Origin of the sequence: Microcoleus sp. MON1_C1 (assembly GCF_036701945.1) — a bacterium.
GTDB lineage: Bacteria > Cyanobacteriota > Cyanobacteriia > Cyanobacteriales > Microcoleaceae > Microcoleus.
In genome coordinates, this window is record NZ_JAUBRO010000022.1 from 57,672 (window position 1) to 99,791 (window position 42,120).

At 45.8% G+C, this 42,120-nt stretch carries 28 protein-coding genes (1 of these 28 cut by a window edge); 8 read left to right on the top strand and 20 right to left on the bottom strand.

The window, feature by feature from the left end:
* On the bottom strand, positions 1 to 814 hold the 5' portion of the coding sequence (locus tag QUA62_RS14470; protein ID WP_333404889.1) for a PilT/PilU family type 4a pilus ATPase. 470 nt of this gene lie to the left of the window's left edge; only the first 814 of its 1,284 coding nucleotides appear in the window; it begins with the start codon at positions 812 to 814; its stop codon lies beyond the left edge, outside the window.
* Positions 815 to 1,095: 281 nt separating this feature from the next.
* On the opposite strand from QUA62_RS14470, the gene QUA62_RS14475 reads away from it, so the two are divergent.
* Both QUA62_RS14475 and QUA62_RS14480 read left to right on the top strand, forming a co-directional pair.
* Entirely contained in the window at positions 1,096 to 2,265 is a 1,170-nt protein-coding gene (locus QUA62_RS14475) for a DUF58 domain-containing protein (RefSeq protein ID WP_333404891.1), read from the top strand.
* A 218-nt stretch (positions 2,266 to 2,483) separates the two neighbouring features.
* Positions 2,484 to 2,939, top strand: a complete 456-nt coding sequence (locus QUA62_RS14480; protein ID WP_333404893.1) for a TerB family tellurite resistance protein — start codon at positions 2,484 to 2,486, stop codon at positions 2,937 to 2,939.
* A gap of 27 nt (positions 2,940 to 2,966) precedes the next feature.
* On the opposite strand, the gene QUA62_RS14485 is transcribed toward QUA62_RS14480, so the two are convergent.
* The 6 genes from QUA62_RS14485 to minC all read right to left on the bottom strand — a co-directional run bounded on the left by QUA62_RS14485 (position 2,967) and on the right by minC (position 8,134).
* Positions 2,967 to 3,668, bottom strand: a complete 702-nt coding sequence (locus QUA62_RS14485; protein WP_333404895.1) for a zinc-dependent metalloprotease family protein — start codon at positions 3,666 to 3,668, stop codon at positions 2,967 to 2,969.
* Positions 3,669 to 3,722: 54 nt separating this feature from the next.
* Positions 3,723 to 4,325 carry a TerD family protein gene (locus tag QUA62_RS14490; protein WP_333041586.1) on the bottom strand — a complete coding sequence of 201 codons (603 nt, stop codon included), beginning with the start codon at positions 4,323 to 4,325 and terminating at the stop codon, positions 3,723 to 3,725.
* A 12-nt stretch (positions 4,326 to 4,337) separates the two neighbouring features.
* Complete coding sequence (locus tag QUA62_RS14495) at positions 4,338 to 4,913, bottom strand: TerD family protein (RefSeq protein ID WP_333404897.1); 576 nt, start codon at positions 4,911 to 4,913, stop codon at positions 4,338 to 4,340.
* A gap of 616 nt (positions 4,914 to 5,529) precedes the next feature.
* Positions 5,530 to 5,901, bottom strand: a complete 372-nt coding sequence (gene minE, locus QUA62_RS14500; protein ID WP_445243823.1) for a cell division topological specificity factor MinE — start codon at positions 5,899 to 5,901, stop codon at positions 5,530 to 5,532.
* 216 nt (positions 5,902 to 6,117) lie between these two features.
* Positions 6,118 to 6,924: a septum site-determining protein MinD gene (gene minD / locus QUA62_RS14505; protein ID WP_006635273.1), complete on the bottom strand. Its 807-nt coding sequence runs from the start codon at positions 6,922 to 6,924 to the stop codon at positions 6,118 to 6,120.
* Between the two features lie 409 nt (positions 6,925 to 7,333).
* Entirely contained in the window at positions 7,334 to 8,134 is an 801-nt protein-coding gene (gene minC / locus QUA62_RS14510) for a septum site-determining protein MinC (protein ID WP_333288918.1), read from the bottom strand.
* 425 nt (positions 8,135 to 8,559) lie between these two features.
* On the opposite strand from minC, the gene QUA62_RS14515 reads away from it, so the two are divergent.
* The 3 genes from QUA62_RS14515 to QUA62_RS14525 all read left to right on the top strand — a co-directional run bounded on the left by QUA62_RS14515 (position 8,560) and on the right by QUA62_RS14525 (position 12,372).
* Entirely contained in the window at positions 8,560 to 9,489 is a 930-nt protein-coding gene (locus tag QUA62_RS14515; protein WP_333404899.1) for an ADP-ribosylglycohydrolase family protein, read from the top strand.
* Between the two features lie 102 nt (positions 9,490 to 9,591).
* Positions 9,592 to 10,350 carry a Uma2 family endonuclease gene (locus QUA62_RS14520; protein ID WP_333404900.1) on the top strand — a complete coding sequence of 253 codons (759 nt, stop codon included), beginning with the start codon at positions 9,592 to 9,594 and terminating at the stop codon, positions 10,348 to 10,350.
* Positions 10,351 to 10,641: 291 nt separating this feature from the next.
* Positions 10,642 to 12,372, top strand: coding sequence for an NAD(P)H-quinone oxidoreductase subunit 4 (locus QUA62_RS14525; protein WP_333217294.1), 1,731 nt, complete (start codon positions 10,642 to 10,644; stop codon positions 12,370 to 12,372).
* A 67-nt stretch (positions 12,373 to 12,439) separates the two neighbouring features.
* Here QUA62_RS14525 and QUA62_RS14530 read toward each other — a convergent pair whose 3' ends face one another.
* From QUA62_RS14530 to QUA62_RS14545, 4 genes are all read right to left on the bottom strand, one after another.
* On the bottom strand, positions 12,440 to 14,083 hold the full coding sequence (locus tag QUA62_RS14530; protein WP_333404902.1) for an NB-ARC domain-containing protein: 1,644 nt from the start codon (positions 14,081 to 14,083) through the stop codon (positions 12,440 to 12,442).
* Between the two features lie 436 nt (positions 14,084 to 14,519).
* Positions 14,520 to 16,484, bottom strand: a complete 1,965-nt coding sequence (locus QUA62_RS14535) for an ABC transporter ATP-binding protein/permease (protein WP_333404904.1) — start codon at positions 16,482 to 16,484, stop codon at positions 14,520 to 14,522.
* 209 nt (positions 16,485 to 16,693) lie between these two features.
* Positions 16,694 to 17,551, bottom strand: coding sequence for a DUF1361 domain-containing protein (locus QUA62_RS14540; RefSeq protein WP_333404906.1), 858 nt, complete (start codon positions 17,549 to 17,551; stop codon positions 16,694 to 16,696).
* A gap of 224 nt (positions 17,552 to 17,775) precedes the next feature.
* On the bottom strand, positions 17,776 to 22,422 hold the full coding sequence (locus QUA62_RS14545) for a PAS domain S-box protein (protein WP_333404908.1): 4,647 nt from the start codon (positions 22,420 to 22,422) through the stop codon (positions 17,776 to 17,778).
* Positions 22,423 to 22,973: 551 nt separating this feature from the next.
* Here QUA62_RS14545 and QUA62_RS14550 point away from each other — a divergent pair.
* Positions 22,974 to 24,341 carry a TldD/PmbA family protein gene (locus QUA62_RS14550; protein ID WP_333106075.1) on the top strand — a complete coding sequence of 456 codons (1,368 nt, stop codon included), beginning with the start codon at positions 22,974 to 22,976 and terminating at the stop codon, positions 24,339 to 24,341.
* A 257-nt stretch (positions 24,342 to 24,598) separates the two neighbouring features.
* On the opposite strand, the gene QUA62_RS14555 is transcribed toward QUA62_RS14550, so the two are convergent.
* The 6 genes from QUA62_RS14555 to bioF all read right to left on the bottom strand — a co-directional run bounded on the left by QUA62_RS14555 (position 24,599) and on the right by bioF (position 33,555).
* The gene (locus QUA62_RS14555) at positions 24,599 to 25,990 is read right to left on the bottom strand and encodes an ATP-binding protein (RefSeq protein ID WP_333404910.1); all 1,392 of its coding nucleotides are present in this window, start codon (positions 25,988 to 25,990) and stop codon (positions 24,599 to 24,601) included.
* A gap of 157 nt (positions 25,991 to 26,147) precedes the next feature.
* The gene (locus QUA62_RS14560; RefSeq protein WP_333404912.1) at positions 26,148 to 27,482 is read right to left on the bottom strand and encodes an ATP-binding protein; all 1,335 of its coding nucleotides are present in this window, start codon (positions 27,480 to 27,482) and stop codon (positions 26,148 to 26,150) included.
* A 155-nt stretch (positions 27,483 to 27,637) separates the two neighbouring features.
* On the bottom strand, positions 27,638 to 28,009 hold the full coding sequence (locus QUA62_RS14565) for a response regulator (protein WP_333217287.1): 372 nt from the start codon (positions 28,007 to 28,009) through the stop codon (positions 27,638 to 27,640).
* On the bottom strand, positions 28,006 to 30,945 hold the full coding sequence (locus QUA62_RS14570) for an ATP-binding protein (RefSeq protein WP_333404914.1): 2,940 nt from the start codon (positions 30,943 to 30,945) through the stop codon (positions 28,006 to 28,008). The genes QUA62_RS14565 and QUA62_RS14570 overlap by 4 nt, the downstream gene beginning before the upstream one ends.
* A gap of 976 nt (positions 30,946 to 31,921) precedes the next feature.
* Positions 31,922 to 32,071: an arginine synthesis PII-interacting regulator PirA gene (gene pirA / locus QUA62_RS14575; protein WP_006635290.1), complete on the bottom strand. Its 150-nt coding sequence runs from the start codon at positions 32,069 to 32,071 to the stop codon at positions 31,922 to 31,924.
* A gap of 311 nt (positions 32,072 to 32,382) precedes the next feature.
* Positions 32,383 to 33,555, bottom strand: a complete 1,173-nt coding sequence (gene bioF, locus QUA62_RS14580) for an 8-amino-7-oxononanoate synthase (protein WP_333404916.1) — start codon at positions 33,553 to 33,555, stop codon at positions 32,383 to 32,385.
* 66 nt (positions 33,556 to 33,621) lie between these two features.
* Here bioF and QUA62_RS14585 point away from each other — a divergent pair, with 66 nt between their 5' ends.
* On the top strand, positions 33,622 to 34,557 hold the full coding sequence (locus tag QUA62_RS14585) for an exopolyphosphatase (protein ID WP_333404917.1): 936 nt from the start codon (positions 33,622 to 33,624) through the stop codon (positions 34,555 to 34,557).
* A gap of 119 nt (positions 34,558 to 34,676) precedes the next feature.
* On the opposite strand, the gene QUA62_RS14590 is transcribed toward QUA62_RS14585, so the two are convergent.
* The 3 genes from QUA62_RS14590 to QUA62_RS14600 form a co-directional block, all read right to left on the bottom strand.
* Positions 34,677 to 34,910, bottom strand: coding sequence for a hypothetical protein (locus QUA62_RS14590; protein ID WP_190662553.1), 234 nt, complete (start codon positions 34,908 to 34,910; stop codon positions 34,677 to 34,679).
* 11 nt (positions 34,911 to 34,921) lie between these two features.
* Positions 34,922 to 36,043 (bottom strand): glycosyltransferase family 4 protein, encoded by a 1,122-nt coding sequence (locus QUA62_RS14595; RefSeq protein ID WP_333404919.1) that lies wholly within the window; start codon positions 36,041 to 36,043, stop codon positions 34,922 to 34,924.
* Between the two features lie 138 nt (positions 36,044 to 36,181).
* On the bottom strand, positions 36,182 to 38,992 hold the full coding sequence (locus tag QUA62_RS14600; protein ID WP_333404921.1) for a chloride channel protein: 2,811 nt from the start codon (positions 38,990 to 38,992) through the stop codon (positions 36,182 to 36,184).
* Between the two features lie 635 nt (positions 38,993 to 39,627).
* Between QUA62_RS14600 and QUA62_RS14605 the strand changes: the two genes are divergently transcribed.
* Positions 39,628 to 42,120: S8 family serine peptidase (locus QUA62_RS14605; protein WP_333404923.1), on the top strand; the 2,493-nt coding region annotated here is incomplete at its 3' end.

Below are 42,120 nucleotides of genomic sequence, written 5' to 3' on the forward strand. Positions count from 1 at the left end.
CTTGCAACGCTGTATTGATGGTAACGCGATCGCGCATTTCCCCGATTAGAATTACATCGGGATCTTCACGCAAAACTGCGCGCAAAGCCTGCTGAAACTCGTGGGTATGCAAGCCGACTTCCCGCTGGCTGACCAAGCATTTTTTAGAGGGATGAATGAATTCGATCGGGTCTTCAATTGTAACTACGTGCTTTTGCTCCATCTGATTGAGGTGGTCGATCATCGCAGCTACGGTTGTCGATTTCCCCGAACCTGTAGGCCCAGTAACCAATATTAATCCCTGCGATCGCAAAATGATACTTTTGAAAACTTCTGGCAACCTCAAGGAATCGATAGTAGGTATTTCCAAACTAATCAACCGCAATACCATCGCACCGCCGCTGAGGGAATCAAAACAGTTTAGCCGACACCGCACGAAGCCAGGGTAAAAAATTGCTGAATCTAATTCCTTGGTAGTTGCAAACTGTTTTCGCTGTTCGGGGGTGAGAATTTCAGCTAGGTAATGTTCAAAAATTTCTGGCGTTACTTTAGGGTGGGTGGTTGCTACTTGCATCACGCCGCGAATCCGAAATCGAGGTACTTGGCCGACTCGAATGTGAATGTCGGAAGCTCCTGCGCTATGGGCATCTCTGACCATTTGTTCGATCGTACTGACGGGTGTCTCAACAGAAGACCGCTGCTGGGCCGGAGGGGGCGCACTCGGCGCGGGTGCAGGAGGCGGCGCGGGAGTTGCAGCCAAGGGCGGGGGCGGGGGCGGTGTGCGGCGGGCTTGAGCCTCTGGTCGAAGGGGTGTACGATTGTTTAATGGGTTCATTTTTTTGTCTCCAGTCAGTCTATTTTAGATTTTAGATTTTAGATTTTAGATTTTCTCCACAGATTAATCTGGGAGCAGGAACTAGAGTCTAAAATTTGGGGATCGACCCTGACCGAGTGTCGGGGGCTTGTATCCTTTTTTGGGCGGGGTCTATGTGATTTATTGCGAAAAAATGCCCGATTTCTAATCTTATCGCTCGCAGCTAATTCGGTGTTAAATGCTGAGAATATTTTACAATTAGGCTTGATAGGACGATCGAGTAATTAACAATTTAAACTCCTATGAACATCGGTCACAAAATCGCCGACTGGCTCGAAAATCGTGCTGTTACCCCTGCCTACGCAGGTTGGCTGCTGTCGGGGATGACGGTTTTCTTTTTTGGGTCGGCGACTAATACAATGTCTGGGTGGCTGTACGTGCTCAGCGGTGGGGGTTTGGCGCTGTTGGGAGTAGCGGCGGTTTTGCCTGGAAAATCGCTCCGTTCCTTGGAAGTCCGTCGCCGCCCGATCGAACCGGTGAGTGCGGGCGATCAAATCACCGTCGAACTAGAAATCGAAAATCGCGCCCGCCAACCTAAGACTCTGTTGCAAGTGCTAGACATCTTGCCGTTTGTATTGGGAGAACCTGTCGTCCGCCCGATCGAAGTCATAGAGCCTAACAGTATATACAGGGATACATACTATCTAGAAGTCCGGCAGCGCGGGGTCTATCGGTGGCAAGAGGTAAACTTGAGGACGGCGGCACCTTTAGGGTTGTTTTGGTGCCGGCGCAGCCGCCCAGTCAAAGCGGTGGCGGTTGTGTATCCACAAGTTTTGCCGTTGAGCACTTGTCCTTTGATCGATCGCATCGGTCAAGAAGACAGCCCACAATTTTACAATCGCAGTCGATCGCAAACTGCTACCGAAGGCCTCACCCGCAACCTGAGACCTTACCGCCACGGAGACCCCACCCGCCTGATTCACTGGCGCACCAGCGCCCGCTACGGAGAACTGCGGGTGAGAGAGTTAGAAGTTGCAGCCGGCGGTCAAGAAATTATTATTGCTCTCGACAGCGCTGCGGCGTGGCAGCCAGAAGAATTTGAACGAGCCGTGACTGTAGCTGCGTCTCTTTACTTCTATGCTAGCAAGCGCCTGTTAAACGTCAAACTTTGGACGGCCGGGACTGGACTCGTTTCGGGGAACCGGGTAGTTTTGGAAACTTTAGCGGCGGTTAATGCTGGGGAAGATGCGGTTGAGAATCGGCCGAAACTGCCGATAATTTGGCTGACTCAAAACTCTGCAACTTTAAGCACTCTTTCCCTAGGCAGCCGCTGGGTACTCTGGCCGTTGGCAACTGCTGAAACAGGCGAAAAAATGTTAGTCAAACAGGAGTTACCTGGTTTAGAAATTCGCTCCGACCGACCCTTAGAACTTCAGTTACAAGATCCTCTGGAAAGAGCGATTAGTTATTAAGTAAGATAGGCCACGAAAAAACCTGTGAAAGAGCGATTAGTTATGAATATTGACTTGATTAATCTAAAACCTCAAGAACCATGATACACTACAGGAGTGTAATTGATAAAGTTAAGGATCTTACGGGGTCTGGCAATTGCTTGGCAAGTTAAGAGCAGCTTAGATTACTGTGGCTCCGGTCATAAACATCATATCTCATTCACCAAACAGGATAAAAAATGACTTTCTGGGAGAAATTAAAGCAGAACGTATCACAAATCAATGATTCTCTGCAAACCAATATTTCCAAGTTTAAAAATAATGATTTTGCTGATGCCTCAATGGCAATATGTGCATTGATTGCGGCTGCTGATGGCACTATCAATACCGAGGAAAGACAAAAAACGGCGACTCTAATAATTTCCAATAAAACACTCCAAATTTTTCCGGCGTCGGAGTTAAAGCAAAAATTTGATTTTTATTGTGAGAAGCTCTCACAAGACTTCGATTTTGGTAAAATTGAGGCTATCCAAGCGATAGGGAAACTTAATAAAAAACTAGATCAAGGTCGTGCAGTCATCCAAATTGGCATTATTATCGGTGGTGCAGATGGTAATTTTGACAAAGATGAAAAGAAGGTTGTCAAAGAAGCTTGCCATGCTGTAGGCATTAATCCTGGGGAATTCGACCTCTAAATTCAGCTATTTCCTGGTTCGGGCCAATCAATTATTCAAGGCTTTATATCTGCGAATAGCATTGTTCATTGAGTTTATTTGCTCTGCATGAAATGAGGGAGGCATTAAGCTATGAACAGTATGAACCAGTCCATTGTGCATGACATCGGTCGGAAGTGCAGAATGATCGAGTCCTAGTGTATGTCCTATTTCATGGGCAATGGTATTTGCAATTAAGTTAGATAGTTGATTGACACTAAGGCTGGCATTGTAGGAAGCATAGAATACTTGGTCAATCCGAATAATCGCCCGATCTGTAACCATTCCCGACTTGAAGCTAGCCACGCCGAGATAGTCAACCGGCTGGTTGTCCGCGAATATATAAACATGGGTAAAGTCTTCGCCCCATTCTTTGGGATCGGGGGAATCAGAGGTCAAAAATACTTTGATGCTTCTAAATGCGCCGTAGAGTTTGGAGAAGGCGTCCATCAGTAGGGAAAAGATCGCTTCTTTATTTTCGGGTGCGACATCCATTCCTGATACATCTATCCAAATACAACGGCGAAAATCGCTATCATTATCAATTAGAACTTTTCCACAGGAAGGGCAAAACTCCCACTGAGGCTGGATACGGGAACGACAGCCGTGACAGCGGAGTTTGGGGGTTTTAGTCAGGTTTAGGCGTTGAGAGAGGGGGAGTTTTAGCTTGCGATTGTGTTTGGTTAAGTCGAGGCGATCGTACAGAGACATTGATTCTGTGTCTGATTCCAAGAAGTAAGGAGCATCTATGTACCGAAGGAGTTGTTAAGCATAGGTTTTCACAAGTTCCTGCAACCCATTAACCTTCACACCGTTACCGATCGCCGCCATTTTCCACTCATCATTATGCTTGTAGATTTCTGCCATGAGCATCCCCGTCATGCCTTTGTATTCAGAACCTGATAGGTTATATTTTGCGAGTTCTTGATTATTAGACGTATTAACCAAACGCACAAACGCATTTTGAACTTGTCCGAAGTCTTGCTTGCGTGCAATGCAATCGTAAATGTTAACTGTAAAAACCAGTTTGACAATTTGCGAGGGAATTCGAGATAAATCGACGAGAATTTGCTCGTCATCTCCCTCTCCCGCTCCAGTCAGATTATCACCTAGATGCGTAATAGCTCCTGAACGGTGGGAGAGATTGCCAAAATAAACGATATTGGTCATATCATTCACTTTGTCATTTCGATCTAAACAAATCACTGAGGCATCCAAGTCATAATCTGGAGCACTGCTAAAAGCCCCAAACAAACCTCCACCGGAGCGTTTCGCCACATCCCAGCCTAATCCGCAGATCAGTTTTGTTAGCCCTGGCGCTTCTTTGGAAAGCGAAATGCGCTGTCCTTTTTGTAGGTTAATTCCCATGTGTTTTACCTTTTAGCTATAGCGATCGAGTAATGCTTGTAAACCACCTTGATAGCCGGCTCCCACTGCATTGAGACGCCACTCACCGTCTTTCCGGTAAAGTTCAGCCATGATCAGTGCTGTCTCTATGGAATAATCTTCTACAAGGTCATAGCGAACAGCTTCCTGTTGTGTATGGGCATTAACGATCCGCACGAAGGCATTTTGCACCTGACCAAAATTTTGACGGCGTTGCTGTGCTTCATGGATGGTTACAGTTACAAGAATTTTTTGGACATCATTAGGCACTTTTTTGAGGTTGATTTTGATAACTTCATCATCCCCCTCGCCGGCCCCCGTGAGATTATCTCCCATGTGCTGCACGGATTTGTCTGGATCTGGACTTGTGAGATTGTTATAAAAAATGAAGTGATTGTCAGAAATTAATTTTTCATTAGCACCTAATAGGAACAATGATGAGTCTAGGTCAAAGTCAGAACCCGTGTCTGTAGCTTTAACGTCCCATCCCAGTCCTATGAATACTTCTGAGAGACCGGGTGAAACTTTCTCAAGCGATACCCGTTGTCCTTTGGTCAGAGATACTGCCATGATTCAATCTTCCTCTTTATTAGAAGTGGTTATGGAGGGAGGCGCGGACTGGAAAACTTTATTAAGTTTTTGCTGGAAATAGTTGTAGAATTTTTAATCTTAAATAAAAGAATATTAGCTAACTGTGCCGATGTCAATAGGGATTACAACTCTTAATTATTTTTTGGGTGTGAGTACAAAGCAATCATGCCCTGCCTCCCACAGTTGTGTAATCTCAGCTTGGGTTATTGTGCTTGTGTATTTTGACAAACTCTCGGAACTTGGCCGTGTTTTGTGATGCAAGTGACCCTTACCAGGGCGTTTCCACAAGGCCCTCCGCTTGGAAGTCTCCTGTGCTGCAATACCATCGACTTGTGGCGTCGATGGTGTTGCGACGGATTCCCAACGCTTGAGTAGCTTCGATTTTCTTCATGCCATTTAACTCGATCGCTGGGATGACCTGATGAAGGAGGTATAAATGTACAGTTTGGAGCCAAAAGTCGGCGCGATCGATCTGCAAAACTGGCGACTAATTGTAGTCTATTTTCTAACCGAGGAAAGCGGTTGCTATAGTTTAATTTAAATGGCGATCGGCTCGAATCGAACTCTTTGCCTGACAATAAAATCTCAATCCCTATCACTCTATAGTGTCGGGGAGAATTTCGACTACATACTCCGGTACATATTCGGGTCGATTTTCGGATCGATTCGGGGGCACATTCTGGGGAACCTTCTCCGGTGGATGTTCGAGCCTGACTCGCCGGATCGGGAGATTTGCAATTAGTGCTGTGGCCCGCTGGTCGCTCTCCAGCGAGAACTCAGACCCGGTGGTATCGATTTCCACGTAGCGAGATACCACCTCTAGAATTTCTCGGCGCATCGACTCAACCATTTCTGGGCTGAGTTCTGAGCGGTCGTGGGCTAGAACCAGTTTGAGGCGCCGTTTTACCTCGTCGCGGCTGTTGTCAGGGGTGCGCGGGAAAAGTCGTTCGAGAAGTGTATATATCATGGGTCGGGCGGGTTTGTCAAGGGTTAGGCATAGAAAAGGTCATACCATTTTCGATTTTCGATTTTCGATTTTCGATAGGGGAATCACTGATTCCCGTCTGGTTTGGAGCTGGTCTACAGTTTCATTCTTTTTGGGAACTGCTGTCACTGGGGGAAAATTTGGGGTAGTTTTTGTGATGCGGTCGCTGCTGTTAAAGATCGATCGCCAATGAGCACATCACATAATTTTAGTATTTAAGAACTTGCGGAGGCGAGTAAAGAAGTTTTCGCGACGGGGATTGAGATCTAGAAAATCAACTTTTTCGCCTTCTAAGCGGCGGGCAATATTGTCGAAGGCAGTTCCAGCTAAAGAGGCCGTTTCCGACAATACTAATGGTTCGCCTCGGTTGGTGGAAACAATGACGCGCTCGTCGTCGGGAACGACGCCTAACAGCGGAATGGCGAGGATTTCCCGCACGTCTTGTACCGACATCATATCATTTGCCAGCACCATTGCGGGTCTGATCCGGTTGACGATCAGGTTGATTTTCTTGACGTTGTTGGCTTCCAGCAGGCCGATGACTCGATCGGCATCGCGGACAGCAGCGATTTCGGGAGTAGTGACAATTATCCCTTCTTGAGCCGGCGCGATCGCATTTTGAAAACCTTGTTCAATTCCAGCAGGAGAGTCGATCAAAATATAGTCGTATTTTGCTCCCAACATCCCCACAAGCTGCTTCATTTGCTCGGCGCTGATGGCATCTTTCATCCGAGTTTGGGCAGCCGGCAACAGCACCAAGCGCGGTTGCCGCTTGTCTTTCACCAAAGCTTGCTCTAACCGACACTCTCCAGCGAGAACTTCTAATGCCGTGTAAACAATCCGATTTTCTAAGCCCAGCAGCAAGTCTAAATTTCTGAGACCGAAATCGGCATCAATTACGGCAACGTTCCGCCCCCGTTTAGCTAAAGCCATGCCGAGATTGGCTGTGGAGGTGGTTTTTCCTACCCCGCCTTTCCCTGATGTAACAACAATAATGCGAGCCATAAGCGATTTTTGATTTATTGGGAATTGGTGATTGGGAATTAGTAATTGGTAATTGGGAATGGTAATTGGGAATGGTAATGGGTAATTGATATTATTCTTGGTTGATAATTAGCAATTATTCTTTGGTAATTTGGCAGTAATCTGTAATTCACTGAATAACAGCAGATTCCACGTTTATGAAGGACACCCGCTTATCGCTCCCCCGCCGTAGTGGCACGGCGAAAGCCTTTGCCCCTACTTCATAAACTCACAACTCTCCTTGTTTTACTAATTCTCTATGAATTTGCACTTAAATTTTAAATCGTCTTTTAGTGACTGATTTAGCCTAGGCAAAAATTATCAAGTGCAGGCTGAAAGAGAAAGAGTATTACCAATTACTCATTACTAATTCCTAATTACCCATTATCGATTACTCATTACCCCCGACTAACTGCGATTTGTCAAAATCAGAGGCTCTACCGATCCGAATCCCTTGAGGCGTCACATAGGCGACTTCCGGGAAAAACTGAGCGGGTGAGGTTTCTGGGCCTCTGGCAACATACTTAGCAATCCTAATCACCATCGGTTCCATCTGCAAGGTCATAATCACGCTTTTGGTATTGCCACCGGCACCGGCGTGCACGACTCCCCGCAAACGGCCCCAAACTAGGATATCGCCTCCGGCGATGACTGATCCGCCTGGATTTACGTCTCCCAAAAGTACGACGGTGCCTGGATGGCGAATTTCTACGCCCGATCGCACTGTCATCTGCAAATATAAAGGTTCCGCCAGCGATTGAGGTTTTTCAGCGGCGGCTTTATTCAGGGAAGAAACCGGAGGCTGCTGTTCTACACAATAGCCTGCCGTAGCAGCAGCAACGGCGGTTTGGCGGCGACTGGTGTGGACTCGTTTGAGTTGCAGTTCTACTTCGGAGAGGGCATCGGCGATTTCTTGCAGTTGGCGGATATCTAAAAGTCGATCGCTCCCCATCAATTGTACTTCTGCGTTTGGCTGCCAAAAGCGTTCTCCTGCATTCAGCCTGACTTTTAGCTGCTGCCAAAGTTCAGTCCAAGTCGAGGCGGAGGCTGTTGCGGGTTCGTTATTGGTTTCGGGGGGGAGTAGCAACAGTAGCTGTCCATCTTCGGTTTTGAGTCGGACTTGCAGCTCCAAGCTGACTTCGGGTGTTGATTGAGGGGCGGCAGCAGCGGCTGCGGAGGCATCGGGTGTCATGGGACAGTTTGATATCGGGTAGGGACAGGTTAACATCAATATTAGCCTGACTCGTCTTTTGCCTCAGCATTTGGGAGGAAAAGTCTTGTTTTTTTATTTTTAACGACAGCTAGGGCAATTCTCTTTCGTTTGTGAACAAGATTTTGTTTTAATGAACCGCAGAGAGCGCAAAGGGTACAGAGAAAGAGAATTAAGAGTTCAGAAGAGAGAATGAGAGAAGTTCACAAATTTGGTATCGATTGTGAACGATATTTTGTTTTAATGAACCGCAGAGGGCGCTCTTGACACAGAGAAAGAAAATTAAGAGAAGAGATAAAGAGAGAACTTGACAAGTTGGGCATCGATTGTTATACACGCAGATAAGATGCAGATAGAAATAATTTTGAAGTCTCTAGGCTTACTAATTATTAATTGTCAATTACGTTATGCAGCAAATAGAACATTATCGCGGCAGTCTTCTCGGTTTAGCAGTTGGCGATGCTCTCGGAACAACTTTAGAGTTCTGTCGCCCTGGAACGTTTGCGCCTATTAACGATATGGTTGGCGGCGGCCCGTTTCGATTGCAACCGGGCGAGTGGACGGACGATACTTCGATGGCGCTTTGTTTGGCTGAAAGTTTGATTGAGAAAGAAGGTTTCGATCCAGTCCATCAGTTAGAAACATATTTGCGGTGGAAGCGAGAGGGACATTTGAGCAGCACTGGTGAATGTTTTGATATTGGCAATACAGTTCAACAAGCACTTTGGAAGTTTGAAGATACAAGAAAACCTTACTGCGGTTCTACCGATGCTGGGACTGCTGGCAATGGTTCGATTATGCGCTTGGCTCCCGTGCCTTTGTTTTATGCTACAAATCCTTTGGAAGTCATAGAAAAATCTGGACAAAGTTCGAGAACTACTCACGCTGCTGCTACTTGTGTGGATGCTTGCCGTTATTTGGGTGCTTTAATTGCGGGGGCTGTGAATGGAGTTGCTAAAGATGTGTTGCTTTCGGAAAGATATTGTCCGATTTCGGGATATTGGGCAGAAAATCCCCTGGTAGCAGAGATTGATGAGATTGCGGCGGGTTCTTTTAAATTGCGACAACCTCCTGAAATCAAAGGTACTGGTTATGTTGTCAAGTCTTTGGAGGCGGCACTTTGGGCGTTTTACAACAGTTCTTCTTTTGCTGAAGGCTGTTTGTTGGCTGTGAATTTGGGCGAAGACGCGGATACAACTGGTGCGGTTTACGGACAGTTGGCGGGGGCTTTTTACGGAGAATCTGGTATACCGGAAAAATGGATCTCGCAATTAGTCGATCGTACTTTAATTGCATCTTTTGGCGATCGGCTTTTGACTTTATCTAGATCGCTCTGAATACTTATATCAGTTTTCAACCTTCTTTGTTTTTACAATGACTCGCAACTTGAGTTAATATAGATAAATTTACACAAAAATTGCTGGTTGAGGGTTAATACAATGGTACTCGAAGCCCCGTCTATCAAAGCCAAACCAACCGTCACCTGGGAACCCCTACCAGCTAACTTCGTATTACCCGACGATCCGGTGGAAAATATTCAACAACCTTCTCTCGCCGCTGGTCTCACCGATGCACTGGGAGCTGCAGGACTTATTCAGTCAGAAATGCTGATTAGCTCTAATTTGGGGCTAGTCGCAACTATCAATAAAAACATTGTCGTCAAAGCTCCAGACTGGTTTTATGTGCCGCAAGTGCATCCTCTAGCAGAGGGGGTAATTCGCCGTAGTTATACTCCTCATACTGATGGTGCTAATGTGGCGATCGTGATGGAGTTTCTCTCAGAAGCAGAGGGAGGAGAACTATCGGTCAGAGCAACTCCGCCCTATGGAAAACTCCACTTTTACGAACAGATTCTTCAAGTACCTACTTATGTCACTTATGACCCCTACGAAGGTATTTTAGAAGTGCGCTATTTGCAAGATGGGCGGTATGTTTTACATTCAGCCAATGAGCAGGGGCGGGTGTGGATTCCCCAACTGGAACTATATCTCGGGATTTGGTCGGGGGAAAGGTTGGGACAAACCATGAACTGGCTGCGTTGGTGGGATGATCGAGGTAATTTGTTGCTGTGGAGTTCAGAACAAGCTGAGCAAGAAAGGCAAAGGGCTGAGCAAGAAAGTCAAAGGGCTGACCAGGAAAGGCAAAGGGCTGAACGATTGGCGGCTAAGTTGCGCGAATTGGGAGTTGATCCAGATTGAACGCTGATTGAAAGCTAATTTACGATCGCCCTTAATAGACAGGGCTTACGCAACCATCTACCAGAATACGCTCAATCCCCGCCAGATGGCACCTACAAAACGCTATATTTTGTTGTGCGTAAGTCCTGAATCGAAAATCAAAAATCGAAAATCAATTGACGTATGTAGCAATTCGTGATATTTTTATCCGAATTTGTCTGGATATAAAAAATATTTATGAATAAATCTTAAGTTTTAATAAAATTTAGTATTATAATTTTGGTAACTTCCAACTAAGTATTTATTCTCACTATGGTAGCGGATCAATTTCCTTGGCTGACCGCAATTGTCATCCTACCCCTCCTAGCTTCCCTCGCCATCCCTTTTGTGCCCGATACAGACGGCAAAACCATTCGCTGGTATGCCCTAGGCGTAGGCATTGCAGATTTTGTATTAATGTGCTGGGTGTTTTGGACTCATTACGATCCAAGCATCTCTAGTTTCCAAATCGTAGAACAATATCCCTGGATACCTTCTTTAGGCCTCAACTGGTCTGTTTCCGTTGACGGACTGTCAGTTCCGTTGGTATTGTTGGCGGGATTGGTGACGACACTATCAATCTTTGCAGCCTGGGAAGTTGATCGCAAGCCACGACTCTTCTACTTCCTAATGCTGGTGATGTACTCCGCACAAATAGGAGTTTTCGTCGCCCAAGACATCATGCTGCTGTTCATTGTCTGGGAACTAGAACTAATTCCGGTGTACCTGCTAATCTCGATTTGGGGCGGACAAAACCGCCGCTACGCAGCTACCAAATTCTTGATTTACACCGCAGGCGCTTCCATCTTTATTTTGATAGCTGCCTTAGCAATGGCATTCTACGGCGGAGGCACCCCCACCTTCGACATGGTAGAACTAGGCTTGAAGGACTACCCACTGGGTTTAGAATTACTGCTTTATGCGGGATTGTTAATTGCCTTCGGTGTGAAACTGGCGATTTTCCCCTTCCACACTTGGCTACCTGATGCCCACGGTGAAGCATCTTCTCCCGTCTCGATGATTCTGGCCGGCGTATTGCTGAAAATGGGCGGATACGGACTGATTCGCCTGAATTTGGAACTTCTTCCCCAAGCACACGTTTACTTTGCACCCATTATGGCGGTGCTCGGCGTGGTCAATATTATCTACGGCGCGCTGAATTCCTTCGGCCAGTCGAACATGAAGCGCCGCTTAGCGAATTCGTCGATTTCTCACATGGGATTCGTGTTGTTGGGTATTGCTTCCTTCACGGATTTGGGAATCAACGGGGCGCTGTTGCAAATGATTTCCCACGGTTTAATCGCCTCAGTATTGTTTTTCCTGGCTGGCGTTACTTACGATCGCACCCATACAATGATCATGGACGAGATGGGCGAGATTGGGAAAGTCATGCCGAAAGTGTTTGCCTTGTTTACCGCAGGCGCGATGGCATCTTTGGCACTCCCCGGAATGAGCGGTTTTGCTAGCGAATTGTCAGTTTTTGTGGGCGTCGCAACTAGCGATATGTACAGCAGTTCTTTCCGGGCTGTGACAGTGTTCCTGGCTGCTGTGGGACTGATTTTGACCCCGATTTATTTGCTCTCGATGCTGCGACAGTTATTTTACAACTGTGGAACACTAGCGGCTTGCGACCTTGAGGATCTAAATTTGCAGAATCAGAGAAACAATCTGGATGAAGCGGTTTGTTTTGGTAATAGTTGCGTTTTGCCTGGTGATGCACCGTTTATTGATGCTAAACCTCGGGAAGTGGCGATCGCATTTTGCTTTTTGATACCGATTGTCGGCATTGGTTTTTATCCCAACATGGCGATGCAAGTCTACGACGCGAAGACTGTGGCGGTGAACGCAGAAGTCCGCCAATCTTACATCCAAATTGCTCAAGACAATCCTGAGATTTATGCGAAGGGATTTTTGGTTCCCAAAATTGCCCAAGCTCCAAAAGTGCCGACTTTGGGCAAAATTACCGGGTCTGAATCTGCATCTGTTTTTGGCCTTGTCAAATAATTTTATCGAATTCTGTTTTTGTTGAAAATTGGGCGATCGCTTTTGTCAAAGGGCGATCGCTTTTTTCTTATCGCTGAATTTCTGAAATAATTTGCGCCAGATTCTCCCTAGCATATCCCACCTCAAGAATCGATTGATCCTCCAGTTCAGAGGCAACTTTATTCAAGATATTTAGCGGTTCTTCAGAGCCTGTCGTCTTCAAAAACAACAGTTGCAACCGATTTTTTAATAATGCTAAAATAGAGCTACTGGGTTCGCCTTTATCCCCTTTCCGTTTAGCAATGTTGATGCTCAATTTGTGAGTTTTCAACAGCCGCATTCTTTCTATTCCTTGGGTCTTAACCGTCTCCAAAACCTCCGCTCGAATCCGATCGACTAATCTGTCGGTCACATATTGCACGATCAAAGGCTGAAGCATAAAAACAGTTTCCCCGCCCTCACTAATTTTTTCAATCAGCGAGCGACGACCCAGAGAATCGAGATTTTTTAGCAAATCTGAAAGCGATGAATTGGCCAACATCTGCTCTCGTAAAGTGGCCAGGGAAATCGGGCTTTGAGCAATAGCAATCCAGTAGGCAATATCTTGTTCGGAACTCGACATTCGATCGAACTGCTGCGCCAGCAAATTGCTGATATGTTCTTCAATAAATAACGCCGTTGCTTCCAAAAGGTTTAAAACATTTCCCTCGAAAAACTCGTTAATTGTTGTCGCTACAATCTTTAATGCTAAAAGATTGCCTCCGTACCGGGACAACAAGATTTCCACCTCTCGATCTTGAGCCGACAAACCTTTTTCTTGGAAAATTTTCCGCGCTATTTCCTCGGAAATAGCAGGTTTTAAAGACCGCACTTTTTCTCCCGCCAGCAAAGCCAGTTCCGTAGGTTCTTCCGAACTAACTAGCAGTAAACAGCTATTGTGATTGACCTCACACAGCCGCACAATTAAATCTCGATATCCTTCGTAGCCTTCCCGGTAGTGTCCCGCTAATTCTTCGGGTCTGAGAACTGCTTCAAAATCGTCTAAAATTACCAGACAGCGGTGTTTCCGCAGATACTCGACCAAGCGCGAAATTTTGCTGTTGAGGTCGATGGGTACATCGGGTTTTGGTTGGTTAGAAAAAAGTTGAATTAAGCTCCCTAGGAAGTCGGATGGTGCTGGTGCCGATCGCAGCGATCGCCAAATCACAAAATCAAACTCATTTTGTACCTGTTTTGCCAACTGCACCGACAGAGTTGTTTTGCCGCTACCAGCCAAACCCAGCAGTGCTACCAGGCGACAATTATCTGATACAATCCACTGCTTTAAAGTAGTTAATTCTTCAGTCCGTCCGTAAAAAACCGAAACATCCGGTGCTTGGCCCCAATCTTCCTGTCGGTGTCCGTTAGCGAAGCCCTCGGAGAGGCTCGCCATCTTCAATAGAGAGCCTTTACCTCGACTAAAATCGCTTGTTCCCTGATCGGTGTGGTATGAAAACAGCAACTGATGCCTCAATTCCGAAAGCTTTCCAGGGCCGTTCCCCCCGATCTGAAACTTTTTGTAAACTTCGCCGAGTCTTTTGCGAACGGCGATGTCGCTAATGCCAAGCTTTGTGGCGATCGTCGCCGTAGATTGACCGTCGAGAGCCATAAACACAGTTTCTAACTCGGCATCTGTGACGCCGCGCTGTTTGGCGATCGTTTGCACAAAGTTTTGAGGAATCGGAGTAGTCAAGGTAGGAATCTCGCCTATACTAAAAAAATCTATCTTCTATTATATTGTGTGAGTTCTCGCGGGCGAGCAATTGAATCGAATCTACCAACGTTCAGCTTGCTTTTTGTTGTTTGGGCAGTTTTAGATATTTATACCCAATTATCAATTGTGAGACCTGTTTAAAAAAATGCAACTGTAGGCAAGCTCCAAACCAATACACAATCAGTCATTCCCAATTCTTCTATTCTTCTATTCTTTAATTCTTTAATCTAAGATGGTATGAGGAACGGGGAGTTGAGCGGCATTAAGTGTTGCTATTTCCCTACCCGTAAAACCTATTGTAGAGTGGAGGCGCGGCGCTTAATTTATAGCACCCAACCATAAATCTCCAACCGCACCACAACCCACCGCCAACCAAAGACCGGGTAAATTTACAATTTTTGAAAGCAACGCTGTATCAGCCAAAAATTGTCGCACTAGCGCGGTATTCTTGGGCAGAAAGCAGCCGCCAACTCCCATCACCCACAAGTTCCAAAACCTGCTGGTGATATTTCACTAAACTCACTCGGTGGCCGACACTCACAAACGTAGTTTTAGTGGCTTGCAACTGCTCGTATAAATGTTGCTCGTTCTTCAAATCCAAAGCACTTGTCGCCTCATCCAAAATAGCGTATCTAGGTTCCGTCAATAACAATCTAGCAAAAGCTAAACGTTGCTGTTCTCCCAGCGACAAAATCTCACTCCAATCTAAATCCGCATCAAAACCGCCCAATCTGTCTGGCAAATCTGCTAAATTTACTGATGCCAAAACGCGGCGCAATTTTTCCTCATTAACCTCGCTGCTGGTATTGGGATACAAAAGTTGCGATCGCAAACTACCTAAAATCATATAAGGACGCTGCGGCAAAAACAGCATTTCCCCCAATCCCGGCCGCGCCAAACGCCCCGTTCCCGAGTCCCACAAACCCGCAATTGCCCGCAGCAAAGAACTCTTCCCAGCACCGCTTTGCCCGACAATTAACAGTCCTTCACCGGGCTGCACTGCTACCGACAAATCCCTAATCAAAGTCTTTTGATGTTTGGGAGTATCTAAGGTGACGTGTTCCAGTAACAACTGGGAATCTATAACTGTATCAATGGTTCTGACTTCGACTTCAACTGGAGTTATTTCATTTTTCAAAGACTCATTGAACGTGGCTAGACGATTAATTCCCGCTGCAAATAAACTCAAAGTTTCAATTTTGTAGACCACCAAAGAAAATGCCTCTAAAACCTGACGAAAAGCAAATTCAGCTTGAGTAATATCGCCGTATCTTATCTCACCTGCAAAGTAGATAGAAGCCAGAAATAAAGATGGGATAATATAAGTTGCATACTTATAGCTGTATGTAAAATATTGCAGATTTCGTTGCCAGCCAATTAGTAAATTAAAGTTCCGAACTGCTTCTGAGAATCGGTTTTTTACTTGGACAGATTCCTGCGTTTCTCCCCGGTAAAAAGCAATTGATTCTGCATTGTCGCGAATGTGGACTAATCCATACCGAAAGTCAGCTTCTTTGCGGAGCTGATTGAAGTTCAAAACTATCAATCTTTTGCCAAAAATTACCATTACTACCGTCCCAAAGACAGCATAAATGATTAGTCCAATCGAAAGACCTTTAGAAATAGACCACAGAATGCCCGTAAAAGAAATAATATCAATAACTGCTCCCAACATCAGCAGCAAAAAATCTAAACTCGTGCTAGTGAAGGATTTGATATCTTCAGCGATTCGCTGGTCGGGATTGTCGATTTCCTTCTGAGAATTTACTTCGTAATAAGCGCGGTTTTGAAAATATCTATCCAGGAAACTATCCGTCATCCACTCTCGCCAATATAGTCCCAGTTTATCTTGGGTATATCGGTAAATAACTACTATCGGAGTACCGATGATGAAAACTCCAGCATAAACCCACATAAACCGCCAAAAAGTGTTCTGATCTTTTTCAGCAAGTGATGTCGTAAAAAAGTTACCTATGTAGCTAATTACTACGTTAATGCCGCTAACGGATAGCGACAAAAATAGCAGCAGAGCTAACATTATCCACTGCTTCCAGCGCGGTATCAACTTGCTTCTGAAAAAGACAAAAGCAGCCAGCGGGAGAATTAGCATTAAACCAACGATCGCAATTGTCGGTGAGTAGATAATCCCTTTAATCAAAGTAGCTAAGCCAGCGGCAACCCCGTTAAAAGCCTCTGGAAAAAAGACTTGAGCACCCAAACTGACAACACTGACAGCCACAAACATCGCAGCGAACAGAAATATCAACAACAGCGTCACTAATCCCAAAAAGATTCGGCCGCCCCCAGGCTCTAAAGGATAAAAGTAAGGCTGAGCGATAGCAATAAATCTCTGCCACAACTGACGGTCAAATCGATTCATCTTTGCTTTTTACAAAACTACTTTGACTGTTCTAACATATCAAGTCTTGTGACAAACTGCAGCACTAATTTATTTCGGAGTTTAGCGAAAAAATTTGTCTCACCCACAGACGGAAACTTGTTTTCCCAGTTAACTGGTGGAGAGAAAAAATTGGGAGCTTAGTTCAAGCTCTTAGATTCATCGGTGGAGTCAATCCTTTAATCTCAAATCTAAAATCTAAAATCGATTGGATCAGAAGCAGTGGCGCTTTCGCCGGACAACTCCGACTGCAATTTGCTGCTGTAAAATCGCTGGCTAATTCCTAAAATTACTTGTTTCATTACCCAATACAAAACAGCAATTACTACAAAAGTTACAACCATTACTAAAACCGGACGCTTGCCTATCAAATCGTTCATTACTGTGTTAACTAGCGCATCGGGATTAGTAAGAATGTCCCAAGTGTTGAAGCGGATAAATCGCCCTAAATAAATGCCGATCGCCGAAAGTGCGTGTATAGTTATCTCCGTTGCCAGGATAAATCTACTCCAACCCTGTTGTTTCAAATAGTAACCCAAATTCATCACCGACAGCACGTAAGCCCCACACCCAACCAGCATAAACGCCAGATACTGCGGGATCAAAGCTAGAGTCACAGTCCACACCGAGTTCCCCTCTTTAATCTGCTCAATCAGGTGAATGATATCAGTTAAAACGTAGGGCGCATTAGGCAAAAATGCGATAAACCAGAAAAAACCGCCCCACCAGCGGAAAGAGCGAACTCCGCGCTGCCGCAGTACCCAGATGTCTAAAGCCATCAGTGTCAGCGTAATCGCGATCGCGCCCAAAACGTAAGTTTTGCCCACATCTTGCACAATGTGCTTCAGATAGTTCAAAACATGGCGCGTACTGGGCAAAAAAGTAAGGCCCAGGAGAAAGGCCGTACCCCACAGCAGCCAGCGCGATCGAGGTTTGCGAAACAGCCAAAAACTCAGGCCCAGCGGTACTAAAGCCAAAAACAAATTCCAAGACATCCAGCGGACATTGTGTCCCATTGCTTGCAACGCTTCCAGGATTAATCCCATCATGTCAATTTTTATACAATTAAAGGTTTGATGCAACACCGCTTCATTCGCAGCTTCCGTCTATTTTAGTCTTTAAGTTGTAGGGTGAGTCAGCTTATCGCTGCGCCCCTGAAAATCAACAACTGCTGACGCATACTAGCACTGTGGAGTCACTCTCAAATCTCACATAGACGGGTGAACCCTACCACTGTGGAGTCAATCTCAAATCTCAAATCGACTGGTACACCCTACTGTTTATAAACTTTGTCAATCGGAATCTCAATCTTAAAAGTCGTTCCGCATCCTATGGAAGAAATGCACTCAATCTTACCCTTGTGCTTTTCCACCACAATCGAGTGCGCGATAGACATTCCCAACCCCGTACCTTTCCCCACAGCTTTGGTAGTAAAAAACGGGTTAAAAATTCGATCGACTATCCCCTCGGGAATGCCCGTACCGTTGTCCGAAATTTCTACCCTAACAGTGTTCTCGGAGGTTACACCCGTGGAAATAGCAATCCGTCCAGTCTTTGTCTCGGATTGTGGAACCGATAACTGGTGATATCGTTCTTCAATAGCATCAATTCCATTAGCAATAATATTCATAAACACCTGATTGAGTTGGCTGGCATAGCACTCCACCAGTGGCAGTTTTCCAAACTCCTTAATTACTTCAATTTCCGGGCGGCTGTCCCGACTCTTCAAGCGGTGCTGCAAAATTAACAAAGTGCTTTCAATTCCCACGTGAATATCTACCGGCTTCATTGCGGATTCATCCAGCCGGGAGAAATTTCTGAGGGACAACACAATTTGCCGGATGCGCTCGGTTCCTACCTGCATTGAACCCACAACTTTTCTTAAATCCTCAGCCATGAAATCCAAATCTATCTCTTGAATGCGATCGACAATTTTGGAATTTGGTTCGGGATACTCCTGTTCGTAAAGAGTCACCAGATCCAGCAACTGTTGTGTATACTGGTTGAGATAATCAATGTTAGCGTGAATGAAATTAACGGGATTATTAATTTCGTGAGCGATGCCTGCAACTAATTGCCCTAAAGAAGACATTTTTTCAGTTTGGATGAGCTGAGTTTGAGTAGAGCGCAATTCCCGCAGCGCTGACTCTAAATCTTGAGCTTTTTCTCTTTCTCGTCCCTCGCTTTGCTGCAGTGATTCTTCTGCTTGCTTGCGAGTCGTAATATCCTGGCAAAATCCAATTATTACCTTAGCCTTACCCTCAGGATTCCTGCTAAAAATAGTATCCCGACTTTGCAGCCACAAAAATTGATCATCTGCGGATCGCATCCGGTACTCAATTTCCCTAATTTCGCCATCTTTAATTCCAGCAAAGCTGGCATGGTGTTTCACAATTTTAGGCAAATCTTCGGGGTGTGTTAACTGAGGCATGAGTGACGCATCCATCCCTCTAATTTCGTCGCTGGTATAGCCCAGAAGCGCGAACATGGAAGTATTAGTGTAGATATTTCGCTGTTCTTCTAAGTCGTAGAGATACAAAATACCTGGAGTAGCTGATGCTACTTTTTGAATGAACTGCTGGCTTTCTTGCAAAGCTAATTCAGCTTGTTTGCGATCGGTAACATCAACGACGATGCCGTCCCAAAGAATATCGCAGTTTTCTTTAGCTTCAGGACGCGACATTATCTGCAACCAGCGAATCTTGCCTGAAGGTAGCACTATCCGTCCTTGCCACTGCCAAGGTTGCAAATTCTGGGCAGAAATAGCACCCGATTCCTCATAATTTTGGCGGTCTTCGGGATGAATCAAATCTGTTACCAAAGCCGCATTTTGCAGAACATCTTCTGGTTCTAACTCAAAAAGTTCTCGGCAAGCAGCACTTATGTAAGGAAAACAGAAAGAGCCATCTGGACACAACAAAAATTGATAAATGATTCCCGGCACATTACGCGACAGCTTTTGGAATCTTGCCTCGCTTTCCCGCAGTGCTTCCTCTGCTTGTTTGCGCTCCGTAATGTCAGTAATTGAACCAACCATGCGGACTGCTTTTCCAGATGCGTCCCACAAAGCTTGTCCCCGACTCAATATCCATTTGTAGGCGCTGTTGTAGCACCAGCAGCGGTATTCGACGATGTAATGCGGCGTTTTCTTGTTTAAATGGTCTTGGAGAGCTTGCATTACTAACGCTAAATCGTCGGGATGCGTGCCCTTGTTCAATTCGTCAAAGTAATCGAGAATGGGGCTGTGTTCGTCGTATCCGGTGATTTCCTTAAATCTATCGGACAGGAATAGTTCCCCTGTTTGCAAGTTCCAGTCCCAAATGCCGTCGTTGTTGCCTTTGAGTGCTAACTGCCAGCGTTCTTCAGTTTGCATCAATTGAGCAGTTCTCTGTTTGACTCTATTTTCTAGTTCTTGATTGAGCTGTTTGAGACTTTCTTCTGCCTGGTTGCGTTCGATCGCAATTCCTGCTAAGTTTACGATCGCCTCTATCAATTGCAGCTCAAAAAAATGAGGGTGGCGCGGTTGGGAATAATACATTCCAAAAGTTCCCAAAACTTGACCCTGATATGAGAAAATAGGAGTAGACAAGCAAGCTCTCAGTCCAAAACTCAAGGCTAAATCTCGAAAATTTTTCCACAAAGGATCGCTGGCAATATCTGTAACGATTACCTGTTGGCGACTAAAGGCAGCAGTGCCGCAGGAACCGACATCCGGGCCGATGGCTATACCATGAATAGCAGCATTGTAACTCTCGGGCAAACTGGGCGCGGCTCCGTGTAGTAAATGTTTGCCATCTGGAGCTAGAAGCAATATCGAACCCAGGACATCTCTAGATTGCTGCTCGATAATTTGAACTAAAGTGTTTAAAGTATCGCCCAGAGAAGCACCCTTAGCAATCATTTCTAAAATTTGTTTTTGACCCGTTAACCAATTTTCAGCTTGCTTGCGCTCTGTAATGTTGCGGGCCACCCACAAAACCGTGTTTTCTTTCATGGGCGAGATGGTAGCGGCAAACCACGTTTTTAGGCTGCCAATTTCCAAGTTATATTCAAAAGTACAGATTTGATTTGTAGCGAGGGCGGTGCGAATTTGCTCCAGAAAAGATTCTGCCATTTCTGTAGAGAATAAGTCGCTAATTTTTTGACCGACAAGTTCTGGAGACGGTTTATATAAAAGTCCGGGATTGGTCGGGGCAATTTTCAGGTAGCGTCCTTCAATATCAATCACCAAAATTACGTCGTTCATTGCCGCAAACAAAGTCCGCAGTTCTGCTTCAGAAGCTTGCAGGGCGATTTCAGCTTGTTTGCGATCGCTAATGTCGCGCCCTACTCCTTGACACTCAATCAAGCTGCCCGTACTGTCAAAAATCGCCCGATTCGTCCACTGCTGCCAGCGAGTTTCCCCTGTTTCGAGAACGACGCGGTGTTCACAGGTAACGACGGGGTTTTGTAGGCTTAGAGAGCTGAAACTGCGGCTGATAATTTCTTGGTCTTCTGCCGGCATCAAGGGCATAAAAGTATGGCCCTCCAAATCCGATCGCGATTTATTGAAATAGCGGCAGTAGGCATCGTTGACAAAAGTCAAAACTCCGCTCGGCAAGAAACGGCAAATCAGTTCGGTTTGGTCTTCAATAATTGCCCGATAGCGAGATTCGCTCTCAAGCAGCGCGGCTTCTGCTAAGACGCGATCGCTAATATCCGTCCCGATACAAAGCAGCCCTGCCAAATTTCCCTCCGCATCTAGCAAAGGTTTATTTGTCCACGCTACCCACACCCTTTCTCCATTGCTGCGGATGTTTTCGTTTTCATTTTGGAAGTATTTTTCCGGCAGTGGCAAAGAGTCTCGAATCATTGCCGCCAGGTCACTTTCTGATAAATCTGTTTTCGGTATAATTGTCCCGATCGCACTTTTGCCGATGATTTCTGCTTCTGAATACCCGAAAAAAGTTTCAGCAAACTCATTAAAAAAAGTAATTTTGCCTTCACTGTCTAACTGCACAATAATGCTGTTAGCATTCTCAACCAATTGTCGGTACTTAGCTTCGCTTGCCTGCAGCTTCACAGGGCCATATACCCAGCTAAACGCCACTACCCCGCTGAAAACAGCCAGCAAGCCGCCTCCAAAGATCAGCCACCCCCGAAACGGCGAATGTGCAGGCCATCCTCCCGCCGGAATTGCTGCCAACTGCCAGGAACCGTGCGGCAAAGTCACTTCCAGCAGCACGGGATTGTGCTGAAAAATTGACCCGTCACCAAAAAACACAGGGCCGGATGCTCCCTTCCCGTCTTTGCCCCGCAGAGCGTATTGCAGCTTCGCTGAGGAGTCATTGAGTCCTGCTTCCTCAATCAGGGAATTTTTGTCGATGATCAAACCTGTCAAGCCCCAGTAAACTCCTGTTTCAGGCTCGGCGCCGGAGGGTGTGAGAAAAATCGGCGATCGGCTGATGAACGTCTCGTCCCCCTCCAATAATTTCACGGGCCCGGCGAGCAAAGTTTTTCTGGTGTTGATGACCTCTTTGACCATTTGCCGCTGTGCGGGTAGCGCCGTCAAGTCAACCCCGATCAGCGCTTCATTTCCCTCCCGTGGGTAAATGTAAGCGATCGTCGTGCCTTTAACTAAAGTTATGGCGCGGATGCCCGGTTGCTGTGCCACCAGAATTCTCGCCGTCGCTGTAAACTCGGCTTCAGTGATGTTTGGGTTGTTGGAAAGGTAAGCCCCCAAACCCCGCGTCAAAAACACGCGGGAATTCAAAGCGCCTTCCAGCTTAGAACGGACTGTGCTGAGGCGTTCGAGGGTGCTAGCGCGGTTGTAGTGAAAAAACCGCCGCTGTTCTGAGCGATCTAAAATGCCAACTCCGACCAAAATTGCTATTGATGCCGAAATTGCTGCTAAATACGGTGAAATTTGGAATTTTTTCACCTTAAAGTATTCCATCTGCCGGCGGTTAAGGTATATTTTTTAGATCTTTAGATAGATTTAGTTTAGTTTGATTTCTCTAGGCCAATGCCAGATTTTCGGCATACCGGGCTTTTCGCAAGCGGGCGGGAGTTTGTTGTGTTCTAGGACGCCCGCCCAACGTCGGCGATCGGCAAGCCTCTCATGATTAATTCTATGGAAAAAGTTTTAAATCTACAATCGACTGAGCGAAAGTAATGTGGTCATAAGCCCCTGTATTCATTCCTTCGCAGACTCAGGACGGAGACTTTAAAAAGCTTTGCATCCTTCCTAAAAAGCCCCCGGATTCATTCCTTCGCAGGCTCAGGACGATATCAATCTAAAATCTAAAATCTAAAATCTAAAATCTAAAATCTAAAATTGGTTGACTCGCCCTTGCTCGGGTAGGGCGCGCCACGATACCGTACCACACCCGGGGGGGGAGCGCGCACCCGAAAGACGCGAGTTATTAGCTAAAATAGGTTTAGGAATAATTTTTTTCAGCGCTACGGCCAATCATTCATAGGGGCAATTTGATGCAAGAACAGTTGATGGAAGCGATCGCACCTTACCGCGATCGCGTAGATTATCTAGAAGTTCGCCTCGAACAAAGCGAGTCAACTGCGATTAGTTTTCGCGGCCCTCAGTTAGATGCTGTCAACCGCAGTTTTAGTCTCGCCGGCGGCATCCGCGCCTGTCACAAAGGTGGCTGGAGTTTTGTAACTTTTAACGGTTTAGATGAGTTAAAAGACCGTATTGAAGAAGCTGTAGTGCAGTCTCGTTTGGTTGGCAGCGAAAAAACTCTACTCGCAGATGTCACCCCGATTCAAGATTATGTAGCGGTGGAATTGGGTCGCGACCCGCGCTCTATTACTCTAGCCGAAAAGCGGAAATTGCTCGAATCTTACAATCAGTTGCTGTTAGATTATGACCCGCGAATTCAGACGACAATGGCAGGTTACAGCGACAGATTTGGGATTACTTATTTTGTGAATTCTCAAGGTACTTGCATCGCTCAAGAGCGCTTGGATGTGACCGGGCGTTTCGGAGCGATCGCCCGCGGCGAGGGCGGTGTCGTCCGCCAAGGGTTTGAGTCGATTCACTCGCGATCGGATTACGATGTGTTGACAAATATTGAAGATCGTGTTAAAAGTGCGGCCGTTCGAGCTGTGGGCCAACTAGAGGCAAAATCGGTGAAAGGCGGCCAGTATCCGGTGATTTTAGACCCTTATTTGTCGGGGGTATTTATTCACGAAGCTTTCGGTCATTTGTCGGAAGCAGACGGCATTTACGAAAACCCAAAAATGCAGGAATTGTTGACTTTGGGCAAGCCTGTGGCGATCGAACAATTGAATGTAATTGACGACGCAACTGTGCCGGGATTGCCGGGAACTTTGAAATACGACGACGAAGGCGTGCCGGCTCAGTGCAAGCATTTAATTAAAAATGGAGTTTTAGCGGCTCGGATGCACAATCGCGAGACTGCGGGCAAAATGGGCGAAAGTCCGACGGGAAATGCCCGGGCTCTGAGCGCTACTTTTATGCCTTTGGTGCGGATGACTAATACTGCGATCGAGTCTGGCGAACATTCTTTTGACGAAATGGTTGCCGACATTGACGAAGGAGTTTATGCAGTGCGGATGTTGGGAGGACAAACCAACGGCGAAATGTTTACGTTTGCGGCGGCTCAAGGGTTCATGATTCGCGACGGCAAATTGGCCGAACCGGTGAGCGATGTCACTTTAAGTGGCAATGTATTTCAGACGTTAAAGGATATTGAGTCTATAGGTAACGACTCGGTTTATGCCTACGGCGGTTGCGGTAAAGGCGGTCAGAGCGGTTTGCCCGTAAGCGTCGGCGGCCCCCATTTGCGGATTAAAAATGTCGTCGTCGGAGGAAGATAATCATTAGTCATTAGTCATTAATTATTAGTTCCAAACTTACGCAACTGGCACATGGTGAAGGCGTGCTCGCGCCCTCACGCCTCACCTTAACCAGTCCGAGACACTGACAAGTTGACAACTGATTCAAAATCTACTCTAGAGGGCTTCAGCTAGGTCGTTCGGTGTTTGGGAGGCTTCATAAATTACAGAGAAAGTGGGGAAGTGCGATCGCGATTGTAGACTTTACCAGACTTTGTTGATTTTTTTTTTAATTCCCCTTAAGTTGCCTTCATATCTATCCGATTATTCTGGCTAATCGGAATCTCAATCACAAATTCTGCACCTCGATCTGGCTGCGAAAAACACTTCAAATCTCCGCCGTGCTTCTCCACCACAATCTGATAGCTGATCGATAATCCCAAGCCCGTGCCATCACCCAGAGGTTTAGTTGTAAAAAAAGGATTAAACAGCCGATTTATTACATCGCTTGTCATCCCCGGGCCATTATCTTTAAAACTGATTCTTACCCACTGGTGATTCAGCAGAGAAGTAGCAATCGTAATCGTTCTAGGCTCGGTTTTAATTTGCTCCGGGCTGCGTTCTTTCTCATAGTGATTCAAGGCATAAATGGCATTGCTTAGCAAATTCATAAATACCTGATTCAACTGACAGGCATAACATTCTATTTGTGGCAAATCTCCGTATTCTTTAATAACTTCAATAGACGAAGAATGCGGCTTAGCCTTGAGCTGACTATGCAAAATTACTAGAGAGCTGTCGATTCCCTCGTGAATATTAACGGGTTTCATCTCAGCTTCGTCGAGGCGCGAGAAGTTCCGCAAAGTCAGCACAATCTGACGGATACGTTCTGCCCCCAATTTCATCGAAGACAGCATTTTAGGCATATCGTCTTTGATAAATTCCAGCTCTATTTGCTCAATTAAAGCTTCGATTTCCGGGTAGTTATGGGGATCGTGCTGCTGGTAAAGCGTGATTAAAGTCAATAGCTGATGAGTGTAATCCGTGACATAAGTTAAGTTCCCATAGATGAAGTTAACAGGATTATTAATTTCGTGGGCAATCCCGGAAATTAGTTGTCCTAAGCTAGACATTTTCTCAGTCTGAATAAGCTGAGATTGGGTGCGCTGTAAATTTTGCAGGGCCAGTTCTAGTTGGATGGCTTTTTCTCGCTCTCGCGCTTCCGATTGCCGCAATTTCTCCTCTCTTTCTTGGCGGGCGCGCTCGTTTTCCTTTAGCTGCTGCACATGACATAAAGTTTTGTTAATGGTAATTTCTAAATCCTGAAAATTTATAGGCTTAATCAAAAAGTCAAAGGCCCCGCCATTCATCGCCTTTCTGATATTCCCCAAATCGCCATAAGCAGATATAACTACTGTTTTGACCATAGTAACTAGCTCGTTAAGTTTCGCTAGCAAAGCCATACCATCCATGACTGGCATATTAATGTCTGTCAGGATAATATCTATATCCGGGTGCTCTCGCAACGTTGAAAGCGCTTCTACGCCATTGTGTGCAAAAAAAACTTGGTATTCTCCGGTGCGGATCTTTTGTCTAAATTTCTGGGAAATTAAAGATTCTAAATCAGGCTCGTCATCCACAAATAATATTTGAGCTGGCATATTGCGAGCCAGTGCGGTCGTAGGTGACATTTTTTGAACTCCTGGGATTCATTAACTTATCCGCCGAGTAATTTTTATCTACTTTACGTCCTATTATAGATTATTTCAGGAGTAATGAAAAGGCTGATTTCTACAAGGGCCAACCAGATGGCTGGAATAGGCTCTGAGTTTGGTAAAAGTCGATGGATTAGCTAAGGTTGAGTGCCGCCCTAGTTTGTCTGATTGGAATTTCAATCCAGAACTCTGTTCCCTGCCCCACCTCTGAAAAACAGTTCAATGCGCCCCCATGCTTCTCATGTACAATTTGGTAGCTTATATAGAGACCCAAACCAGTACCCTCACCTACAGGCTTAGTAGTAAAAAATGGTTCAAAAATACGGTCTTTCACCTCTGCCGTTATTCCCGGCCCATTGTCCCGAATTTGAATGACGACACGGGATTTTTCCTCTAGCAGAAAAGTGCGAATAGTAATGGCGAGGGGGCAAGCGGGGGGGTTATCTAGTGACCGTTGTTTGTTGTACTCATTCAAAGCATCAATCGCATTAGAAAGGATGTTGATAAACACCTGGTTGAGTTCTCCGGCATAGCATTCCACTAAAGGCAGATTGCTGTACTCCTCCATCACTTGAATCTCTGGACGCGCTGCCCTTGCTTGAAATCGATTATGCAAAATCAGCAGGCTGCTTTTTATCCCTTCGTGAATGTCAACCGACTTTATGTTAGCTTCATCCAGTCTGGAGAAGTTACGCAAAGACAAAATAATCTTCTGAATGCGGTTAACGCCCCCTTTCATCGACACCATAATTTGAGGTAAATCTGCTATCAGAAATTCCAAATCTATGGCTTCGATTTCAGCTTGAATCTCAGAATTGGGAGGGGTGTACTGCTGATAGAGATGCAGCAGGTTCAGTAGGTCTTGGATATAATCACTGACGTGGCTGATATTGCCGTAGATAAAGTTGATGGGGTTGTTGATTTCGTGGGCAATCCCCGCAACCACTTGACCCAAAGAAGACATTTTTGCAGTCTGAATTAGTTGAGCTTGGGTCTTTTTTAGGTCTTGCATACAGTTCTGTAAATGCTGAGCTTGTTCTCTAGCGCGAGCTTCTGACTCCCGCAAGCGCTGATTTTCTTTTACCTGTTGCACCTCGCGCAGCGTTTTGTTGAGGGTAATTTCTAGATCCTGAAAATCTATAGGCTTGGTTAGAAAGTCAAAAGCACCGAAGTTCATCGCATTTCTTATATTTTTCAGGTCGCCATAGGCTGATATAACTATTGTTTTGAAAGGGCGGTTTATCTGATTAAGTTTAGAGAGTAAAGTCAGGCCATCCATTTCAGGCATATTAAGGTCGGTCACTACTATATCTAGATCCGGGTATTCTTTCAATTTCTCCAGCGCTTGTACGCCATTGTGGGCAAAAAAAAGCTGCCATTTTTCGGCGCGGATTTTTTTCCTAAATCTCTGGGAAAGTAGAGATTCTAAATCTGGTTCATCATCCACAAACATTATTTTTGCTGACATATTCATTTTTCAGTAACTCTTAAAACTCATGATAAAGATTTAGCGTTCCAGAAGAACAGAAGGAAAATGCAATCGAGCCATTTTAACTCGACTGAGGTACTGCTTTCAATTACCAATTACTCATTACCAATTACTAAATATGTTTCCTTGTAAATTTACTCCAAGTTGAGTATTTTATTTTTGAGTGTATCAAAATTAACAGGCTTAGTAATATAGTCATCAGCTCCATAAGCCATTGCGGTTTGGTAATTTCTCTCATCTCCATAAGCCGTAATCATAAAAACTTTTAAATCGGGAAACTTTTCTTTGAGAATCCTGAGCAGTTCGATCCCATTCATTCCTGGCATATTAATATCCGATAAAATCAAGACAATAGACGCTTCATCCTGGTTTTCTAAGTAGTTCAAAGCTGCCTCTGCGGACAGGGAAAAATGAAATTGAATTTGCCCTGCTTTGATTTCTTTCCTAAATTTCTGCTTGAACAGTGACTGAATATCTTCCTCGTCGTCTACCACCATTACTTTCATTTTTTTAACTCCTTTATTTCAGCTATTTTTTGGGGCAAGGTGATTATAAACTCTGTGTATTTTCCTACTTCTGTTTCGACTTTTAGTTCTCCGCGATGTTGCTGGACGATAACATCCTGACTGATAGACAGACCTAGACCAGTACCTTCGGCTGGTGGTTTTGTAGTAAAAAAGGGATTGAAAATTTTATCGAGTACCTCGGGTTTTATACCTGAGCCATTATCGCGAATGCGGATTTCAATCGCGTCACCAAGATTTCGAGTTCTCACGTCAAGCAGCGGTGAAAATGCTGAGCCCATTTCTTGTTTCTTTTTATAGGTTGCATAGCAAGCATTGCTAATAATGTTAAGAAAAACCCGACCGATGTCTTGTGGCACGACCTCTACTTCGCCTATGTCATTGTCATAGTCGGTTTCTATGGTAATGTTAAAAGCAGCTTCCTTGGCTCGCATCCCGTGATAGGCTAGATTGATATATTCAGCCAATAAACTATTTAGATCTGTAGCTTCCCAGTGACCGCTTTGTCCGCGAGAATGCAAAAGCATATTACCAACGATTTTGTCGGCTCTTTGACCGTGTTGATTGATTTTTTTAAGATTAGCTGTGAGATCGGTTAATAGCTCGGCAATATCGTCACTGGTTTCGGGATCTAAACGTTCTGCTTGATTTTCAATTTTTTCAAACAGTTCTTCGGTTAATTCAGCAGAAAGTTCTGAGAAATTGTTGACAAAGTTTAATGGGTTTCTGATTTCGTGGGCAATGCCTGCTGTTAAACTACCCAGAGAAGCTAGTTTTTCTTGCACGACAATTTGATTTTGCATAGCTCTGAGATTTGCTTCTACCCGCTGGCGCTCTTCAATCTCATTTTGCAATTGCTGCACAGTATGGGTGAGTTCAGATGTACGCTCCTCAACTTTGATTTCTAGTTCCTCATTAGCTTTTTGCAGTGCTTCTTGGGCTTGCTTGCGATCGGTGATATCGCGCACGATCGCCACATATTCTTGGAGATCCTGATTGGAAAGAGAAGCTTGTTGAGAGAATCGGTTTGAGATAGCAACTTCCAGGATGCGCGAGTTTCCATCGGGTAAGTTGAGGGTGTGTTCGCTGCGACTGAGCCACTGATCTGGGTGAGCCGCTAATCCGGGTAGTAATTTGTTCAGGTAAGACCCAATTAGCCTTGTAATATCTATTCCGAAGAGGCTTTCAGCAGCGGGATTAGTCTGACGAATTACACCTTTTCCATCCAGCACTACAATAGCATCTAGGGCAATGGTAAAAAGCTGTTCTGCTCCCTCTCGTGCCTCGTCCATTAAGACGACTTGGGGTAAGCTCGTCCAGCAGGCAACGGCTACCCCGACAAAGGTGATACTCAACACTAGCACTACCAAAAGATTAGAGGCAAGACTTGAGTTAGCCTCTAAGGGGATACCAAACAACCAGCCGACCGTAGCGGCGCTAGAAATCAGTAAAATCACGACTACAACCTGAAACGCCACAAAATCTGGTATCAAGCTCTTGCGCTGTTGCCGATAACACTGAATCCACCACTCTGGATGAAACGGTGCAAAGGGAATGCGACGGATAGCCGCATCCACTACGAAAACAACCCCAGGAAACAGGAACCCAATCAGCACATCTTCCCGACTCCAAGCTAAGCCTCCAACCAGCAACACCACACCATCAAACATCAAGAAGCCTAATGCCAACCAAGGCCATCGCACTTCTGGAGAGCCTCGCCGCAGCCAGAGTCCGAGATTGAGTGACATCAACATTACGACGAAGCCAACAGAACCAATCACCAATAGCCGAGTTATATCTATCCAAAGTAAAGCGATCAAATTAATTAAAACGCAAAATATCAAGCCCGGTTGCAGAACACCTCGTCGGGAAACGATCGCAAACACGGGTGCAACATATCCATCTAAAGCGAGTTGGTACAACATTCGGGGAGAGTTAGAAACCGCAGTGGCGCAAGCTAGAAAACAGCTTGAAGCCAGCAACAGTGTCACGATTAATGAAGCTGACGGGCCCCAAAATGGTACGGCGGCTGCTAATAAATTCTTAAATGAGTCTTCCCCCAGTCCTTCAGTGGTGGCTAAGCGCATCAGTACCCAGGAGTTGGCTAGAAATATGGGAACAATTAGTGCAGCAGCTAAGTTCAGAAACCGCAAAGTTTCACTGGGACGACGGCTGTCGGCGACAAAGGAAGAAGCTGTTTCGCAGGCGCAAGTAGCGTAGATCGCGAAGCACGACCACTTAGCCCAGTCCACAAAGGTTAAGGTTGGCCAACTGCTGGGGAAAAGTCCGGGACTCTCTGGAGATAAAGCTAACCATCCCATCCCTTGAATGCCAAACACCAGTAGAAATCCAATTGCTGGGAACACGAAAAATGCGTGCAGTATTCCTAGAGCGCGAGTGCCGCTAAATGCCACAATATAAGCGATCAGTGTGAATCCAACTATGAGAATTGTTCTGGGACACGGAATGCCCAAGGGTTCCAGGTTAGCTTGGATGAGGTCTGTGATGACGATCGCATTCACTGATGGATATACTACCCAACTCAGGAAGTAAGCGAATGCCGCATAGCGACCCAGAGAGGGATAGTTCCTCAGTAGCCTGGTGATATAGTTGGGTGTTCCTCCGGACATTTCTGGCCAATGTTCCCCTAGGCGTTTCACTTGCAGGTTCAGGATTACTCCTAACAGCACGGCGGGCAGCCAGACGAAAATTGCATTTGGGCCCAGAGCGGCGTACATTGGTGGTGCAATTGTTACCCATGCGATATGACCGCTCAGGCCAAAGCCCCAGGTTTCAATAGAACTCAGGCTTCTCTGGAGGCGCATGGGCGATCGCCTACTAAGATTTTCTGTTGGGGAAGGCTGAGTTGGTTCTGAGTAGTAGCCGTTTTCCGGCTGGTGTCGGATGTCTGTCGCCATCAATTTTACCTATTATTTTGGGGATTTTGCTGTCGCGACCCTGATGTTCAGCTTTATAGCTTTTAACTTATTTCTGTTAAGCATTTTTGCTAATTTTAAATTTTGGTAAAGCTGCCTTTCCCAATCCACCCTGAAAATCTATCTCAATGGATCTTCCATATTACCAGGACTTACGCAACTGTCACAGCTCGGTGTACCAGCACCAAAAAATTATACAATAAACATCGAACAAGAAGTTTTAGTTGCTCAATTAAATAACTTAATAGCAGCCCGTGTTTAATTTGATCTATTGTTTTGCCATTTTTATCGGCTAAACTTTTGAGCGCCTAAGCCACACAAGTTCATGACAAGCAATATGATTTGTTTGAATTCTAGCTTGACGGGAGTGGCAAGATTCTCTCCCTGTTAATTGCTTGAGTTCCCTAGGAAATTGCTCAATTTTCCAACCAATAGCACACACATTAGTGTACGTTATTGGTGCGCTTATTATTGAGTTTAGTCGTTAGTCGCGACTGTCAACTTTTTAGTGCTCCGGACTGGTTAAGGTGATGGGTGAGGGCGTGAACACGCCCTCACCATGTGCCAGTTTCGTTAGTTATTAGTAGGGTGCGCCGAGGCGCACTTTACTACTACAGATAGTGTAAAAATAACAGGAATGCAGCGTAACTCCTGTTCTTCCTTCTTCTCTCTTCCTTCTGACTTCATAACTTACTCAAAAAATGGTTTAATCTGCTATTGGTAGAGTCTCTGTGCGCCGAGGCGCACCCTACAGATAGACTTTGTGCGTCGAGGACTGTTCCCTCTTCCTTCTTTCTTCTTCCTTCTCAATAAAAAACCCCGGTTTCTTGAAGAAACCGGGGTTTTTTGTACCAACTAAGAGAGGAGTCAAAAGTTAACAGGTAGCGGTTGGCGGAATTCTGCATTTCTCGCACAACCCTCTAAACCAAACTACGGGCAAATTCTAGTTGCAGCTTCTTTAAAGCTGTCTCATTTCCTCTTCCAGCACCCGAACCAAATCTTGGTTCCCACTGGATCTCGCTACTTCTATGCGGTGTATCAGTTGCTTGTGAATGTTAGCGCGGTGGGTTTCTGCTACTTTTTTTACGTTTTGACGATTTGTGTTCATGGTGGACGTTCCTTATATAAAATTTGGTGTACCCGCTACTTCTATAATATAGCGCTAAATTTCAAAAAGTATCTAAATTTACAAAAAATTTACAGTTATTGACCGATCGCGCAAACTAATGTATAAGATTGGCCATAAGTCAATAGCGATATCTTGACAATCAAAAAAAAGGCAGAAGCCTAGAGCAGCAGAAAGCAGAAAGCTAGAGCAGCAGAAGGCTAGAGCAGCAAAAGGCAGAAGGCAGAAGTAGAAATTCTCCCCGTCTCACAACATTTACTCAAAGGGTAAGGTACTTATGGCGTACCCAACATTTACTCAAAACTCAAAACTTCCTTCAGCGCCTCTACCAACTGCTGAATGTGTGCGAGCTCGTGAGTTGCCATCAGCGAAATCCGAATTCGACTGACACTTACAGTCGGAGGCCGAATCGCCGGAGCAAAAATACCCATGTCCTTGAGTTTGCTCCCTACTGTTAAAGCTGCCGCTGCATCTTTTAACGGAAGACTGAAAATTGGGGAGAGGGAATTGCTAATTGGTAATTGGTGATTGGTAATCGCGCAATATTTGAAAGTTTCGATATTTTGTTGCAACCGAACTCGGCGTTCTGGTTCTTGCTGTACAATCCTCACAGCTTCCAAAGCAGCCGCCGCATCAGCAGGCGTCAATGCCGTAGTATAAATCCAAGTCGCAGCTCGATTACGCAGAAAATCAATTAAAGCAGCAGAGCCCGCAACGTAACCGCCCAAACTTCCCAAAGCTTTGCTGAGTGTCCCCACTTGAATCAGTGGTGTTCCCGTACACCCGAAATGTTCTGCACAACCGGCACCGCTAGCACCGAAAACTCCTGTAGCGTGAGCTTCATCTACTAATACCATGCAGTTAAAGGTGTCGGCCACAGCCAACAACTGCGGTAGCGGACACAAGTCCCCATCCATGCTAAAGACGCTATCGGTAATAATTAAACACTTGCGGTATCTTGCGCGATTTTGCTCTAGCTTGGCCTTTAAATCCTCAAGATTGCAGTGATTGTACTCTAGGGCAGTTGCACCACTGAGTGTGGCTCCGTTTTTCAGGCTCGAATGGTTGTACTTGTCAGATAATATCAAATCGCGCTTGCCGACAACGGATGCGATCGCCCCTAGATTCGCCAAATATCCCGAACTGAAGACTAAAGCATCTTCAGTTTGTTTTAAATTAGCAATAGCTTGTTCTAGCTGTCGGTGCAAATCGCGGTGTCCGCTGACCAACCTCGAACCCGTCGCACCCGTACCAAATTCCTTAGTTGCAGCCATAGCAGCTTGAATTAACCTGTCATCGCCGGCAAGTCCCAGATAATCGTTGCTGGCAAAGTTAATCAGCCTGTGGCTTGCTAACTTTACCACAGGCCCGGGGCAACTATCGATCGATTGTGGCGATCGATACCAATGGGCGCGGCGAACTGTGTCCAGGGACTTGTCTATCCAAGCGTAAGGGTCAGCGTTCATATTGGAAAGCGATCGGGTAATACGTTATATTAGCTGGTGATCAGTTCCTCCGCATCACATAAGCATATGCCACTCACTAAAAAATACAGATTAGTCACCCGCAGCGATTTTGACGGTCTTGTCTGTGCCGTTTTGCTCAAAGAACTCGATATGATCGACGAGATTAAATTCGTGCATCCTAAAGATATGCAGGATGGAAAAATCGCAATAACAAATAACGATATTAGCACCAATTTACCCTATGTTGAGGGAGTTCATCTAGCTTTCGATCACCATTTCAGCGAAACTCTCAGACACGAGAAAATCAAAATTAACCACATCATCGATCCCTATGCAGCTTCTGCAGCTAGGGTACTGTACCAATATTATGGAGGCAAAGCAAAGTTTCCTGATATTTCTGAGGCGATGATGGCGGCCGTTGACAAATCAGATTCCGCTCAATTTGCCCAAGAAGAGGTTCTGCATCCGCAAGAATGGGTGCTGTTAAACTTCATAATGGACGCCAGAACGGGGTTGGGAAGGTTTAAAGACTTTACAGTTTCCAATTATCAGTTAATGATGCAGTTAATCGATTACTGCAAAAATCATACCATCAATGAAATATTGCAGCTTCCTGATGTGAAAGAAAGAGTAGACCTCTACTTCGATCAAGAAGAAAAATTTAAAGAGCAAATACAGCGCTGCGCCCAAGTATATAATAAGTTAGTTGTTTTGGATTTGCGTAACGAAGAGGTGATTTATGCGGGGAATCGTTTTGTAATTTATGCTTTGTTCCCCGAATGCAATATATCGATTCACGTACTGTGGGGACTGAAACAACAAAATACTGTTTTCGCAGTTGGCAAGTCAATCTTTAACAAAACTTCTAAAACTAATATTGGGGAGTTAATGTTAAGATATGGTGGCGGCGGACACCAGAATGCCGGAACTTGTCAGATTGAGAATGATAAAGCTAGCAAAGTTTTGACAGAGTTAATTGCCCAGATAGAGCAAAATGGTTAAATTGGCTTTATCTTTTTTGCAGTCAGGACTTGAGTCTTTGATTATTTTATTTTTCAGGACTGAAGTCCTTACTACAAACGGGGATTTTCAGGACTGAAGTCCTTACTGCAAATGGGAGTTTAGTCCTCAAGGTTTTGAGCTGGCGGGTTCTGGGTATTGAGATTTTCTGAACTGTTGCCTTTGACTGGTGGCAAGTGGTCTACCAAACCCATATCAAAAGCGATATCCGGCAACTCATCAGCGTTATATTTTCCTGGCTCAAACAATCGCCCGGGAGTAAAACAAGGCTGTTTCAATCGTACCATTTCCCCCGGCGAAAACATTCCCCTAAACATTTTGCGTTCGAGTCCCATAATTTCTGCTCCTAAAACAACTTTCGCATTAATCTTAGCAATTTTTGAGCGGCAGCTTCCCAATTAAATAAATCCGCCGTCTCTCTAGCTTTTTGAGCTACCTGAAAACGCATCGGGTCTTCAACAATTTTTCGTAACTGCTGGCGAACAGACTGAACGTTTGGCTCGGCCCAATGAGGAGCATTTGTAATTTTTAGATACTGAGTATCGTAACACTTTCCTATGGGAATGAGCTCGTAAGCAATGGGATAGCAGTTATCAGCATTGGCGTACTCAGTCGGGCCGCCATACATAGTCATAGCGACAGGTAAACCCGCAGCAAAGGCATCCAAAATTTTAATCGCAAAACCCTCGCCGCGAAAGGGAGCTAAAAAAGCATCGGCTGACAAGTATAAATCAGCTAGTTCTGCTTTATTACAAAATTTAGGCATTATCCGAATTCTTGACTTGAACTTGCCGAATTGTTTTTCGATATTTACGAGATGTTCGGCTATAACATCTGGATGTTTTCCGCCATCTTTGATTATTAACTCTACCTTAGAATCATTTCTAAACTCTTCCCAAAAAGCTTGAATGGCGAGATCCGTGCCAAATCTATACAAATCAACAGAATTGGTCATGTGCAGAATATACTTTACATCTTTTTGGTTTTTTGGCGGTCTGGGAAAATAGAGTTGCGAGATTAAAGGATTGAAACCTAGAGGCATGACTGATACTTTGTCAGGCGGACATCCAGCTTTTATTAAAACGTTTTTAGAATATTGGCTGACGGCTAGTTTGTGAGATAAATTATTGACAGCATCGTAAATCCAGTAATCATAATCATCAGTATTTTTGGCGAATTCGTAATTGATAGCAAAAAGTTCTAAATTGAGATGTCCCTTGAGCTCTTTTAAAAAATAAGGTTTCCAGTAATGAGACCATTTTATCTGGAATAAGTCTGATGGTGCGGTGTTCATCCACTTTTCTAGCAGGTGGTTTTGTTCGGTTGTGGAATTATCGCAGATCTGAGAGGCAATTGTTGAAGGTTCGACAGAAATGGGAATTCCCATTTTGTCTAAAGTTTGTGCCAGGGATAGCGTAATATCAGCGAAGGAGTTAAAGTGTTGAAAACCAACGTTAAAGTGAACCATATTTATTGGTTATTACTTATTAGTTATTGGAGACAAAGCCTCCGGGTATGTATTCCCAAGCCGAGCCTGGGAACAAGACTAGAACACTAAAATACCACCATAAAAATTAATAAATAAAAAATAACAACTAACTAATGACTAATTGGCCGAGCGCACTAAAATGACTGTACAGTCGCACCCGCGCGCCACAGCTTCCGGGATGTTCCCGTGAATCACCTGCTTCAGCAGCCCTTCGCGGCTCGCTCCCAGGACGATCGCATCGCACTGATCGTTCTGAGCCAAATCAATTAAAGCATCAGAAACCGATTTAGCGCAAACCGAAGTTGCTATTATCGAACAGCTAACCCTGCGCTTGATAAACTCCGCCGCTTGCTTTAATTCACCGCGATCGGGTTCTGCACCAGAAGGCTGGTGAACCTGACACAATTTAATCTCCGGTACAGCACTCGCAGCCACTAAAGCAGGTAGCAGCCGCAAAGCCGCAGCTTGCTTGTAACCGCCACGAATAGGCACCAACCAGCGGTGCAAACCCATCAGCGTGTGCAGTCCCAATTCTGGCCCTGGAATGTCTGAATTCGGCGGGGAAAGTTCAGTGTCAGGAGTCGCTGATGAATCTGAGGATCTCGCCGTGGGATGATCTGCGCCGTCAACTCCTTCGGCATTTAAGTCCCATTCTATAGACGCATATTTCCGCCCGCTAAGAGCGGCGGCAAGCTCATTTTTCTTGCGGGTTGCTAATATTTTTTCGCTCCATTTAACCAAAATAACCTCGCAGCCGGCTTGCCGAATAACGGTATCGACCACATCACCAAAAATGCGTCCCCTGGTGGATGTTTCGCCTTGCCATCCCATCAAAATTAAATCGATATGTCGATCCTTAATTGTTTCTAAAATCGCGTGAGGCACGTCATGAGCTACCCGTATTTGGGTGTGTACAGGCAAGTTCAAATTGCGAATAATTCGCTCGGCTTGTTGCAGCAGGCGGCGGCTTTTTGTTGTCCGGACTGCGGTTTCTGAGGGGGAACTGTTGCGCGGTACTAAGATGATTTGCAGGCATTCTAATTCGTAATTACGATCGCGCGCGATCGCGGCCGCCAGCCGCAGCAAAGCGGGTGCTGTTTGGGGGTTGGAAAGCGGCACTAATAAGCGGCCGTTTCCGACTTGCGGAGCTCTGGTTTGATAGACAACATAGGAAGGTTCTGGATGCGGGCCCTGGGTTGTTTCTCCGCTGAGGCGATCGGATTCAACTCGGATAATGTCGCTGCGGGTAATAATTCCCACCAAACGCCGACCTTCTACGACTGGCAAGCGGCTGATATTGTAGTTGTTGAGCCTGTACAATACCTCGCTTAAAGTATCCTTTGCTTTGACTGCGATCGGCTGTACAGTCATAAATTCTTTGAGCAGCGACTTTCCAGAAAAATTGCGTTCGCTGGCATTTGCCAAATCGGTTTGACTGACAATTCCGACTAATTTGCCATCTTCAACGACGGGAAATCCTCGGTGGTGCGATCGCGAAAATGCCTGGATCACTTCATCGAAAGTCAGCAAACTCGAAAGAGTTTCAACTCGGCGCTGCATCACGTCCTCTGCGTACAAGTCGCTCAAAGTATTGCTCGCAGCTTTTGTTTTTGTCAGTTGAATGCCGTTAAACTCCAAAAGGTGAGTGTACAGCGAGCCACTCTCTACCTTTTCTGCCATTAAATAAGCAACTACACAACAGATCATCAAAGGCAGCACTAATTTGAAATCCGCCGTAATTTCAAACACAATTACTACCGCAGTAATCGGCGCTCTAGTAACCGCGCAAAAAAATGCTCCCATTCCCGCCAAAGCGTAAGTTACCGGCAAACCGACGCCCAGGGAATCTGCCTGCACAATGCCCACCATGTGACCTAGTGCAGAACCCATAACTAGCGAAGGGGAAAACAATCCTCCCGGAGCCCCAGAAGCCGAGGAAATAATTGTTAGAAAAAAGTGAGCTATAAAAGCAATTAAACTCGTTATCCCGCTTGCTTCACCGGTCAGCATAAACTCCCGTAAACCCGTATTATCGCGGAAAGTTTCTGGGAGAAAACCTATTACTAAACCGCAGATTACGCCAGCTATAGCAATTCGCACTGGTAAGGCTAATTTGAGCGTTCGCCTGTTAAATTGCAAGCTAGCAATAATCCCTTTGGTGAACAAAGCTCCCAGCAATCCCGCTAAAACTCCTAATAGTATGTAGAACGGGATTTCCTGAGCATCAAAACTGGTTTGGTACTCGCGAAGGTTCAAACTCAAACTATCGCCACCCAAAAGCTGCGAGACAACTGCACCGATAAATGAAGCGATAATTGCAGTCCCTAAAGTCAATCCCGAAACGTCATACAACAGTTCTTCAACTACAAACAAAACTCCTGCAATCGGAGCATTGAAACCCGCAGCCAATCCCGCAGCAGCACCGCAAGCAATCAATTGTCGGCGGTAGTCTGGGGAAGTAGGCATCAAGTGACCTATCCAGCCGGCCAAAGATGCTCCTATTTGCACAGTTGGGCCTTGCCTGCCTAAAGTTAAACCGGAACCAACGGCTAAAATAGTGGTCAGAAGTTTGGCGACCGCTACTCGCAAATCTAAGGCAAGATTGACACCGCCCAGAGCAGCTTTGACGTGAGGAATGCCACTGCCTGCAGTTTCGGGAGCAAAACGCTCAACCAAGAAACCTGTCAGCAACCCGCCACATAAACCGACGCTGGGCAGTAATATCCAAGCTGGGATTAATGTCGAGGTAGCAACTCGCCAACTGCCTAGCCATCCGACTCCTGACTTTAGCAAAACGCCTGCCAGTCCGGAAATTAAACCGATCAGACAAGCTTCAAAAATGGCTAGGCGTTTTGGTCGTAAAAAAAGTTGAGATTTGATGACCCTGGAAGGTTCCCTAAATTGTTTAGGGATAGTAATGTACGGCATAAATAGCGTAGATGACCTGAGAATTGTCTGCTCGATCGCACTTTAGCGAAAAATCGTTCGACTTGGCAAAATATAACTAATTTTTAACCGGAGGTTCACGCAGATTAACGCAGATTAATTCTATATGTTTATAGAACCCATTTGAGATATTGCGATCGCTCGCAAGCAGTCGAAGAGCTCACAGCAGTCGATTTACCATAACAAGTACCGAAGAACTACTTCCCTGATTTGTTGAGACTCACTTTGCTGAAGATTCTTTCGCCCCTGAAGGCCTCTTCAATTCCTGTCGCACAACAACCCTCAAAAGTCAACCCTCAACCGCCCTCATCGCCAAAGATCCGACTTATCCGACTGGAAGATCCGACTTTTCCGACTTATACAAACAGCCACGGCAAGAAATAATAGAGATAGCGAAAGTCAAGCCGCGATCGCTTGGGTTCTATATGCAGTTGGATATTTGTGAACTGTAACAGGTAATTTCTATTTCCGGTAAATTACTTGAACCCTCGCCAGGGCTCTGTGACAAAATATATCTCAGGAGGGATGCGGATCGTCAGCTAAAAGATGAGATTGCCCTCTCCTCAGACCCAATCGCTTTCAGAAGCAGTTAAGAAAATTATCCAGAGAGCCTTGTTATGACTGATACATCCAGATTGCCGGACGACTTAAAAGATACTCTAGCCAAAGATCAGTGGTGGCTGCTCAACAAAGGACAGAAAGTAGAACACAATTTCAGATCAATCAAAGGTACTCCCGGCATCGACCTGAATGTACTCCCCCTGTGGCCGCAGTATACGGGCAAAGGCATCAAAGTAGGCGTCATTGATGATGGTGTTGACGGCAACCACGAAGATTTTGCAGGCAACTTCGATAAATCGCTTTCCCTGCCAGACAGCTTAGGGGGCCCCTTTCCAGCGAGGGCTAATGACAATCACGGTACGCTTGTAGCTGGCATTATCGCAGCTAGAAGAAACAATCTCGGTACAGTGGGTGTGGCTTATGAAGCAACGATCGCCGGTTATAAATTTCTTACGGGTGGCCAAACCATTGCCAGTTTACAGGCGCAAGAGAAATTCGACGTTTCCAACAATAGCTGGGGCGCGACGAGACACTTTGAGCTCAATAGAGACGACGTTGCAGACATCAAAAACGCTGTCACCAAAGGCCGCGCTGGGTTAGGCACAGTATTTGCCTGGGCTGGGGGAAACGAGCGTACAGAGGTTAACCCAAACCTGACACCAGGAGCACAACAGCGGGGGAAAAATGTCAACTCGGGCGATTACGAGAACAGCCGCTATGTAATTGCCGTAGCAGCGATCGACCAAAACGGAGTTGTTGCCTCATACAGCAATCCCGGTGCGCCGCTGCTTGTCTCAGCCTTCGGCGAGGGAGGAAGTATTGCCACAGTCGATCGTACCGGAAATGAGGGCAAGAACACAGACAAAAATGTGACCATTTTGCCGTTAGGATCGAAATTCCTGGAGGATTTTGAAAGCCTTAACTACACCAGCCGCTTTAACGGCACATCATCAGCGGCGCCGATGGTTTCGGGAGTTGCAGCCTTAATCCTGCAAGCCAATCCCAAACTCGGCTACCGCGACGTTCAGGAAATCCTGGCTTATTCAGCCCGAAAAAATGACCCGAATAACGAGAAAGCTGACAAAATCATCGGTAAAGACACATGGAAATTCAACGGTGCTAAAAACTGGAACGGCGGCGGACTCCACGTCAATCACGATTACGGCTTCGGATTAGTCGATGCCACAGCAGCAGTGCGTTTGGCTGAAACTTGGCAATTTCGATCTGGAACTGCCAAAAATGAAGCGGCAACTGCCGCAAATGAGAAATCTCAACTTGTCAATTTGACCCTGCCAGAATCCGGAGTAGATATCCCCGACAATAATCCCGCAGGGATCAATCAAACCTTCACAATTAATCAAGGCATCAACATCGACAAGCTCGAACTAGACTTGAATATCGAGCACGGTCAATTTCAAGACTTAGTAGTCAAGCTGACATCTCCCGACAAAACCGAGAGTATCATTCTCGATCGTGTCCCTTATTACAACCAGGGTGGCAATACTGGAAAAGAAGACTTAGGTTTCAAAGGCACAACCCTCAACTACACCTTCAGCAGCGCCCGCCACTGGGGAGAAACAGGCCTTGGCGATTGGACGCTGAACATTTCAGATAATAGCGCCACTCCCGACCCCAAAAATACCAGTGGCAACAATAGTGGCAAACTCAAAGGCGCAACTTTGCGGCTGTACGGCGACGACTTAATTAACGACAACACCTACATTTACACCAACGAGTTCGCCAGTTTCAGCGATGCTACTCGCAAAACTCTCAGCGACACTGATGGCGGCAACGACATCATCAACGTTGCGGCCATTACTGACGACGTTATCGTCAACCTGACTCCCGGTTCAACCAGTACCGTGCCCGGCCGCGATGTTACAGGGCTTAACAAACTCGGTCCTCAAACTCTCACCATCGCCCCCGGCAGCATCATCGAAAATGCCTTTGCTGGCGAAGGAAATGACTCAATAGTCGGCAACGAAGCACCCAACACCCTCTCCGGCGGCCGCGGCAACGACACCCTCGTCGCCTCCCGTGGCAACGAGGGTGTCGTCGCCTCCCCTGACACCCTCATCGGCGGCGGCGGTAGCGACTCCCTAGTGGGATTCATTGGAGATACTACTTACATCCTAGATGCCACGACAGCCGCAGGCAGCAAAATTAAAAATGTTGGTGGCGCCGCCAATAATTTAATCCTCAACAACGCCACCCTGACAACAACCCTCGCAGTAGGGCAGAACGGGATTGCCAGAAAAGGTAACGATTTGCGGATCGACTTGAATGCTGACGGCAAGATAGAACCAAGACTTGATTTGACCATTGAAGACTTTTACTTGCCTGGTAGCGGCCGCTTCCTAAACGTCGGCAACCTGCTTGGTAGTGACATTCTCTCTATTCCAACTCCAACTCCGGTAACACGGACTCCAACTGCGGCAACACCAACTCCGACAAGTCCGACTCCGACTCCGACAACTCCGACAAGTCCGACTCCGACTCCGACAACTCCGACAAGTCCGACTCCGACTCCGACAACTCCGACAAGTCCG

Bases quoted from the DNA above. Each gene is read 5' to 3' on its own strand.
- QUA62_RS14475 (WP_333404891.1), top strand. From the start codon at position 1,096: ATGAACATCGGTCACAAAATCGCCGACTGGCTCGAAAATCGTGCTGTT.
- QUA62_RS14480 (WP_333404893.1), top strand. From the start codon at position 2,484: ATGACTTTCTGGGAGAAATTAAAGCAGAACGTATCACAAATCAATGAT.
- QUA62_RS14485 (WP_333404895.1), bottom strand. From the start codon at position 3,668: ATGTCTCTGTACGATCGCCTCGACTTAACCAAACACAATCGCAAGCTA.
- QUA62_RS14490 (WP_333041586.1), bottom strand. From the start codon at position 4,325: ATGGGAATTAACCTACAAAAAGGACAGCGCATTTCGCTTTCCAAAGAA.
- QUA62_RS14495 (WP_333404897.1), bottom strand. From the start codon at position 4,913: ATGGCAGTATCTCTGACCAAAGGACAACGGGTATCGCTTGAGAAAGTT.
- minE (WP_445243823.1), bottom strand. From the start codon at position 5,901: ATGATATATACACTTCTCGAACGACTTTTCCCGCGCACCCCTGACAAC.
- minD (WP_006635273.1), bottom strand. From the start codon at position 6,924: ATGGCTCGCATTATTGTTGTTACATCAGGGAAAGGCGGGGTAGGAAAA.
- minC (WP_333288918.1), bottom strand. From the start codon at position 8,134: ATGACACCCGATGCCTCCGCAGCCGCTGCTGCCGCCCCTCAATCAACA.
- QUA62_RS14515 (WP_333404899.1), top strand. From the start codon at position 8,560: ATGCAGCAAATAGAACATTATCGCGGCAGTCTTCTCGGTTTAGCAGTT.
- QUA62_RS14520 (WP_333404900.1), top strand. From the start codon at position 9,592: ATGGTACTCGAAGCCCCGTCTATCAAAGCCAAACCAACCGTCACCTGG.
- QUA62_RS14525 (WP_333217294.1), top strand. From the start codon at position 10,642: ATGGTAGCGGATCAATTTCCTTGGCTGACCGCAATTGTCATCCTACCC.
- QUA62_RS14535 (WP_333404904.1), bottom strand. From the start codon at position 16,484: ATGAATCGATTTGACCGTCAGTTGTGGCAGAGATTTATTGCTATCGCT.
- QUA62_RS14540 (WP_333404906.1), bottom strand. From the start codon at position 17,551: ATGATGGGATTAATCCTGGAAGCGTTGCAAGCAATGGGACACAATGTC.
- QUA62_RS14550 (WP_333106075.1), top strand. From the start codon at position 22,974: ATGCAAGAACAGTTGATGGAAGCGATCGCACCTTACCGCGATCGCGTA.
- QUA62_RS14555 (WP_333404910.1), bottom strand. From the start codon at position 25,990: ATGTCACCTACGACCGCACTGGCTCGCAATATGCCAGCTCAAATATTA.
- QUA62_RS14560 (WP_333404912.1), bottom strand. From the start codon at position 27,482: ATGTCAGCAAAAATAATGTTTGTGGATGATGAACCAGATTTAGAATCT.
- QUA62_RS14565 (WP_333217287.1), bottom strand. From the start codon at position 28,009: ATGAAAGTAATGGTGGTAGACGACGAGGAAGATATTCAGTCACTGTTC.
- QUA62_RS14570 (WP_333404914.1), bottom strand. From the start codon at position 30,945: ATGGCGACAGACATCCGACACCAGCCGGAAAACGGCTACTACTCAGAA.
- pirA (WP_006635290.1), bottom strand. From the start codon at position 32,071: ATGAACACAAATCGTCAAAACGTAAAAAAAGTAGCAGAAACCCACCGC.
- bioF (WP_333404916.1), bottom strand. From the start codon at position 33,555: ATGAACGCTGACCCTTACGCTTGGATAGACAAGTCCCTGGACACAGTT.
- QUA62_RS14585 (WP_333404917.1), top strand. From the start codon at position 33,622: ATGCCACTCACTAAAAAATACAGATTAGTCACCCGCAGCGATTTTGAC.
- QUA62_RS14590 (WP_190662553.1), bottom strand. From the start codon at position 34,910: ATGGGACTCGAACGCAAAATGTTTAGGGGAATGTTTTCGCCGGGGGAA.
- QUA62_RS14595 (WP_333404919.1), bottom strand. From the start codon at position 36,043: ATGGTTCACTTTAACGTTGGTTTTCAACACTTTAACTCCTTCGCTGAT.
- QUA62_RS14600 (WP_333404921.1), bottom strand. From the start codon at position 38,992: ATGCCGTACATTACTATCCCTAAACAATTTAGGGAACCTTCCAGGGTC.